59 protein-coding genes are annotated in these 55397 nt (G+C 63.8%); 31 read left to right on the forward strand and 28 right to left on the reverse strand.

The window, feature by feature from the left end:
* Positions 1-150: 150 nt before the first annotated feature.
* Positions 151-1146 carry an aldo/keto reductase gene (locus JT360_RS03260; protein ID WP_214470117.1) on the reverse strand — a complete coding sequence of 332 codons (996 nt, stop codon included), beginning with the start codon at positions 1144-1146 and terminating at the stop codon, positions 151-153.
* A gap of 97 nt (positions 1147-1243) precedes the next feature.
* Between JT360_RS03260 and JT360_RS03265 the strand changes: the two genes are divergently transcribed.
* The 5 genes from JT360_RS03265 (at position 1244) to JT360_RS03285 (ending at position 6424) form a co-directional block, all read left to right on the forward strand.
* A complete protein-coding gene (locus JT360_RS03265) occupies positions 1244-2134 on the forward strand; it encodes a LysR family transcriptional regulator (protein ID WP_214470118.1) in 891 nt (296 codons plus the stop codon).
* 265 nt (positions 2135-2399) lie between these two features.
* A complete protein-coding gene (locus JT360_RS03270; RefSeq protein WP_214470119.1) occupies positions 2400-2972 on the forward strand; it encodes a cytochrome b in 573 nt (190 codons plus the stop codon).
* 68 nt (positions 2973-3040) lie between these two features.
* Entirely contained in the window at positions 3041-3616 is a 576-nt protein-coding gene (locus tag JT360_RS03275) for a YceI family protein (protein WP_214470120.1), read from the forward strand.
* Between the two features lie 77 nt (positions 3617-3693).
* On the forward strand, positions 3694-4680 hold the full coding sequence (locus tag JT360_RS03280; protein WP_214470121.1) for a Gfo/Idh/MocA family protein: 987 nt from the start codon (positions 3694-3696) through the stop codon (positions 4678-4680).
* Between the two features lie 85 nt (positions 4681-4765).
* Positions 4766-6424 (forward strand): FAD-binding dehydrogenase, encoded by a 1659-nt coding sequence (locus JT360_RS03285; RefSeq protein WP_214470122.1) that lies wholly within the window; start codon positions 4766-4768, stop codon positions 6422-6424.
* Between the two features lie 5 nt (positions 6425-6429).
* Here JT360_RS03285 and JT360_RS03290 read toward each other — a convergent pair whose 3' ends face one another.
* From JT360_RS03290 to bcoG, 7 genes are all read right to left on the reverse strand, one after another.
* The gene (locus JT360_RS03290) at positions 6430-7368 is read right to left on the reverse strand and encodes an alpha/beta hydrolase (RefSeq protein ID WP_214470123.1); all 939 of its coding nucleotides are present in this window, start codon (positions 7366-7368) and stop codon (positions 6430-6432) included.
* Positions 7369-7585: 217 nt separating this feature from the next.
* The gene (locus JT360_RS03295) at positions 7586-8368 is read right to left on the reverse strand and encodes a carnitinyl-CoA dehydratase (protein WP_214470124.1); all 783 of its coding nucleotides are present in this window, start codon (positions 8366-8368) and stop codon (positions 7586-7588) included.
* Positions 8361-10439, reverse strand: coding sequence for an acetate--CoA ligase family protein (locus JT360_RS03300; RefSeq protein ID WP_214470125.1), 2079 nt, complete (start codon positions 10437-10439; stop codon positions 8361-8363). Before JT360_RS03300 ends, JT360_RS03295 begins: the two co-directional genes overlap by 8 nt.
* 3 nt (positions 10440-10442) lie before the next feature.
* Positions 10443-11606 (reverse strand): acyl-CoA dehydrogenase family protein, encoded by a 1164-nt coding sequence (locus JT360_RS03305; RefSeq protein WP_214470126.1) that lies wholly within the window; start codon positions 11604-11606, stop codon positions 10443-10445.
* A gap of 5 nt (positions 11607-11611) precedes the next feature.
* Positions 11612-12706: a carnitine 3-dehydrogenase gene (locus JT360_RS03310; protein WP_214470127.1), complete on the reverse strand. Its 1095-nt coding sequence runs from the start codon at positions 12704-12706 to the stop codon at positions 11612-11614.
* Positions 12703-13332 carry an HD domain-containing protein gene (locus JT360_RS03315; protein ID WP_214470128.1) on the reverse strand — a complete coding sequence of 210 codons (630 nt, stop codon included), beginning with the start codon at positions 13330-13332 and terminating at the stop codon, positions 12703-12705. Before JT360_RS03315 ends, JT360_RS03310 begins: the two co-directional genes overlap by 4 nt.
* A gap of 21 nt (positions 13333-13353) precedes the next feature.
* The gene (gene bcoG / locus JT360_RS03320) at positions 13354-14271 is read right to left on the reverse strand and encodes a 3-dehydrocarnitine:acetyl-CoA trimethylamine transferase BcoG (RefSeq protein ID WP_214470129.1); all 918 of its coding nucleotides are present in this window, start codon (positions 14269-14271) and stop codon (positions 13354-13356) included.
* Positions 14272-14348: 77 nt separating this feature from the next.
* Between bcoG and JT360_RS03325 the strand changes: the two genes are divergently transcribed.
* Positions 14349-15329 (forward strand): GlxA family transcriptional regulator, encoded by a 981-nt coding sequence (locus tag JT360_RS03325; protein ID WP_214470130.1) that lies wholly within the window; start codon positions 14349-14351, stop codon positions 15327-15329.
* Here the strand turns inward: JT360_RS03325 and JT360_RS03330 are convergent.
* From JT360_RS03330 to xylA, 3 genes are all read right to left on the reverse strand, one after another.
* Positions 15310-16071, reverse strand: coding sequence for a TIGR01458 family HAD-type hydrolase (locus JT360_RS03330; RefSeq protein WP_352126989.1), 762 nt, complete (start codon positions 16069-16071; stop codon positions 15310-15312). The genes JT360_RS03325 and JT360_RS03330 overlap by 20 nt on opposite strands.
* Positions 16072-16131: 60 nt before the next feature.
* Positions 16132-16335: a hypothetical protein gene (locus JT360_RS03335; protein WP_214470132.1), complete on the reverse strand. Its 204-nt coding sequence runs from the start codon at positions 16333-16335 to the stop codon at positions 16132-16134.
* Positions 16336-16609: 274 nt separating this feature from the next.
* Positions 16610-17935: a xylose isomerase gene (gene xylA, locus JT360_RS03340; RefSeq protein ID WP_214470133.1), complete on the reverse strand. Its 1326-nt coding sequence runs from the start codon at positions 17933-17935 to the stop codon at positions 16610-16612.
* 113 nt (positions 17936-18048) lie between these two features.
* Between xylA and JT360_RS03345 the strand changes: the two genes are divergently transcribed.
* Complete coding sequence (locus tag JT360_RS03345; RefSeq protein WP_214470134.1) at positions 18049-18411, forward strand: nuclear transport factor 2 family protein; 363 nt, start codon at positions 18049-18051, stop codon at positions 18409-18411.
* A gap of 197 nt (positions 18412-18608) precedes the next feature.
* Here the strand turns inward: JT360_RS03345 and xylB are convergent, their stop codons facing one another.
* The 3 genes from xylB to JT360_RS03360 form a co-directional block, all read right to left on the reverse strand.
* Entirely contained in the window at positions 18609-20063 is a 1455-nt protein-coding gene (xylB, locus tag JT360_RS03350; RefSeq protein WP_214470135.1) for a xylulokinase, read from the reverse strand.
* 82 nt (positions 20064-20145) lie between these two features.
* The gene (locus JT360_RS03355; protein ID WP_214470136.1) at positions 20146-21471 is read right to left on the reverse strand and encodes a tetratricopeptide repeat protein; all 1326 of its coding nucleotides are present in this window, start codon (positions 21469-21471) and stop codon (positions 20146-20148) included.
* A gap of 105 nt (positions 21472-21576) precedes the next feature.
* Entirely contained in the window at positions 21577-22200 is a 624-nt protein-coding gene (locus tag JT360_RS03360; protein WP_214470137.1) for a LysE family translocator, read from the reverse strand.
* A gap of 258 nt (positions 22201-22458) precedes the next feature.
* Between JT360_RS03360 and JT360_RS03365 the strand changes: the two genes are divergently transcribed.
* The 4 genes from JT360_RS03365 (at position 22459) to JT360_RS03380 (ending at position 27058) form a co-directional block, all read left to right on the forward strand.
* Positions 22459-23226, forward strand: a complete 768-nt coding sequence (locus tag JT360_RS03365; protein WP_214470407.1) for a L,D-transpeptidase — start codon at positions 22459-22461, stop codon at positions 23224-23226.
* Positions 23227-23411: 185 nt separating this feature from the next.
* Positions 23412-24578 carry a diphosphate--fructose-6-phosphate 1-phosphotransferase gene (locus JT360_RS03370; RefSeq protein WP_214470138.1) on the forward strand — a complete coding sequence of 389 codons (1167 nt, stop codon included), beginning with the start codon at positions 23412-23414 and terminating at the stop codon, positions 24576-24578.
* 16 nt (positions 24579-24594) lie between these two features.
* Positions 24595-25314 carry an MBL fold metallo-hydrolase gene (locus tag JT360_RS03375; RefSeq protein WP_214470139.1) on the forward strand — a complete coding sequence of 240 codons (720 nt, stop codon included), beginning with the start codon at positions 24595-24597 and terminating at the stop codon, positions 25312-25314.
* 196 nt (positions 25315-25510) lie between these two features.
* A complete protein-coding gene (locus JT360_RS03380; RefSeq protein WP_214470140.1) occupies positions 25511-27058 on the forward strand; it encodes a DegQ family serine endoprotease in 1548 nt (515 codons plus the stop codon).
* Positions 27059-27148: 90 nt separating this feature from the next.
* Here JT360_RS03380 and coaA read toward each other — a convergent pair whose 3' ends face one another.
* The 9 genes from coaA to hisB all read right to left on the reverse strand — a co-directional run bounded on the left by coaA (position 27149) and on the right by hisB (position 32952).
* Entirely contained in the window at positions 27149-28108 is a 960-nt protein-coding gene (gene coaA / locus JT360_RS03385) for a type I pantothenate kinase (protein WP_214470141.1), read from the reverse strand.
* A 24-nt stretch (positions 28109-28132) separates the two neighbouring features.
* Positions 28133-28456 (reverse strand): phosphoribosyl-ATP diphosphatase, encoded by a 324-nt coding sequence (locus JT360_RS03390; protein WP_214470142.1) that lies wholly within the window; start codon positions 28454-28456, stop codon positions 28133-28135.
* Positions 28457-28551: 95 nt separating this feature from the next.
* On the reverse strand, positions 28552-29346 hold the full coding sequence (gene hisF, locus JT360_RS03395; protein ID WP_214470408.1) for an imidazole glycerol phosphate synthase subunit HisF: 795 nt from the start codon (positions 29344-29346) through the stop codon (positions 28552-28554).
* Positions 29343-30179 (reverse strand): arginase family protein, encoded by an 837-nt coding sequence (locus JT360_RS03400; protein ID WP_214470143.1) that lies wholly within the window; start codon positions 30177-30179, stop codon positions 29343-29345. Before JT360_RS03400 ends, hisF begins: the two co-directional genes overlap by 4 nt.
* Positions 30176-30925, reverse strand: coding sequence for a 1-(5-phosphoribosyl)-5-[(5-phosphoribosylamino)methylideneamino]imidazole-4-carboxamide isomerase (hisA, locus tag JT360_RS03405; RefSeq protein ID WP_214470144.1), 750 nt, complete (start codon positions 30923-30925; stop codon positions 30176-30178). Before hisA ends, JT360_RS03400 begins: the two co-directional genes overlap by 4 nt.
* Positions 30926-31216: a DUF1330 domain-containing protein gene (locus JT360_RS03410; RefSeq protein WP_214470145.1), complete on the reverse strand. Its 291-nt coding sequence runs from the start codon at positions 31214-31216 to the stop codon at positions 30926-30928.
* A gap of 3 nt (positions 31217-31219) precedes the next feature.
* Entirely contained in the window at positions 31220-31870 is a 651-nt protein-coding gene (hisH, locus tag JT360_RS03415; protein WP_214470146.1) for an imidazole glycerol phosphate synthase subunit HisH, read from the reverse strand.
* Between the two features lies 1 nt (position 31871).
* A complete protein-coding gene (locus JT360_RS03420) occupies positions 31872-32348 on the reverse strand; it encodes a DUF2628 domain-containing protein (RefSeq protein ID WP_214470147.1) in 477 nt (158 codons plus the stop codon).
* Positions 32349-32352: 4 nt separating this feature from the next.
* Complete coding sequence (gene hisB, locus JT360_RS03425) at positions 32353-32952, reverse strand: imidazoleglycerol-phosphate dehydratase HisB (RefSeq protein WP_214470148.1); 600 nt, start codon at positions 32950-32952, stop codon at positions 32353-32355.
* A gap of 236 nt (positions 32953-33188) precedes the next feature.
* Between hisB and hslV the strand changes: the two genes are divergently transcribed.
* The 6 genes from hslV to JT360_RS03455 all read left to right on the forward strand — a co-directional run bounded on the left by hslV (position 33189) and on the right by JT360_RS03455 (position 38657).
* A complete protein-coding gene (gene hslV / locus JT360_RS03430; protein WP_214470149.1) occupies positions 33189-33740 on the forward strand; it encodes an ATP-dependent protease subunit HslV in 552 nt (183 codons plus the stop codon).
* 71 nt (positions 33741-33811) lie between these two features.
* Positions 33812-34324 (forward strand): GNAT family N-acetyltransferase, encoded by a 513-nt coding sequence (locus JT360_RS03435; RefSeq protein ID WP_214470150.1) that lies wholly within the window; start codon positions 33812-33814, stop codon positions 34322-34324.
* Positions 34321-35475 (forward strand): hypothetical protein, encoded by a 1155-nt coding sequence (locus JT360_RS03440; RefSeq protein WP_214470151.1) that lies wholly within the window; start codon positions 34321-34323, stop codon positions 35473-35475. The genes JT360_RS03435 and JT360_RS03440 overlap by 4 nt, the downstream gene beginning before the upstream one ends.
* Before the next feature lie 48 nt (positions 35476-35523).
* Complete coding sequence (locus JT360_RS03445) at positions 35524-36123, forward strand: DUF2585 domain-containing protein (RefSeq protein WP_214470152.1); 600 nt, start codon at positions 35524-35526, stop codon at positions 36121-36123.
* A gap of 4 nt (positions 36124-36127) precedes the next feature.
* Entirely contained in the window at positions 36128-37438 is a 1311-nt protein-coding gene (gene hslU, locus JT360_RS03450) for an ATP-dependent protease ATPase subunit HslU (protein ID WP_214470153.1), read from the forward strand.
* A gap of 259 nt (positions 37439-37697) precedes the next feature.
* Positions 37698-38657, forward strand: a complete 960-nt coding sequence (locus JT360_RS03455; protein ID WP_214470154.1) for a DUF1402 family protein — start codon at positions 37698-37700, stop codon at positions 38655-38657.
* A gap of 243 nt (positions 38658-38900) precedes the next feature.
* Here JT360_RS03455 and JT360_RS03460 read toward each other — a convergent pair whose 3' ends face one another.
* Genes JT360_RS03460 through JT360_RS03470 form a run of 3 tightly spaced genes read right to left on the reverse strand, consistent with a single transcriptional unit; the run spans position 38901 to position 41573 of the window.
* Positions 38901-40139 (reverse strand): NAD(P)/FAD-dependent oxidoreductase, encoded by a 1239-nt coding sequence (locus tag JT360_RS03460; RefSeq protein ID WP_214470155.1) that lies wholly within the window; start codon positions 40137-40139, stop codon positions 38901-38903.
* Positions 40136-40450 (reverse strand): Rieske (2Fe-2S) protein, encoded by a 315-nt coding sequence (locus JT360_RS03465; RefSeq protein ID WP_140892220.1) that lies wholly within the window; start codon positions 40448-40450, stop codon positions 40136-40138. Before JT360_RS03465 ends, JT360_RS03460 begins: the two co-directional genes overlap by 4 nt.
* Before the next feature lie 31 nt (positions 40451-40481).
* Entirely contained in the window at positions 40482-41573 is a 1092-nt protein-coding gene (locus tag JT360_RS03470) for a fatty acid desaturase family protein (protein ID WP_214470156.1), read from the reverse strand.
* Between the two features lie 168 nt (positions 41574-41741).
* Between JT360_RS03470 and JT360_RS03475 the strand changes: the two genes are divergently transcribed.
* The 12 genes from JT360_RS03475 (at position 41742) to JT360_RS03530 (ending at position 51504) form a co-directional block, all read left to right on the forward strand.
* Positions 41742-42773 carry a LacI family DNA-binding transcriptional regulator gene (locus JT360_RS03475; protein WP_214470157.1) on the forward strand — a complete coding sequence of 344 codons (1032 nt, stop codon included), beginning with the start codon at positions 41742-41744 and terminating at the stop codon, positions 42771-42773.
* A 360-nt stretch (positions 42774-43133) separates the two neighbouring features.
* Positions 43134-44075 carry a sugar ABC transporter substrate-binding protein gene (locus JT360_RS03480; RefSeq protein ID WP_214470158.1) on the forward strand — a complete coding sequence of 314 codons (942 nt, stop codon included), beginning with the start codon at positions 43134-43136 and terminating at the stop codon, positions 44073-44075.
* A 106-nt stretch (positions 44076-44181) separates the two neighbouring features.
* Positions 44182-45258 (forward strand): ABC transporter permease, encoded by a 1077-nt coding sequence (locus JT360_RS03485; protein ID WP_214470159.1) that lies wholly within the window; start codon positions 44182-44184, stop codon positions 45256-45258.
* A gap of 2 nt (positions 45259-45260) precedes the next feature.
* Positions 45261-46028 carry an ATP-binding cassette domain-containing protein gene (locus JT360_RS03490; RefSeq protein WP_214470160.1) on the forward strand — a complete coding sequence of 256 codons (768 nt, stop codon included), beginning with the start codon at positions 45261-45263 and terminating at the stop codon, positions 46026-46028.
* A gap of 121 nt (positions 46029-46149) precedes the next feature.
* Positions 46150-47145 (forward strand): inositol 2-dehydrogenase, encoded by a 996-nt coding sequence (iolG, locus tag JT360_RS03495; protein WP_214470161.1) that lies wholly within the window; start codon positions 46150-46152, stop codon positions 47143-47145.
* Between the two features lie 31 nt (positions 47146-47176).
* Positions 47177-47971, forward strand: a complete 795-nt coding sequence (locus JT360_RS03500) for an SDR family oxidoreductase (RefSeq protein WP_214470162.1) — start codon at positions 47177-47179, stop codon at positions 47969-47971.
* A 77-nt stretch (positions 47972-48048) separates the two neighbouring features.
* Positions 48049-48342 carry a type II toxin-antitoxin system prevent-host-death family antitoxin gene (locus JT360_RS03505; protein ID WP_502845454.1) on the forward strand — a complete coding sequence of 98 codons (294 nt, stop codon included), beginning with the start codon at positions 48049-48051 and terminating at the stop codon, positions 48340-48342.
* Positions 48339-48761 carry a type II toxin-antitoxin system VapC family toxin gene (locus JT360_RS03510; RefSeq protein ID WP_214470164.1) on the forward strand — a complete coding sequence of 141 codons (423 nt, stop codon included), beginning with the start codon at positions 48339-48341 and terminating at the stop codon, positions 48759-48761. The genes JT360_RS03505 and JT360_RS03510 overlap by 4 nt, the downstream gene beginning before the upstream one ends.
* A gap of 225 nt (positions 48762-48986) precedes the next feature.
* The gene (locus JT360_RS03515) at positions 48987-49145 is read left to right on the forward strand and encodes a hypothetical protein (protein WP_214470165.1); all 159 of its coding nucleotides are present in this window, start codon (positions 48987-48989) and stop codon (positions 49143-49145) included.
* Positions 49146-49233: 88 nt separating this feature from the next.
* Positions 49234-50325 (forward strand): 3-deoxy-7-phosphoheptulonate synthase, encoded by a 1092-nt coding sequence (locus tag JT360_RS03520; protein WP_214470166.1) that lies wholly within the window; start codon positions 49234-49236, stop codon positions 50323-50325.
* Between the two features lie 317 nt (positions 50326-50642).
* Complete coding sequence (locus tag JT360_RS03525; protein WP_214470167.1) at positions 50643-51008, forward strand: ArsR/SmtB family transcription factor; 366 nt, start codon at positions 50643-50645, stop codon at positions 51006-51008.
* Positions 50986-51504: an SRPBCC family protein gene (locus tag JT360_RS03530; RefSeq protein ID WP_214470168.1), complete on the forward strand. Its 519-nt coding sequence runs from the start codon at positions 50986-50988 to the stop codon at positions 51502-51504. The genes JT360_RS03525 and JT360_RS03530 overlap by 23 nt, the downstream gene beginning before the upstream one ends.
* Before the next feature lie 110 nt (positions 51505-51614).
* On the opposite strand, the gene JT360_RS03535 is transcribed toward JT360_RS03530, so the two are convergent.
* The gene (locus JT360_RS03535) at positions 51615-52250 is read right to left on the reverse strand and encodes a LysE family translocator (RefSeq protein WP_214470169.1); all 636 of its coding nucleotides are present in this window, start codon (positions 52248-52250) and stop codon (positions 51615-51617) included.
* Between the two features lie 129 nt (positions 52251-52379).
* Between JT360_RS03535 and JT360_RS03540 the strand changes: the two genes are divergently transcribed.
* Positions 52380-53072, forward strand: a complete 693-nt coding sequence (locus JT360_RS03540) for a helix-turn-helix transcriptional regulator (protein WP_214470170.1) — start codon at positions 52380-52382, stop codon at positions 53070-53072.
* Between the two features lie 32 nt (positions 53073-53104).
* On the opposite strand, the gene JT360_RS03545 is transcribed toward JT360_RS03540, so the two are convergent.
* Complete coding sequence (locus JT360_RS03545) at positions 53105-54214, reverse strand: Gfo/Idh/MocA family protein (RefSeq protein WP_214470171.1); 1110 nt, start codon at positions 54212-54214, stop codon at positions 53105-53107.
* Between the two features lie 157 nt (positions 54215-54371).
* Here JT360_RS03545 and JT360_RS03550 point away from each other — a divergent pair, with 157 nt between their 5' ends.
* Entirely contained in the window at positions 54372-55217 is an 846-nt protein-coding gene (locus JT360_RS03550; RefSeq protein ID WP_214470409.1) for a MurR/RpiR family transcriptional regulator, read from the forward strand.
* The last annotated feature ends 180 nt before the right edge of the window (positions 55218-55397 follow it).

Genomic DNA, 55397 nt, shown 5'->3' on the forward strand with positions numbered 1-55397 from the left:
CCTTGTGGGGAGGGTCGCGCAGCAAATGCCGCAAGGCGGCTTTTGCGAAGCGGGTGGGGGTCTCGTAGGGCGCTACCCCCACCCCGTCTCGCTGTCTCCGCTTCGCTGCGACAGCGAGCCGACCCCCCCCACAAGGGGGGGGGTGAAGGCTCAGCCATTCACCAGCGCCAGCAGTTCCTCGGTGTAGCGCTTGCCGATGACCTTGTCGGGCGACAGCGCGTCGCCGATCGCCGCCACCTCGGCAGCGCTCAACTCGATTCCGGCCGCGGCCGTGTTCTGCTCCAGATGGCGGATTTTTCGGGCGCCGGGGATCGGCACGATGAAATCGCCCTGGCGCAGCACCCAGGCGAGCGCCAGCTGTGCCGGGGTCACGCTTTTTTCGGCGGCCAGCTTTTCCAGCGTGGCGACGACCTTGGCATTGGCTTCCATGGCGTCGGCCTGGAAGCGCGGCAAGGTGCGGCGCCAGTCGTCGTCGCTCAAGGCCTCAGGCTTGGCGATCGTGCCGGTGAGCAGGCCACGGCCGAGCGGGCTGTAGGGGACGAAGCCGATGCCGAGTTCGCGACAGACGGCGAAGACCTCGTCTTCCGGGTCGCGGCTCCACAGCGAATATTCGCTCTGCACGGCAGAGATCGGATGCACGGCATGCGCCCGCCGGATGGTCGCGGCACTCGCCTCCGACAGGCCGAGCGCGCGCACCTTGCCCTCGCGCACGAGCTCGGCCATGGCGCCGACCGTGTCCTCGATCGGCACGTTGGGGTCGACGCGGTGCTGGTAATAGAGGTCGATCACATCAGTGCCCAGTCGCTTCAGCGATGCCTCGGCGACCGCCTTGACGTGCTCGGGACGGCTGTCGACGCCGGCCATGCGGTCCATACCGATACCTTCCTCCAGAATCTTAAAGCCGAATTTTGTCGCGATGGTCACCTTGTCGCGAAACGGCTTCAGCGCCTTGCCGAGCAGGATCTCGTTCTCGTAGGGGCCATAGACTTCCGCCGTGTCGAAGAAATTGACGCCGATGTCGACGGCGCGGTGCAGCGTGGCGATCGCATCGGCTTCCGCCTGGCCGCCATAGGCGAAGCTCATGCCCATGCAGCCGAGGCCGACCGGGTAGACTTCGAGTTCAGTACCTAGTTTGCGGGTTTGCATCACGCGTCTCCTTGGTTGTGATGCGACAGAGATAGCGCCTTGCACTCTGTTCGATAATCAGCTCATACTTGTACGGGCCGTTCCACTAAATAGATCAATGAATCGAGCACATCTTTCACAACTTGCGGTGCTGGCAACCGTTGCCCAATGCGGCAGTTTTCGCGGCGCGGCCAGGGAATTGGCCATCGCGCCGTCGGCAGTCAGCCACGCGGTGTCCAGCCTGGAAGCCCGGCTTGGTGTTCGCCTCCTGTCGCGCAGCACGCGTAGTGTCGCGCCCACCGAAGAAGGTGCGCAATTGCTGGAGCGGCTGCGGCCGGCGCTGTCGGAGATCGATCTGGCGCTGGAGACGGCGGTCGAGGCGCGCGACCGGCCGGCCGGGAATCTGCGGCTCAGCGTCCCGCGCACCGCAGCGCATCTGGTGCTGACGCCACGGCTCGGCGCCTTTGCCACGGCCTATCCCGACATCGTGCTTGAGATCGTCGTCGAGGACCGCTTCACTGATGTGGTCGAAGGTGGCTTCGATGCCGGCGTGCGGCTCGGCGAGAGCCTGCAGCGCGATATGATCGCGATGCGTATCGGGCCGGACATTCGAGGCGCGGTAGTTGGCGCGCCGGTCTATTTCGAGGCCAACCCTAAGCCGCGCCACCCGCGCGACCTGGGCGACCACCGCTGCATCCGCTTCCGCTTCTCCAGCGGCATCCTCTACCGCTGGGAATTCGAGAAAGGCCGCGAGGCGATCGAGATGGCGGTAGAGGGGCCGCTGATCCTCGACGAGGACCATCTGATCGCCCAGGCGGCGGTCGACGGCGCCGGGCTTGCCTTCGTCTTTGAGGACTATGTCCGCGCGCCGCTCGCCGACGGCAGGCTGGTCCGCGTGCTGGAGGACTGGTGCCCCTCCTTCGAGGGGTTCTTCGTCTATTATCCGAGCCGCCGCCAGATGCGCCCGGCGCTCAGGGCGTTCGTGGATTTCTTCAAGGTGAGAGGGTAGGGAGCGGCAATCAGAGCAATAGCTTCGGTTTGGGTGCGCGCCTTGCCAAGGCTAGCGCCGCCCCTCACCTGCCTGCCGGCATCCTCTCCCCGTGAACGGGGCGAGGGACGCTTTCACCGACGCTTTCGCCAATCACCAACGTTGCAGAAAAGAGCGATGCGGCGCCACTGCTCCTTTCGCCCCGTTTACGGGGAGAAATGCCCGGCAGGGCAAGGGGCAGCGCTGCCGTTGGGAAGAAAGCGCAGTTAGGCGGCGTTTGACCATCATGCAATCTGCCATCACCAACACCACTACCCGCTATGGCTGGGGAATGATCATCCTCCACTGGCTGATCGGCATCATCTTCATCGGCCAGTTCGGGCTCGGCTTCGTCATGGTGCGGATCGCCAGCCAGCGCACCGCCTTCGAGCTGATCCAGCTGCACAAGTCCCTGGGCTTTCTGCTGCTTGGCCTCATCATCCTGCGCATCGCCTGGCGACTCGGCAATGCAGCGCCGCCCTTGCCGCCTTCGGTCGGCCCCCTGGAACGGCGTGCAGCGCCACTCGCGCATTTGGCGCTCTATGCCTTCCAGATCGCTTTGCCCTTGTCCGGCTGGGCGCTGGTTTCGGTTTCGACGCTGGAAATCCCGACCATGCCGTTCGACCTGTTCGTGATGCCCAACCTGCCGCTCGCCGAATCCGATGCCGCCGAAGGCTTCTGGGCGGCGGCGCACTGGTATCTCGCCTATGCCGGCATCGCGCTGGTGGCCTTGCACATTGCCGCCGCGCTGCGCCACCACTTGCTGCTGCGCGACAGCGTGCTCACGCGTATGATCACACCTTCGTCAGGCGGGGAATAGAACCGGCAATTGGTTCGTTGGTGGGGCGAGGACGCGAAAAGCGTTGCCTCCAAAAAGGATTACTCCCCATGTATGCACGCATCCTCGGATTTGCGGCGGTTGCCGCTTGCCTTGCCATGCCTGTTTCAGCGGCCATTTCGCTCGGCGAGGCCGCTGGCAGCTACTCAATCAGCCCGGCAGGCTCCAGCATCCGTTTCACCATAGGCAAGGCCGGTGGCGGCGGCTTCAACGGCGCCTTCGCCCGCTTCAAGGGCACGATCCGCATCGACAATGCCGATGTCGAACGCTCGAAGGTCGATCTTACCATCTATCCGGAAAGCGTCGGCACCGGCCAGGGCCGCATCGACGCCTTCCTGCGCTCAGACGCGGTGTTCGATGTGGCCAACAGCCCCGAGATCCAGTTCCGCTCGACCAGCGTGACCCGCACCGGCGACACATCAGCCCTCGTCACCGGCAGGCTGACGGCGCGCGGCAAGACGTTTCCGGAAAAGTTCACAGCCGAACTCGACGGGTTGAAGGCCGGCACGATCAAATTCCACGTCACCGGCAAGGTGCTGAGGTCGCGCTACGGCATGGATGTCGGCACGCCGCTCTATTCCAATGTGGTCGATTTCGACATGACGCTGACGGGAAAGCGAGGCTAGTCCCGCGAAGGCGCAGATTGGCTTTTCCATCCATTTCGGGCAAACCTCGTCTGACGTAACCGACATGGAGAAGCCTGATGTTCCGATGGGGTGTATTGTCGACGGCCAAGATCGGCCGCGAGCAGTTGTTGCCGGCGATCGTCGAGGCTGAGAATGGCGTGCTGTCGGCGGTCGCCAGCCGCGACCTGTCGAAGGCCAAGGCCCTGGCCGAGCGCTTCGGCGCGCGTCATGCGTTCGGCTCCTATGAGGAACTGCTCGCCTCCAGGGACATTGACGGCGTCTATATCCCGCTGCCGACCTCACAGCATGTCGAATGGACGGCAAAGGCGATTGAAGCCGGAAAACATGTGCTGGTCGAAAAGCCGCTGGCGCTCGACGCCAAGGATATCCCGCCGCTGATCAAGCTGCGCGACCAGAAGAAGGTGCTGGTCTGCGAAGCCTTCATGGTCATCTATCATCCGCAATGGATCAAGGTGCGCGACCTCATCGCCAACGGCGCCATCGGCCGGCTGCGCCACGTGCAGGGCGCGTTCTCCTACTACAATGTCGATCCCAACAATATGCGCAACCAGCTCGATCTCGGCGGCGGCGCGCTGCCCGACATCGGCGTCTACCCGACCGTGTCGACGCGCTTTTCCACCGGCAAGGAGCCGCTGCGCGTGCAGGCGACCATCGAGCGCGACAAAAAATTCGGCACCGACATCTACTCCTCGATCCGCGCCGATTTCGGCGACTTCGAACTGTCCTTCTATTTGTCGACGCAGATGGCGGCGCGCCAGGTCATGGTGTTCCACGGCGAGAAGGGTTTCATCGAGGTTTTTTCTCCGTTCAATGCCGGGCTCTACGATCATCACCGCATCGAACTGCACAACCAGAACCACACCGAAGCGCAGGTGTTCCGCTTTCCCGGCACCCAGCAGTACCGGCTGGAGGTCGAGACCTTCGCGCGTGCCGCACAGGGTGGCAAGGAGCGTGTCTTCACGCTTGAGGAATCCGTGCTCAACCAGAAGGTCATCGACGCCATCTTCCGCGCCGGCGGCAAGGACGGCTGGGAGACCGTCTGACACTTGTCTTGACGCAATTCCGGACGGAAAACCGCTTCACAGTTTTTCCTGGAATTGCGTTAGCCGGCTCATTCTGGGAGGGAAAATGGCTGACGATGCGGATGTGATCATTGTGGGCGCCGGGCTTGCCGGGCTGGTTGCCGCCGCCGAGCTTGCCAAGGCCGGCAAGAAAGTGATCATCGTCGACCAGGAACCGGAGCAATCACTGGGCGGCCAGGCGTTCTGGTCGTTCGGCGGGCTTTTTCTTGTCGATTCACCCGAGCAGCGGCGCATGCGCATCCGCGATTCGCATGATCTGGCACTCGAGGACTGGCTGGGCACTGCCGCTTTCGACCGGCCGGAGGATTACTGGCCACGCAAATGGGCCGAAGCGTATGTCAGCTTCGCCGCTGGCGAAAAGCGCTCCTGGCTGATCGAGCGCGGCCTGAAGTTCTTTCCGGTGGTCGGCTGGGCCGAGCGCGGCGGAGGCAATGCCGTCGGTCATGGCAATTCGGTGCCGCGCTTCCATATCACCTGGGGCACCGGTCCCGGCGTGCTCGAACCTTTCGTCCTGCGCGTCCGCGAAGCGCAGAAGCGTGGATTGGTGAGCTTCAAGTTCCGTCATCGGGTCAACGAACTGACACGGACGGGCGCTGCTGTAACCGGCGTGCGCGGCGATATCCTCGAGCCAAGTACGGTCGAGCGGGGCCACAAGAGTTCGCGCGAAATATCAGGCGATTTCGAACTTCATGCTCAAGCGGTGATCGTCGCCTCGGGCGGCATCGGCGCCAACCACCAGCTGGTGCGGGAAAACTGGCCCACGCGGCTGGGCACGGCACCGAAGCGGATGATCACCGGCGTGCCCGACCATGTCGACGGCCGCATGCTGGCGATCACGGAACAGGCCGGCGGCTCGATCATCAACCGCGACCGCATGTGGCATTATGTCGAAGGCATCAGGAACTGGGCGCCGATCTGGACCGAGCATGCGATCCGCATCCTGCCCGGCCCGTCCTCGCTGTGGCTCGATGCCAGGGGCAAGCGCCTGCCGGTGCCGCTCTATCCCGGCTTCGACACGCTCGGCACGCTCAGCCACATCATGAGCACCGGCTTCGACTATTCCTGGTTCATCCTGACCAAAAAGATCATCCAGAAGGAGTTCGCGCTGTCGGGCTCCGAGCAGAACCCGGACCTGACCGGCAAGAGCTGGCGGCAAGTGCTCGGCCGCGCCACCTCGGGCATCCCAGGACCGGTGAAAGCGTTCATGGAGAAGGGCGAGGACTTCATCGTTGAAGCCGAGCTGCCGGCGCTGGTCGCACGCATGAACGCGCTGGCTGGCGGCGAGCCGCTGCTCGAGCTTGCCCAGGTCGAGCGCGAGATCCGCGCCCGCGACCGGCAGCTCGACAATCCGTTCTCCAAGGACATGCAGATCACCGCATTGCGCGGCGCGCGCGCCTATCTCGGCGACCGGCTGATCCGCACGGCCAAGCCGCACAAGATGCTCGATCCGGCAAATGGCCCGCTGATCGCCGTGCGCCTCAACATCCTGACCCGCAAGACGCTGGGCGGCCTGCAGACCGATCTCGACAGCCGTGTGCTCGGCGCCGACGGCCAGCCGGTCGCCGGGCTCTATGCCGTCGGCGAAGCCGCCGGCTTCGGCGGCGGCGGCGTGCATGGCTATGCGGCGCTGGAAGGCACGTTCCTCGGCGGCTGCATATTTTCCGGCCGCGGCGCCGGCCGGGCGGCGGCCGCGGCGGTGGCGTGAACCGCTCACCAGTGCCAGGTATCCTTTCCAAGAGCGGCTACCGCGTCGACGATCCGGGTAAAACTGGCGCGGGCGCGGGCGACTGTGTGCCTGGCCCGGAGATAGCCGTGCACCAGTCCCGGTTCCTCCAACCAATATGCCCGGCCGCCGGCGGCGGCGACGCGATCGCGATAGGCTTGCCCATCCGACGACAGCGGATCGCACTCGGCGGTGATCAGCACCGTCGGCGGCAAATTGGCGAAATCGGCGTCGGCCAGCGGCGAGAGCGTTATGTCGCCGGTCTGGTCCAACCCGCCGGTGCGGACATGCTTGTAGAATTCGAGATCGCGCATGGTCAGCATCGGCGCTTCGGCGTGGACCACATAGGAGCCCTTCGAGCGGTCGCCGCCGAGGCCGGGATAGATCAGCACCTGGCCAAACGGCCTTTTTGCATGGCCGCGCGTGGCATGGCTGACGGCGGCGCAGAGATTGCCGCCGGCGCTGTCGCCGCAAAGCAGTACAGGATGATCGCGATTTGCCGCAACCCATTCGAAGGCGCTCATGGCGTCGTCGAAGGCTGCCGGATGCAGATGCTCCGGCGCCAGCCGATAGTCGACCGAGACCACCTCGTAGCCGGTGCGGGCGCATAGCTCGGCGCAGACGTCGTCATGGCTGTCCAGCCCGCCAAGGATGAAGCCGCCGCCATGGATATAGAGCACCGTCACTGCGGCCTCCGGGGCGCTGCGGTAGATGCGGATCGGGATGTTGTGCGTTGGTGTCGCTATTGCCGAGGTTTCGGCCGCGACGCCTTCGGGATAGCCGGCAAAGAACTCCCGGCACATCCGGTCATAGATCGCGCGCTGCTCGGCGATCGTATAGTCGATCGTATCGGGCGGATAATAGGAATTGGTCCGTTCGATGAAGGCCCAGGTCTCGGCGTCGATCAGGGTTTTGTAGTCGGTCATGCTGGCCGCGCCAACTGCAAAGGTGGAGCCCAGGCGCCCCCCTCTGGCCTGCCGGCCATCTCCCCCTCAAGGGGGGAGATCGGATGTCGTAGGGACTTTCGCCAACCCCCGGCGTTGGTGGGTGAGCGTCCGGATGCGAGCTGCCAATCTCCCCCCTTGAGGGGGAGATGTCCGGCAGGACAGAGGGGGGTGAGCGCCGTCATTTCGGCAATAATCCTCACTTCCCCCTCCACACCGGATCGCGCTTCTCGGCGAAGGCGCGAAAACCTTCCATATTGTCTTCGGAACCGTAGAGCGCATCGACCGTCGCCAACTGGCGCCGCGTCACTTTGTTCATCGCGTCCTGGAAGGTCAGCGCTTCGGCCACTCGCGCCGTCTCCTTGATCGCCGCGAAGACCAGCGGCGGACCGCTGGCGAGCAGCCTTGCGATCTCCCAGACGCGGTCTTCGAGCTTCTCCTTCGACAGCACCTCGTTGACCAGGCCCCAGCGATGCGCCTCGGCGACATCCATCCAGCGGCCGGTGAACAGCAGGTCCATGGCGACATGATAGGGAATGCGCTTCGGCAGTTTGATGGTCGCGGCATCGGCGAGCGTGCCGGCGCGGATTTCGGGCAGCGCGAAGGAGGAATGATCGGAGGCATAGATGAGGTCGCAGGACAGCGCCAGTTCGAAGCCGCCGCCGACCGCCATGCCGTTGACGCAGGCGATGACCGGCTTGTTGAGGTCGCGCAGCTCCTGCAGCCCGGCAAAGCCGCCGACGCCGTAATCGCCGTCGACCGCGTCACCGCCGGCAGCGGCCTTCAGGTCCCAGCCGGCGCAGAAGAACCTGTCGCCGGCGGTCTTGACGATAGCAACGCGCAAGTCCGGGTCGTCGCGGAACGCCCTGAAGGTTTCGCCCATCAGCCGCGACGTCTTCAGATCGATGGCGTTGGCCTTGGGCCGGTCGAGGGTGACCTCGAGGATCGAGCCTTCGCGGCGGGTCGAAATGACGTCAGACATTCTTGTTCTCTCCCAGCACCAGCAGCGCGTCGGCGATCCAGGCACCCTTGCCTTCGACGCAGACGATCAGCGGGTTGATGTCGAGTTCCTCGATCTCGCCGGCATTCTGCTGCACGAAGGCAGCAATGCCCGCGATGGCGTCGATAGCAGCGTGGACATCGGCCTTCGGCCGGCCGCGATAGCCTTCGAGCAGCGGGAACAGTTTGAGGCCGCGAAGCGCTGCCTCGATGTCGTCGCGGGTCGCCGGCAGCATCAGAGTGACGCTGTCGCGCAGCAATTCGACAAGGACGCCACCGGTGCCCAGCGTCATCACCGCGCCGAACATCGGATCGCGGGTGAAGCCGACGATCAGTTCGGCGACGCCGTCGCGCACCATGCGCTCGACATAGAGGCCGGTGCCGAGCGGCAGCAGGTCATGCGCCGCCGTGCTGACGGATTCGGCGTCCTTGAGGTTGAGCCTGACAGCGCCGACCTCGGACTTATGCGTGACGCCCAGCGCCTTCAGAGCGACGGGGAAGCCGAGCGCCATCGACGAGATCACCGCCTCGACCGCATTGCCGGCGCGCTCGCCCTTGGGCACGGGAAGCCCGGCCTTGATCAGGCGCGCCTTGGCTTGCGCCTCGTCAGGTGTGACGTGGCCGCCGCTGGCAGCCCCGGAGGCGGAGGTGTCGACCGGCTGCGCCTGGGGCTCGCGCCAGGCCCAGCCGATGAAAGCGGCCGCCTGGGCGGCGTCCATCGCCTCGGAAATGCCGAACAGCGGTACCATGCCGCGCGCCATCAGCTCGGCGGTGTATTCCTCGGGCAGGTTCTCCGGCAGCGAGGAGACGATCGCGCCATGCGCCTTGTTGGTCTTCAGCGCCGATTCGAAGGCGCGCAGCGTCGCCCACCAGTCGGTGACCGAGCAGCGGTCCGGGCGCGGAAAGTCGAGCACCAGCATGTTGAGGTCGAAGCCGCCCGACACCATGGCGGTGAAGGTGGCGGTCATCGCCGGCTCGTTGTTCCAGATGAAGGTGTGGTAGTCGAGCGGGTTGGCGACCGCGACCAGCGGCCCGAGCGTCGATTTGACATGGGCGCGATGGCTGTCGATGAGAACCGGGAAGTTGACCCAGCGGCCTTCGGCGCTGTCGGCCATGACCGAGGCCTCGCCACCCGAACAGCTCATCGACGACAGGCGATAGCCGGGCAGCGGGCCGGTGATGTGCAGCAGCTTCAACGCTTCGATGAAGGCAGGGATGGAATCGACACGCGCGATGCCCAACCGCTTCAGGAAGGCGCCCGAGGCGGCATCCGAACCGGCAAGTGATGCGGTATGCGAGACCGTCGCCTGCCTGGCCTGTTCGGAGCGGCCGACCTTCATGGCGATGATCGGTTTTTTCAGCTCGCGTGCGCGCGCCGCCAATTTCTCGAAGCCGGCTACCGAATCGAAAGCTTCGATGTGCAGGCCGAGCGATGTGACGCGTTCGTCCTCGATCAGGCCGAGCGCCATTTCGGACAGGCCGGTCTGCGCCTGGTTGCCGGCGGTCATCAGGAAGGCGATCGGCAGGCCGCGCTTCTGCATCGTCATGTTGATGGCGATGTTGGACGATTGGGTGATGATGGCGACGCCCTTGCCACCCTCCTCCAATCTTATGCCGCCATGCTGGTCGGGCCACAGCAGCGCGCCATCGGCATAGTTGATCAGGCCATAGCAGTTCGGTCCGATGATCGGCATCTGGCCCGCAGCCGCGACCAGTTCGGCCTGCAGCCGTTCGCCGTCCTCGTCATAGGCCTCGGTCTCAAGAAAGCCGGCGGCAAAGCAGACGGCGCCGCCGGCGCCGCGCTCGGCCAGCGCCTTGACCACCTCGATGGTCAGGTGCCGGTTGACGCCGACAAAGGCGGCGTCCGGCGCGCCGGGCAGGTCGGCTACGGACCGGTAGGCCTTGCGTCCGGCAAGCTCGTCCTTGGTCGGGTGCACCGGCCAGATTTCGCCGGCAAAGCCCATCTTGATCGATTGCGCGACGACGGCGGCAGCCTGCACGCCACCGAACACGGCGATCGATTTCGGGCGCAGGAGACGCTCAAGCTTATGCATAAGTTATGCCCCGAACGGACGCAGCAGCGCCCGCGAAATGATGTGACGCTGGATTTCCGACGTGCCTTCCCAGATGCGCTCGACGCGGGCGTCACGCCAGATGCGCTCCAGCGGCAAGTCGTCCATCAGTCCCATGCCGCCATGGATCTGGATTGCTTCGTCGGCGACGAATGCGAGCATCTCGGTGGCCTTCAGCTTGGCCATGGCCATGTCCTGGTCGGTGACGGTGCCCTGATCGTACTTCCAGCCGGCTTCGAACACCATCAGGTCGGCGGCCTTCAATTCGGTCGCCATATCGGCAAGCTTGAACGAAACGCCCTGGAACTTGCCGATCTGCTGGCCGAACTGCTGGCGCTGCGCGGCGTATTCGACGGCATGGCCAAGCGCCCGCTCCGCACGACCGAGACAGGTGGCGCCGACCTGCAGGCGGGTTGCGCCCAGCCAGGAATTGGCGACGTCGAAGCCCTTGTGGACCTCGCCCAGAACCTGCGAGGCCGGCAGCCGGCAATCGTCGAATTCGAGAATGGCGTTGGTGTAGCCGCGATGCGAGACATTGCGGTAGCCCTCGCGCACGTTGAAGCCCTTGGTGCCTTTGTCGACGAAGAAGGCGGTGATCTTCTTGCGCTTTCCACGCGGCGAATCCTCTTCACCCGAGGCCATGAAGACGATGGCGAAATCGGCAAGATCGGCGTGTGAGATAAAATGCTTGGTGCCGTTCAGCACCCAGTCGCCGCCATCCTGCACCGCGGTCGCCTTCATGCCGCGCAGGTCGGAACCGGCGCCGGGCTCGGTCATCGCCAGGCAATCCCATTTCTCGCCACGAATGCAAGGAAACAGGTACTTTTCGCGTTGTTCGGGCGTGCCGGCCAGGAGGATGTTGGAGGGGCGCGCAACGCAGGTCCAGTGCAGCGCATAGTTGGCGCGGCCCAGTTCCTTTTCGTAGAGCAGCCAGGTCACCGTATCCAGGCCCGCGCCACCCACGTCCGTCGGCATGTTGGCGGCGTAGAGCCCGGCCTCGATCGCCTTGGCCTTGATCTCCTCGATCAGGTCGCGGCGCAGCACGCCGGTGCGCTCGACCTCGCGCTCATGCGGGTAAAGCTCATTCTCGACGAAGGCGCGTGTCGTCTCGACAATGAGCTTCTGTTCCTCCGACAGACCGAAATCCATGGTCTTTAGCCTTTCTTCTTTTTCTTCGGCTTTTCCGCCTTCTTCACCGGCTTCGCTGCCTTCGCCTTCTCGGCCGCCTTGGAGGCCGTCGGCTTCTTCGCCGCCAGCTTTGCCAACTGCCTGGTATAGTCCTTGTGCAGGGCGCCGGCGCCCCAGCCCTTGCCTTTGTTCTGCTTCGACAGCGCGTCCATGATCGCGACCAGATTGTCGTCGCGGATCTTTTCCAGTTCGCGGATCGACAGGCCGTGCGCCTGGTCGTCCGACTGCGTGGCGATCAGGTCAACCAGTTCGTCGTTGAATTCCGGCACGTCCATCAGCTTGGTCCACGGCCATTTCAGGCACGGGCCGAACTGCGCCATGAAGTGGCGCATGCCGGCTTCGCCGCCGGCGACACGATAGACCTGGAACATGCCCATCTGCGCCCAGCGCAGGCCGAAGCCGTAGCGCATGATGTCGTCGAGCTCCTCGACAGTGCAGATGCCGTCCTTGATCAGCCACAGCGCCTCGCGCCAGGCCGCTTCGAGCAAGCGGTCGCCGACGAAAGCCTCGATCTCCTTGCGGATGACGACCGGCTTCATGCCGATCGAGGCATAGATTTCCCTGGCGACCTCGATCGCCTCGGGGAAAGTCTGCTCGCCGCCAACGATCTCGACCAATGGCAGGAGATAGACGGGATTGAACGGATGGCCGACGACCAATCGCTCCGGATGCTTCTTCATCGCCACCTGCATGTCGGTCGGCTTGATGCCGGAGGTGGACGAGCCGACAATGGCATTGGCGGGTGCGTGGGTGTCGATCTCGGCCAGCACGCGGTGCTTGAGGTCGAGCCGTTCCGGCACGCTTTCCTGGATGAAATCGGCATCGGCCACCGCCTCGGCAATGGTCTTGGCGAAGGTCAGCTTACCCTCCTTGGGCAGGCCGCCGGGGACCATCTGCTTATAGGCGCGCCGCGCGCCCTTCATCACTTCGGAGACCTTGCGTGAAGCTTCGGGATCGGGATCGAAGATCGACACGTCGATGCCGTTGAGCAGCAGGCGCGCCACCCAGCCGGCGCCGATGACGCCGCCGCCGATGGCGGCTGCCTTGTTGATGATGCTCATGCTGAGGCTCCGGTTCTTGTCTTGGCTGTTTCGAGATCGATGAGGGGCTCGCGCTCGCCGACACGGATGATCGCCGGGTCGTAGGCCTTGCGGGCAAAGACCTCGAGCACGAAGGGCCGGAAGAACTCGATCGGCAGCGTCTCGTAATCGGGGTCGAAGCTCGACTGGTCCCAGCGTTCGCAAAACTGGTCGCAATCGTCGAAATAGGCGTGGCCGGCAAAGCGGTCACGCGCATGGCGGTTGCCGCCGAGATGGTGGGCATAATAGAGGCGCTGGAAGTCGCCATGCTTCTCCACCACCCAGGTGCATTGCTCGCGCACGAAGGGTTTCAGGATCGAAGCGGCATATTCGTCGTGATTATAGGGTGCGTAGATGTCGCCGATGTCGTGCAGCAGCGCGCAGGCGATCCAGTCGGTGTCGGCGCCATCGCGCCAGGCGCGCGTCGCCGCCTGCAGGGAATGGCCGAGCCGGGTGATCTTGTAGCCGGACAGGCCTTCGTCGAGCTGGACCAGCGCGTCGAGCAGCCGCTCGCCGGTTTTGGCGGCGTAGTCGATTTCATGCGCGGTCAGGAACTCGTAGTCGTCCCTGTCACCATCCTTCATCGCGGTGAATTTGACGGTAGTCATGCTGACCTCCCAGCGAATAATTTATGCCGCGATCGGCGCTCGCTTGGTCAGGTTGAGCTTCTGGCGCACCTCTTCCGGCCCCAGGATCCTGGCGCCGAGGTTGGTGACGATGCTGGCGGCGCGTTCGACCAGCTGCGCGTTGGTCGCCAGAACGCCCTTGTCGAGCCAGAGATTGTCTTCGAGCCCGACGCGGACATTGCCGCCGGCCAGCACCGCCGCGGCGGCATAGGCCATCTGGTTGCGGCCGATGGCAAAGGCCGACCAGTTCCAGGTCGAGGGCACGTTGTTGACCATGGCCATGAAGGTGTTGAGGTCGTCGGGCGCACCCCACGGAACGCCCATGCAGAGCTGCACCAGGGCATCGGGGTTGAGCACCTTCTCCTCGACCAGCTGCTTGGCGAACCAGAGATGGCCGGTGTCGAAGGCCTCGATCTCCGGTTTGACCCCGAGCGCCGTCATCATGCCGCCCATGGCGCGCAGCATGCCCGGCGTGTTGGTCATGACATAATCGGCTTCGGCGAAGTTCATGGTGCCGCAGTCGAGCGTGCATATCTCGGGCAGGCACTGGCGCACGTGCTCCATGCGGTTGGTGGCGCCGCCCATATCGGTGCCCTTTTTGTTGAGCGGCAGCGGTGCCTCGGGCGAGCCGAACACCATGTCGCCGCCCATGCCGGCGGTGAGGTTCAGCACGACGTCGACATTGGCGTCGCGGATGCGCTCGGTGACTTCGCGGTAGAGATGCACGTCGCGGCGCGGTTTGCCGGTCTCGGGATCGCGGACATGGCAATGAACGATCGCGGCGCCCGCCTTGGCCGCATCGATGGCCGAATCGGCGATCTGCTTGGGCGAGCGCGGCACATGCGGGCTGCGATCCTGCGAGCCTCCGGACCCGGTCACGGCACAGGTAATGAAGACCTCACGGTTCATCGCAAGCGGCATGGAACTCTCCTCCCGTGGAAACAGACCCCAACAATGCCCGACTTGCCGGAAACTGTTTTGCGTTTTACGAAGAGCATATGATAAAAAGCGAAAAGCCCGATATCTTTCGTGCAGAGCGTTCGCCGCTCAAGGTGACACTGCTGGTGTTTTCCGGCTCGTCCATCATGTGCGTCGCCTCGGCCGTCGATCCGCTGCGCGCCGCCAACCGCATTTCCGGCGAGACCTTGTTCGATTTCAAGCTGGTCTCTGTCACCGGCGAGGCGCCGATAACGACGTGCGGCCTGCCGGTTGCGGTCAGCGGCCGTTTCGACGCAACCGAGCCGACCGACGTCCTTGTCGTCGTCGCCGGTTTCGGCACCCAGAACTATGCCACGTCGGCTCTGCTCTCAGGCCTGCGACGCGCGGCGCGAACGGCGCGTGCGTGCGGCGGCGTCGAGGCCGGCACCTGGCTGGTGGCACGCGCCGGCCTGCTGGAGGGGCGCAGCGCCACCACCCATTGGGAAGACATGGAGGATTTCTCGTCCGCCTTCCCCGGCGTCGATGTCCGTCCGGACCGCTATGTCATCGACGGACCGGTGTTCACCTCGGGCGGTGCCTCGCCGACCTTCGACCTGATGCTGCATTTGATACGCACACGGCTCGGCATGGCCGTGGCGCTCGATGTCGCCAGCGTCTTCATCTACGACCAGGCGCGTGCGGCGACCGATGCGCAGCCGCTGGTCTCGCTCGGCCGGCTCGACGGCTACGACCCGCGTCTGGCGCAGGCCATCCGGCTGATGGAATCGCACGTCGACCAGCCGCTGACCATCGAAGCGGTGGCCAAGCGCGCCGGCGTGACCGCGCGGACACTGGAAAGCGTCTTTCGCAAGTCGATCGGCGAGACGCCGGGCGCCTATTACCTCAGGCTGCGGCTCGGTGCGGCACGGCGGCTGGTGGTCGACACCAGGGTGGCGATGGCCGACATTGCCGGGCGGACGGGGTTCTCGTCCGCCGCGGCATTTTCCAGAGCGTTTTCAAGAGCTTTCGGCGAAGCGCCGGTCAGGCTGCGGCGCGGTTGAGGATCCAGTCCGTCGCGGCGGCGAGATCGTCGACCAATGCCGTAGGCGCCGGGTCGAAGCGAGTTTCATCATCCGGGCGATATTTGCCTGTCCGAACGAGCAGTGCCGCGCCAAGTCCCGCACGCAGCGCGCCGGCGACGTCGCTTTCCGCATCGTCGCCGACCATGACCGCCTCGGCCGCCGAGCAGTTCACATCGGCGAGCGCCGAAAGGAAGAAGTCCGGCGATGGCTTGCCGAGCAGAACGGGGCTCCGGCCGCTGGCGAATTCGAGCGCCGCGACGAAGGCGCCGGCGTCGAGGCTAAGCAGACCGTCGGCATCCCTGAAGATACGGTTGGTGGCAAGCGCCACGAAATCGGCGCCGGCAACCAGTTCGCGAAACGCCCGGTTGAGACTGGCATAGTCGAAGGCATCGCCGGCATCGCCGACGACGACGGCACGCCCGTTCCCGCCCTTCAGCCCGGAGAACTCGGTTTCAAGGTCGGGATGGACGAGCAGGTGGGGCCGACAGCCATGGCGGCGAAGCCATTCCACGGCGGCACGGGCCGGCGTCAGCAATTCCGTATCCGCCACCTCGATTCCTGAGGCAGCAAGCTGCTCGATAATTGCCTTGCGCGGCGAGCGTGTCGTATTGCTGACGAAGCGGAGCGGCAGGCCAGCCTCGCGCAGGCGGCCGACCGCAGCCACGGCGCCCGGGATCGGAGTGTCGGCGTCATAGACGACACCCAGGAGATCCAGGAGCACCGCGCGTATCATCGGTGAAGGATGAAGAATCTGCCTCTGTTCGTCAAATCACGGGGATTGTCAGGCGGCGTCGCGACTTTCGCCGACAATGCGCGAGCGCATGCTCTTGGCCAGTACTGTTTCGAGCCGCGCGGCGACCGCGCGATCCCATTCATTTGCCCTGCGGGCACTGTCCTTCGAATGCGGCAGCGCCATCAACCGGTCGATGATCGATCCGGCCTCGCCAGGTGAGAGCAGGGCGTCGATTTCACGTTCGTTCTGCATATCGGTTCGCCTCCTTCTTCCTCTCCCGCCACGACCCGTATTTATACGAGATTCGTGACGGCAGTTTGAAGGCAAGAGCGAGGCAATTGGGGGGCGTTCGGAGGCAAAACCTTGTCGCCAAACGTGCTCTTTGGCGCATGTTGGTCCCGGCGAGTTGTCGAAGACCTGTGCGATCCCCGGCAGCTTGCGCGAAACCAACTGACTGGCAGAAAGCTGTATATCGGCTTTCTGCCAGAGGTGGCGATGTCGGTCCACAGAGAGAGCGGCGATCGCCCTATACGTAGCGGTTGACGATGTTTTCCAGCAATTCCTGGCGGCCGGAGCGCGGCTGCGGCTCGATCTTCTTCTTCACCACGCGTTCGGCAATCTCCTCCAGCGTGCGCTTGCCCGAGAGCATCGCCTTGGCCTCGGCCGTGTTCCAGCCGGCGTAACGCTCCGCCAGCGGCGCGGACAATGCCTTGTCCTCCACCATGCGGGCCGCGGCCTTGAGGCCGCGCGCGCAGGCATCCATACCGCCGATATGGCCAATCAGCAGATCCTGCGGATCGAGCGACTGGCGACGCAGCTTGGCATCGAAATTGGTGCCGCCGGTCTTGAAGCCGCCTGCCTGCAGGACCTGGTAATAGGCCAGCGCCATCTCCGGTACGTTGTTGGGGAACTGGTCGGTGTCCCAGCCCGACTGGTAGTCGTTGCGGTTCATGTCAATCGAACCGAAGACGCCGAGCGCATTGGCCAAAGCCAGCTCGTGCTCGAAGGAATGGCCGGCCAGGATGGCGTGGCCCTGCTCGATGTTGAGCTTGACCTCCTTCTCCAGCCCAAAGCGCTTGAGGAAGCCGTAGACGGTGGCGACGTCATAGTCGTACTGGTGCTTGGTCGGCTCCTGCGGCTTCGGCTCGATCAGGATCGTACCCTTGAAGCCGATTTTGTGCTTGTAGTCGACGACGAGGCTGAGGAAGCGTCCGGCCTGTTCCTGTTCGCGGGCAAGGTCAGTGTTGAGCAGCGTCTCGTAGCCCTCGCGCCCGCCCCACAGCACGTAGTTCTCGCCCTTCAGCCGCTTGGTGACGTCGATGCAGCTTTTCACCGTCGCCGCCGCATAGGCAAAGACGTCCGGATCCGGATTGGTGGCGGCGCCCGACATGAAGCGGCGGTTGGAGAACAGGTTCGCCGTGCCCCACAAGAGCTTGACGCCAGTCTGCTTCATCTTGCCCGCGAAGTAATCGGCGATTTCGTCGAGGCGGGCGGCACTCTCGGAAAAATCCTTGCCCTCGGGCCGCACATCGGCGTCGTGGAAGCAGAAATAGGGCGCGCCGAGCAGCGAGAACATCTCGAAGGCGACGTCCGCTTTCAGTTTGGCCAGTTCCATTGTGTCGACGCCGCCGGCCTTGGGAAACCAGGGACGGTCGAAGGTCTGGCCACCAAAGGGATCGCCGCCCGGCCAGGCGAAGGAATGCCAGTAGGCGACGGCGAAGCGCAGATGGTCTTCCAGCCGCTTGCCGGCCACGACCTCGTCGGGATTGTAGAAGCGGTAGGCCAGCGGATTGGTCGAATCCGGTCCCTCATATTTGATCTTCTGGATGTCGCCGAAAAATCCGCTGCTCATGCTTTCTGTCCTCTCTCGAATAGTTCGCCCTGATTACCTCAGGCGTAATTGGTTTCGGTTCTGCGCTGGTCGAAAAGGCTGATGTCAAAGCCGTCAAACAAAGGAGACAGACCATGACCGACCTCAACAAGATCGCCGAGGGCTACATCACCGCCTGGAACGAAAGCGATGCCAGCCGCCGCACCGAATTGCTCAAGGCTGTTTTCACAGAAGACGTCAGCTATCGCGATCCGCTTATGCAGGGCGACGGCCATGACGGCGTCGCGGCGCTGATCGATGGCGTGCAGCAGCGCTTTGCCGGCTTCCGGTTCTCGCTGAAGGGCACGCCGGACGGGTTCGCCGACAAGATCCGCTTTTCGTGGAACCTCGGCCCCGAGGGCGTCCCTTCGCTCATCGAAGGCACCGACATCGGCGTGATCGAGAACGGCCGCCTGAAGAGCGTCACCGGCTTCCTCGACAAGGTTCCGGCGCAGTGAGGCTTTGCTGGCTGGGTGGGCGCGAGGCGCCCCCCTCTGGCCTGCCGGCCATCTCCCCCTCAAGGGGGGAGATCGGGTATCACGCCGGCTTTCGCTACTCTCCAGCATTGCAGGATTGAGCGGGGCGCCGAAGCTGCTAATCTCCCCCCTTGAGGGGGAGATGCCCGGCAGGGCAGAGAGGGGCGCCTCGTGCCTACTCACGCGGTAACAGCCCTGATCGCCGGATAGAGCGCCCGGTAGCGGTGATAGGCATCGGCATAGGCACGCCCAAGCGCGGCATCCGGTTCGATCGTGGCATCGGTCGCCGGCGCCGTGCAGACGCTGAGCGGATCGGCGCCGGTCGCCGCGATCAGCCCGAGCCTGGCAGCGCCGAAGGCGGCGCCGAAATCGCCGTCGGCCGGAATGTCGATCGGCAGGCCTAGCGCGGTAGCGATCGCCTTCAGCCAGTAGCGCGAGCGTGAGCCGCCGCCGATCGCGGTCACGCGCGTCAGTGTCGTGCCAGCCGTCCTCAGGGCTTCGAGACTGTCGCGGAAGGCAAAGGCGACGCCCTCCAGCACAGCCTGGGTCAGCACCGCGCGGCTCGATTCATGCGCCAGGCCGGTGAAGGAACCGCGAATGGCGGAATCATTGTGCGGCGTGCGCTCGCCCGAGAGGTAGGGCAGGAAGGACACGCCGGTCGGCGCTTTCAGCGCGTCGCCGAGTTCCGTGGTCAGTTCGCCTGCCCCTTTGCCCGTGATCTCCGACAGCCAGTTGAGCGAATCGGTCGCCGACAGGATGACGCCCATCTGGTGCCAGGTGTTGGGCAGCGCATGACAGAAGGTATGGACCGCGCTTGCCGGGTTGGGCAGGTAGGACGCGTTGGCGGCAAACAGCACGCCCGAGGTGCCCAGCGAAACAAAGGCATGGCCGGCGCCGACCGTGCCCATGCCGCAGGCGGAAGCCGCATTGTCGCCGGCGCCCCCGGCAATCGGGATGCCGGTCTCGATGCCCCATTTCGATGCCAGCTCGGCGCGCAATCCGCCGGCCTTCTCAGTGCCCTCGACCAGAGACGGCATTTGCGTCTCGTCGAGCGAGGTCGCCGCCAGCAGGTCCGCCGACCAGCGCCGCTTGCCGACATCGAGCCAGGAGGTGCCGGCCGAATCCGACATTTCCGAAATGTGTTCGCCGGTCAGCCAAAGCCGCAGGAAATCCTTGGGCAGCAGGACTTTCGCGACCTTGGCGAAGACGGCGGGCTCGTTGTTCTTCACCCAGGCGAGCTTCGGCGCGGTGAAGCCGGGAAAGACGATGTTGCCGGTGAGCTTGCGAAAACGCGGATCGGCGTCGAGCGTCGCTGCCTCGACATGGCTGCGCGTGTCGTTCCACAGGATGCAGGGGCGCAGCACATGATCGGCCGCGTCAAGCAAGGTCGCGCCATGCATCTGGCCCGACAGGCCGATGCCTTTTACCGCCGCGAACTCCCTGGGATGGGAAGCCCTGAGTTCGGCAATCGCGTCTTCGCAGGCGCGTATCCAGTGGGACGGGTCCTGTTCGGACCAGCCGGGGTGCGGCCGCGAAACGTCAAGCCCGCCATGGCCGGAGCCGATGACGGTCTGTCCGGCATCGATCAGCAGCGCCTTGACGCCCGACGTGCCCAGGTCGAGGCCGAGATACATGTTTTCCTCCCCATGCCATTATTTTTTTCGGATCTCGAAAAAATCTGGCCAAGCCAGTTTTTAAGGCAAGATCCGCTTCGGGTCAATTCTCTGACAAATCGTCAGAGCGTCGCGAAAACAGCCGCGACAGCGGACTGTCCGGCCGCGCCATCGAACGCTCGGCGGTGAGCGCCCTGGCGCGCGCACCATCACCAGTCCGCAAGGCCGCCTCGATCAGCGTCAGGTCGATGACGTCGCGCTGTGCGTGGCTGCCGCCAAAACGATGGGCGATCGCCCGGATCGGCCCGATCAGGCGCATGACCTCAGTGTAGTTGCCTTCGCCGAAGGCCTTGATGGCCAGCGTCAAGGGATGGCCGACATCCGTGGTGAAAGCGGCGTTGTCGTCGCTGCCGTGCATGGCCTCGCGCTGTGCCTCGAGCAAGGTCCGGGCCGGGGCGCCGAGCCCGGCGCCGACAAAGGCCATCATCGCATGCGCGTCATTGAAGGCATAATTGCCGGCGCCGGCCTTGGGCTCCCAATTGGCGGCAAGCGGCGTCCAGCGGTCACCAACGTCGACACCGCCGAGATAAAGCCGCCACAGGATCGCCGAGGCATCGACCATATTGAGCGCCAGCGTCGATCGCGCGCCGTAGATCGGGCCGTCATAGAGCGCCAGCACCTCGTCGGTCTCGCCGAGATCGTAATGAAACAGCGCCAGATGCCACCAATTGTGCACCTTGAGGAAACTCTCCTTCGTCCACGCCTCGGGGTTGGCGCGCATCCAGGCGATGCCGTCCCTTTGCCGGCTTTGCATTTCCATGACATGAGCGACGGCGTGCTGAGCCCAGCCATCCCGCGGCTCGATCTCTACCGCCGTCCGGCCGAGCTTTTCGGCCCTGATATAGTCACCCATCTCCTCGAACCCGAAGGCCTGCATGCCAAGAATGGCGTGGTAGCCCGGCATTCCGCTCCGCCAGGACGGCAAGGCGCGGGCGATGCGGTCGCGCAGCATGCGGGCGTTGCCGGTAAAGAAGTCGATCTGGTGCCCGACCTGCAGCGCCACGGCGTCAAGCGGAAAGTCGGTGGCGATGCCCTCGAGAATGCCGGCGGCCTGATGCCAGCGCCCGTTGGCGAGATGGCCGAGGGCCGAGACATGCGCCTGCTCGCGCGTTGTCGCGGCCAGCGGCACAGCCGCTTCGTGGCAGGCCCTGGCCACCGCCATCGCCTCCCGCTCGGTAGCGAGGCCAAAGAGATAACCCTTGAAGACATGCGCCATGACAAAATCGGGATTTTCCGCGATGGCGCGGTCGACGGAGGCTACGGGATCGCCGACGAAGCACTGCAGCTGGCGCACCGCCTGGCTGTAGGGCGTGAACCCTGCCTCCGTCGCGCCCGAAAAGGCCAGGCCGAATGCATCCTCCACTGTCATGCCGACTTTCGATGCCCTGCTAATCGGAATCAGATCCTAGAGCACTGACAGCCTCCCCGCCAACCGGAGAGGCCGGAGCTTCGTCGATTGCGCGTCTAGTCTAGCTCAATTGCCTGAACGCATCGCCACCGTGGCGATGCCGGCGCCGACCAGCAGCGTGCCGCCGGTGCGGTTGAAGATGCGGATCGCCTTGGGATTGCACACGACATTACGGGCGCGCGCCGCGATCAGCGCATAGCCGAAGGCATTGGTGAAGGCGAGCGCCAGGAAGGTCGTCTCGAAGATCAGCATCTGCGTCCAGAAATCGGCATGCCGGTCGAGGAACTGCGGCAGGAAGGCGACGAAGAAGGTGATGCTCTTCGGGTTGAGTGCCGTGACCAGCCAGGCGTGCGCCATCATCTTGGCCGACGACACGGCGTCGGTGCGCGGTTCGGCTTTCAATGCGCCGCCGGCGCGGAACAGTTTCACGCCAAGATAGACCAGATAGCCAGCGCCGATCAGCTTCAGGATGGTGAAGACGGTCGCCGAAGCGGCGAGCAGGGCGCCGATGCCCAGCATCGACAGCGTCATGGCGGTGAAGTCGCCCAATGCCACGCCGACGGCCATCGGCAAAGCGGTCCGCCAGCCCTGGCCCAGCGCATAGGATACGACCAGCAGGATGGTCGGACCCGGAATGATGAGGAGGATCGCCGACGCGGCGGCGAAAGCGGCCCAGTTTTCGAAGGACATGTCTGTCTCCCTTGGGTTGAAGATAAGGATAAATCCTGAGCCCTGGGAGAATGTAAAGAGGCCTGATTTTTGTTCTTGCGCAGTTCCGGACGGAAACCGCCCTGCATGCTTCAGATATCAGACTGACCTGGGCCTTTTTGTGCAGGAGCGCAAACGCTGGCAGCGCAAGGCGTTCACGCTTTATCAACCATGAATGATGAAAATGCCCGCTATCCCGGCCGGACCGTGCTTCCCGCCGACAGCGTAGGGTTTGGGTACATGCGTGAGTTGCCGCAAGGTCCGACGCCGCCACGAAACGGCGACGCAATCGAAACTGATCATCATCTTTCCCGCCGCGCCGTCCTGACCGGGGCGGGCGCGCTCGCACTGCTCGGCGTCGCCGGCTGCTCGACCTCGGGTGGCGGCCTGCCGGCGCTTGAACTTGATGATACGGTCACCGGCTCGGTGCGGCCGATCCGCCCCTCGATCAGCGTCGACAAGAACATCACCAGCCCCGACTTGATGTATGCCTCCTTGACCGATGGCGGCTTCAACGTGCCGGAGGTGCCGTACCTGAAGGTCAAGCCGGAATTCCGCCGCCAGATCGTCGTCGACACGACCGGCGAGGCGCCCGGCACCATCGTCGTCCATCTCAAGGAGCGCATGCTCTATCTCGTCCAACCGGGGGGCGATGCCATCCGCTACGGCGTCGGCATCGGCAAGGACGGCTTCCGCTGGTCCGGCCGCGCCAACATCCAGTACGGCCGGGAATGGCCGACCTGGACGCCGCCGCCAGAGATGATCGCCCGCAAGCCGGAACTGGTGAAATGGCAGGGCGGCCAGCCCGGCGGCCTGACCAACCCGCTCGGGGCGCGTGCGCTCTACATCTACCAGGACGGCAAGGACACCGGCTACCGCATCCATGGCTCGCCCGAATGGTGGAGCATCGGCCAGGCGATGTCGTCGGGCTGCGTGCGCCTGATCAACCAGGACATCATCGATCTCTACAGCCGCGTTTCGAAGAAAAACCCGGTCGTTGTCATGTGATCGTTGAAGGCGGCCCATGCGGCCGCCCTATCTGCCAGTTGAGCATGAGCTCCGGCGAAAACCGGTCCCCACCCTCCTCAGCCGAGGGCATGCTTTTAGCGATCATGCTTCCGACTCCCCCGTTGCGCGATGCGGCAAGACAGGCCAAGGTGCCTTGAAAACCATCGCCTCGGGAGACGTCAGGAATGGCCGGAACTTTTGTTATCGCGCAAGGCGGCGGCCCAACCGCCGTCATCAACCAGACGGTTGTCGGAGCGACGCTGGAGATCCGCAAGCGGCATCCCGGCGCCAAGGTGCTGGGATCGATCCATGGCGTGCGCGGCATTCGTGACGGCAATTATGTCGACCTCTCGGCCATCCCGGAAGACCGGCTGCGGCTGATTGCCGGAACGCCCAGTGCCGCACTTGGCTCGACGCGCGACAAGCCGGACGCGGCGTATTGCGATGTCATCCTCAACGGCTTGAAGAAGGCCGGCGCCGATGCCTTCATCTATATTGGCGGCAACGACACGTCGGGCACGCAGCAGATCCTGACCGATGCCGCCGGCGGCAGCATCGCCTTCGTCCATGCCCCGAAGACCATCGACAATGACCTCGAGGAAAACGACCATACGCCGGGCTTCATCTCGGCGGCGGAGTTCGTCGCCGGCGCCTTCCTGTCCGTCGATCTCGATTTCCGCGCCCTGCCCGGCATATATGTGGGCATCGTCATGGGCCGGCATGCCGGCTTTCTGACCGCGGCGGCGGCGGCCTGGCAACTCGACCCCGACAGCGGCCCGCACCTTGTCTACGTGCCCGAGCGGCCGTTCTCGGCCGCCGGCTTCATCGACGACGTGCGCGCCACGCTCGACCGCCACAAGCGCTGCATCGTCGCCGTGTCGGAAGGCGTCAGCACCGCCGACGGCAAGGCGCTGGTCGAAAGCCTGGTGCCGCCGGACAAGCTCGAGCGCGACGCGCATGGCAATGTCAAGCTGTCGGGCAGCGACCTGCCGGCGGCGCTCGAACGCGCGCTGGCCGAAGGGCTGCCGGGCAAGCGGGCCCGCGTCGATGCGCTCGGCTACATGCCGCGCGGCTATGTCGGCGCCATCAGCGCCGTCGATGCGCAGGAGGCTTTCGATGCCGGTGCCTTCGCCGTCACCGTCGCCGAACAGGGCGGCGGCTCGGTGGCGCTGCAATATGATGGCGGCAAAACGGTGCTGAAGAAGGTGCCGCTGGAGAACGTCGCCGGCAAGACCCGCCACATGCCGGATGATTTCATGAAACCCGACGTCAACCAGTTGTCGGATGCCGGCATGGCCTATCTCAAGCGGCTGGTGCCGGAGAAATACAAGGTCGGGAAGCCGTTCGTCTGATGCCGGGCCCAAACTGATGCCGGACTGGTTCAGCAAGAGCATCGTCGACGACAGGACGACGAAGCTGACCGAGCCGTTCGTGCATGACTATTTACGCGCCAATATCTGGCATCTCAGCGGCCGCGATGCCGACCTTTTGGTCGACACCGGCATGGGCATCTGTCCGCTGGCGCCGCAGATCGAAACGCCTCGGGGCAAGCCGCTTCTGGTGGTCGCGACTCATATCCATCTCGATCACGTCGGCTCGCTGCATGAATTCCCGTGGCGGGCGGGGCCAAGGATGAGTGCGGCGCAATTCGAAAGCATGGATGAGGCAGCGACCTATGCCTATATGTTCCATGATCTCGAAGGCGCAGTTTCGAAACTGCCGGCGCCGGGCTGGAGGTCGGCCGATTACAAGATCCCGCCCGCGCCGCTGACGCGGACCCTCGACGAGGGCGACGTCATCGATCTCGGCGACCGGCAGTTCCGGGTGCTGCACCTGCCAGGGCATTCACCGGATTCGATCGCGCTGTTCGACGAGGCCGACGGGCTGTTTTTCAGCGGCGACGCCATCTACGACGACACGCTGATCGACAGCCTGCCGGATTCCGACCGGAACGCCTATATCAGCACGATGCAGCGCCTGCTCGACCTGCCGATCCGCATCGGCCATGGCGGCCACGGCCCGAGCTTCGACGGCAAGCGCATGCGTGAGATCGCGTTGGCCTATCTGCGCTCGCATGCCGGTCTGTGAGCGTTCTCTGAATTAAATCTTCGTAAGGTCGGCCCAAAACCCTAAATCGGGCCGATCCGCTCCCTAGATAGCTGGTTGTCGATCCGGCCGGCCGCCATGTACGGCGAGACAGGCGATCCCGGTCGTCGACATGCTGATGGGCGCTTCCCAAGGACGCTCGCGGCGCCGGATCAACTCTCGCCCGGACAGAACGACCATGTCACCTCTTGGTATTCTTCGTAGACATCGCGTCGCCGCCCTGCTGGGCGCCGCGCTGATCATATCCCCCATTGTCGTTTCATTCGCCCAGAGCACGAACGGCACTACCACGATCAGTGCCGTCGCGACCACCCAGACCCCGGCACCCGGTGTATCGGCCCCGAGCGGTTCGTTCGCGCCTGCCGTGGCCACGGCCAAGCCGGCCGTCGTGACTGTCACCACGGTCATGAAAGGACAACCACAAACGATGAGCGGGGCCACACCTTTTGACGGCAATTCGCCCTTCGACGACTATTTCCGCCAGTTCTTCGGCGATCAGGGCATGCCCATGCCCAAGACCCCGCCACAACAGCAGGCGCCGCGAACCGAGGCCCTGGGCTCCGGCTTCATCGTCAGTGCCGACGGCACCATCGTCACCAACAACCATGTGGTCGACGGCGCCTCTTCGATCAAGGTGACGCTCGACGACGGCACGGAGCTTCCGGCCAAGCTCGTTGGACGCGACGCCAAGCACGATCTCGCCGTGCTCAAGGTCAAGGCCAGCAAGCCTTTGCCGACGGTCAAATGGGGCGATTCCGACAAGCTGATGACCGGCGACCAGGTGCTGGCGATCGGCAATCCCTTCGGCATCGGCACCACGGTCACGGCAGGCATCGTTTCGGCGCGCGGCCGCGACCTGCATAGCGGGCCGTTCGACGATTTCATCCAGATCGACGCGCCGATCAACCATGGCAATTCCGGCGGTCCGCTGGTGGATGTGAAAGGCAATGTCATCGGCATCAACACGGCAATCTATTCGCCCAATGGCGGCAGCGTCGGCGTCGGCTTCGCCATCCCGTCCGACCAGGCCCAGAAAGTGGTCGCCAAGCTGATGAAGGACGGCTCCATCCAGTACGGCTATCTCGGCGTCGAGATTCAGCCGGTGACGCCTGATGTGGCCGGCGCCATGGGGCTCGAGCATCCCGGCGGCGCGCTGGTTTCCCAGGTCAATGACGGCTCCCCGGCGGCCCGCGCCGGCGTCGAAACCGGCGACGTCATCACCGGCTTCGCAGGACAGGACGTGAAGGATCCCAAGGATCTGTCGCGGGCCGTCGCCGACGTCGCCCCTGGCGCCAGGGAATCGCTTGATGTCTGGCGCAAGGGCAAGGCCATGACGATCTCCGTCGAAGTCGGACGCAACAGCGACGATGTGAAGACGGGATCGACCGGCGAGCCCGGCGCGCCGAGCGCCGGGCAGGGCTCGCGCGCGCCGGCGCTTGGCCTGGGCCTGATGGACATCACGCCCGACATCCGCCAGCAGATGAACCTCGCCGACAACGAGCGTGGCGCGGTGGTTGCGCGCGTCAGTCCCGACACGGCGGCGGCCGCTGCCGGCATCCAGCCGGGCGACATCATCGTCGCCGTCAATCAGGTGCCGGTCAAGAGCGCCAAACAGGTGACCCAGGCGATTGCCCAGGCGGGCAAATCAGGGCGCAAATCGGTGCTGTTGCTGGTCGAACGCGACGGCAGCCAGATCTATGTCGCCGTGCCGTTCGCCAATGGCTGAGGCATGAATGTGGCGGGCTTGTCGGTGACCAGCCCGCCACATTCTTGTATCCGGGTAGAGCCTTATATCCGGGTAGAGCTTGATATCCGGCTAGAGCTTGCGCAGCGCCACTTCCTCGACCAGATGGTCGGCGCCCTTGCGCAGGATGAGATCGGCGCGGGCGCGCGTCGGCAGGATGTTTTCGCGCAAATTCTTCAAATTGATGTTGGTCCACAGGCCTTCGGCGATGGCGCGCGCCGAATCCTCAGACAGCTGCGAATAGCGGTGGAAGAAAGAATCCGGATCGCGGAAAGCGGTTTCGCGCAGCCGCATGAAGCGGGAAATATACCATTCGTGGATCAGCTTCTCGTCGGCATCGATGTAGATGGCGAAGTCGAAGAAGTCGGACAGGAAGGGCACGATCTTGCCGTCCTGCGGCAGCTTGCCCGGCTGCAGGACATTGATGCCTTCGAAGATCAGGATGTCAGGCCGGTCGATGGTGACGAACTCGCCGGGAATGACGTCATAGGTGAGATGCGAATAGACCGGGGCGCGGACATTGCGCAGCGCCGACTTGATGCCGGAGAGGAAGCGCAGCAGCGCGCCGACATCGTAGCTGTCGGGAAAGCCCTTGCGTTCCATCAGGTTTTCGCGCCGCAGCACCTCGTTGGGAAGCAAAAAACCGTCGGTGGTGATGAGATCGACCTTCGGGCTCGACGGCCAGCGCGCCAGAAGTTCCTTCAGCACGCGCGCCGTGGTCGACTTGCCGACCGCGACGGAGCCGGCAATGCCGATGATGAACGGCGTCTTGACCACGTCGACGGCGTTGAAAAAGGCCTGGCGCTGCCGGAACAAAAGCTGGCTCGCCTCGACATGGGCGGACAGGAGCCGCGAAAGCGACAGATAGATGCGCCTGACCTCCTCGAGGTCGACCGGGTCGTTGAGCGAACGCAGGCGGCGGAATTCGTCCTCGCTCAGCGTCAGCGGCGTGTCGGCGCGGAATTGCGACCATTGCTCGGCGGAGAAGAAACGAAAGGGAGAGTATTTCTCGGTTGGCGCGAGCTGATCCATCGAGATACCTGCCCTCCCTCGCGGTCAGCCCTTGGGCCGTGACGCCTTCTCGGAGATGCCCGAACGCCTGGTGCGGCTTTCGAGCTCCTTGAGCACGTCGCCCAACGGAACACCCGAGAGGCCGAGAACGACGAGCCAATGATATATAAGATCTGCACTTTCGGAAACGAGGCCCTGCTTGTCGCCCTTGACGGCGGCGATCACGGCCTCGACCGCCTCCTCGCCGAGCTTCTGTGCCGCCTTGTCGATGCCGCGCGCGAACAGCTTGGCCGTCCACGAGTCAGGATCGCCTGACTGCGCGCGTTCCCTGATGATTGTCTCCAGGTCGGAGAACGAAAATTCAGCCATGGCGCCTGGGCCCTCTGCTTAGCCGGACAGCCTTAACTCTTTGTTTTGACGCAATTCCGGACGGAAAACCGCTTCGCACTTTTCCTGGAATTGCTCTAGGGCCGATCGCCTGGCGAGTCCAGCCGCATCGGCAGGCCGGCCCTAGCCATATGCGCCTTGGCCTGCGCTATAGTGTAGGTGCCGAAATGGAAGATCGACGCCGCCAGCACCGCGCCGGCATGGCCGTCGCGAATGCCTTCCACCAGGTGATCGAGCGTGCCGACACCGCCCGACGCGATGACCGGGGCGCGTACCGCGTCCGATATAGCGCGGGTCAAAGCTATGTCGTAGCCGGCCTTGGTGCCGTCGCGGTCCATCGAGGTCAAAAGGATCTCGCCGGCGCCGCGATCGACCATTTTGCGGGCGAATTCGACCGCGTCGATGCCGGTCTTCTCGCGCCCGCCATGGGTGAAGATCTCCCAGCGGTCGGCCTCACCGGCGCCGGACACTTTCTTGGCGTCGATGGCGACGACGATGCACTGATTGCCGAACTTGTCGGCGGCCTCCGCGACGAAATCCGGGTTCTTGACCGCCGCCGTGTTGATCGACACCTTGTCGGCGCCGGCCAAAAGCAATTTCCTGATGTCGGCGACTTGGCGCACCCCGCCGCCGACGGTCAGCGGCATGAAGCACTGTTCGGCGGTGCGGGCAATGACATCGAAGATGGTCTCACGGTTGTCGGACGACGCCGTGATGTCGAGGAAGCAAAGCTCGTCGGCGCCTGCGGCATCATAGGCCTTAGCCGCCTCGACCGGGTCGCCGGCGTCGATGAGGTCGACGAAGTTGACGCCCTTGACGACGCGGCCGTCCTTGACGTCGAGACAGGGAATGACGCGGGCTTTCAGCATCAGCGGCCCTCTATCGTGGCGATGAGATCGTTGAGCAGCTGTCCGACCACCGGCGGCACATCGGCCTGGGCATCGAAGGCCGGATCGTAAGCGGAAACGGTGATGCCGACGATCGGCACGGCAAGCGCAATGGCGCAGGCCGCGTCGCGCAATTGTTCGGGGTTTGGCCCGCCTGGCGTGACGTAGCGGTTGGCCTGCAGCTCGCGTGGATCATGGACGTCGAGATCGAGATGCATGTGCACGCTTTTGGCGCCGGCGGCCTGCAGTCTTTCCGTCGCTCGCGCCACGCCGGGACATTCCGTGCGGATGATCGGCAATGTCTCGAGGAGCTGTTCCTCGTCCGGATCGAGATCGCGGGCGTTGACGAGCACGCAACGCGAGGGGTCGATCGGCTGAAAGCCGGGAATGGCCGATGCCATCGGGCGCCAGCACAGGCCGAGCACCGTTGCCAGCGCCATGCCATCGAGAAAGCCGTATGTGGATGTCTCGGGCGTGTTGAGATCGCCATGCTGGTCGGCCCAGATGATCGCATCGGCGCCCGCGCCGGCGACGGCACCGGCTGATGTCAGGCAGTTGCCGGCCAGAACGATGGGAAACCGCCCCCTGTCCAGGGCAATGCGGACCTCGCCCGAGACGGCGTTGCAGACGGCGAAACCGGTGGCGATCTCGCGTTCCTGGTCGCCGCCGACCTTGCCGATATCCTCGACCGCAACGTCGTGGCCGGCCATGGTCAGGGCATCCACGAGACCGCCTGCAATCAGCGCGTCCGGACCTTGGCCCATGCCGCCATGATAGTGGCCGCTGTCATAGGAGGCCAGGATAAGGGTGATCTTCACGACCGCGCCTCCGCCACTGGCCTGCCCCGCAGGATCGCCAGCGCCTCGCCCGGATCGATGCGGCCGTCATAGAGCGCGCGGCCGGAGATCGCGCCTTCGAGCTTTTGCGCGTCCGGCATGGTCATGCGCACGATGTCGGCGATCGAAGCCAGCCCGCCGGAGGCAATGACGGGGATCGACACCGCTTCGGCGAGATCGATGGTGGCGTCCCAGTTGATGCCGGTCAGAACGCCGTCGCGGTCGATGTCGGTGTAGATGATGGCGGCGACGCCCGCGCCCTCGAATTTCCTGGCCAGTTCGACGACGCCAAGGCTCGACGCCTCGGCCCAACCCTCGACCGCCACCTTGCCGCCCTTGGCGTCGATGCCGACGGCGACCTTGCCCGGGAAAGCCTTGCAGGCCTGCCTGACCAGATCGGGATCGCGCACCGCCACCGTGCCGAGGATGACGCGGGCGAGGCCGCGGTCGAGCCAGTCCTCGATCTGCTCCAGCGTGCGGATGCCGCCGCCGAGCTGCACCGGGTTCTTCGTCGCCTTGAGGATGGCGCCGACCGCCGCGCTGTTGACGCTCTGGCCCTTGAAGGCCCCATTGAGGTCGACGACGTGCAGCCATTCGAAGCCTTGTTCCTCGAACTCTCGCGCCTGGGCGGAAGGATCATCGTTGTAGATGGTCGCGGTGGCCATGTCGCCATGCTTCAGGCGCACGCATTTGCCGTCCTTGAGGTCGATGGCTGGAAACAGGATCATCTAGGCACCCTCTACGATCGCGAAATGACCGGTTGAAGCCGCCAGCCGATGCTGTAACGCCGTCTGGTAGCCCTGTGACCGATAGCAGTTCAGCGCCGTTTCATAGGAGTCGAACTCGACCACTACGTGCCTGCCAAAATCGGATCCTTCGGGGTTTGTGACCTGTCCGCCGCGCACGAGATAGCGGCCACCAAAGTGCGAAATGGCATCGCCAATGGCATCACGATAGCGCTGGTAGCCTTCCGAGTCGCTCACCGTGAGCACAATCATCCAATAGCCTTTCTTGCTCACGATCTAGGGCCTCCAGCGCAGGAAATTGGTGATCAGCGCCAGGCCCAGAGCCTGGCTCTTTTCGGGATGGAACTGCGTGCCGACGAGATTGTCGCGCCCGACAGTGGCCGTCACCGGGCCGCCATAGTCGGCGACCGCCAGGACCTCGTCCGCCTTGCGCGCATCGAGATGGTAGGAATGGACGAAATAGGCGTGCAGTCCGCTGGTGCCGGTCGGAATGCCGGCAAACAGCGGATGCTGACGCCTGAGCTCGATCGTGTTCCAGCCGATCTGCGGGATCTTCAGCGCCGGATCGGCCGGCGTGATCTCCTTGACGTCGCCTGATATCCAGCCGAAGCCGTTGGTGACGGTCTTTTCGAGCCCACGTTCGGACATCAGCTGCATGCCGACGCAGATGCCCAGGAAAGGCCGGCCCTTGGCGATGGCGACATCCTCGACCGCTTCCCACATACCCTCGACCGCACGCAGGCCGGCCGCGCAGTCGGCATAGGCGCCCACGCCGGGCAGGACGATGCGGTCGGCCGTGCGCACCCGGTCGGCATCGGCCGTCAGGTCGATCTCAGCCGATATGCCGGCTTCGCGCGCGGCGCGCTCGAATGCCTTGGTGGCCGAGCGCAGGTTGCCCGAGCCGTAATCGATGATTGCTACCCGCATATCAGCGCCGTCCCGGAATGTGGGTCAGCCCCAGCGCCATGCCGGGCTGCGCCGGGCGCGCCAGGGTGGCATCCGGGACCATGCGCGGCACGGGTGCTTCTTCATCCGCATGCCCCTCGACCTCCAGCGCATAGCGGATGTCGGCGTCACCCAGCCAGCCGGCCTGAACCACGCCCCATTCATGCCAGCCGCGCCGGCGAAGTGCCGCGATGCGCAACCCCTGCCCCTCCAGGCCGACATAGAGCGAGACCAGCAGCGAGAGCAGCGAACCAGCCAGCCCAAGGCCGAGTTGCTCACCAAGCGTCGAGAGCAGGCCCATGACGACGAAGGTCAATGCCGCTTCGATCCACATGCGGTGCCAGGCGAACCACAATGGCGGCACCAGCAGACCGAGCCAGGTGAAGCTATCGCGGACCAAGACCGTTGCGTCAGCCCTCTCGCCGCGGCCGGGCGGCTCCATCACGACATAGGTGGCCATGACGCTATCCCTTCAAAGATCCCTTGGTGGAGGGAACCGCGTCCGGCTGGCGCGGGTCGTGCTCGAGTGCGGCGCGCAGCGCGCGCGCCACCGCCTTGAAGCAGGTTTCGGCGATATGATGGTTGTTGGCGCCGTAGTGATTGGTGACATGCAGCGTGATGCCGGCATTCTGCGCCAGCGCCTGGAAGAACTCACGCACCAGTTCGGTGTCGAAGGTGCCGATCTTCGGCGACGAGAACGAAACGTTCCAGACCAGGAACGGCCGGCCGGACACATCGATCGCGGCGCGCGTCAGCGTCTCGTCCATGGCAAGGTCGATCGAGGCATAGCGCATGATGCCGCGCCGTTCGCCCAGCGCCTTGGTCAGCGCCTGGCCGAGCGCAATGCCGGTGTCCTCGACCGTGTGGTGATCGTCGATATGCAGGTCGCCCTTCGCCTTGACCGTCATGTCGATCAGCGAATGGCGCGAGAGCTGGTCCAGCATATGGTCGAAGAAACCGACGCCGGTGGCGATGTCCGACTTGCCCGAGCCATCGACATGAACCGACACGGAGATGTCGGTCTCGCGGGTCTTGCGGCTTGCTTCGGCGGATCGGGGCGCCATCACTCTATCCTTGTCCCAGCGGGTCACATGGTGACCGGTTCACGGGCTTCAAGCGCTCGCGGGCTTGAAAACGAGAGCCTTCTACCAGCATGATCCGGCGATTGCCAGTTGCCTTGCACCGGGGTATCGACCGTGGCGCAGAGGCGATTTGCAATCGTTCGCCCTATGCATACATATGGCCGATCAAAGTTACCGCGCTAATCGCCTTTTTGGGATCGCGCGCTCGGAGCCAGGACATGTCTGACAATCTAACCATGCACGCCACGACCATCGTGACGGTGCGCAAGGGCAACAAGGTGGTGATCGCCGGCGACGGCCAGGTCAGCCTTGGCCAGACCATCATGAAGGGCAATGCCCGCAAGGTGCGCCGCATCGGCAAGGACGGCAATGTGATCGCCGGTTTCGCCGGCGCCACCGCGGACGCCTTCACGCTGCTGGAGCGGCTGGAAGCCAAGCTTGAACAATATCCCGACCAGCTGACGCGCGCCTGCGTCGAGCTTGCCAAGGACTGGCGCACCGACCGCTATCTGCGCCGGCTGGAGGCGATGATGCTGGTTGCCGACAAGTCGGTTTCGCTGGCACTGACCGGCACCGGCGACGTGCTCGAACCTGAACATGGCGTCATGGCCATCGGTTCGGGCGGCAATTACGCACTTGCCGCGGCGCGCGCGCTGATGGACAGCGACAAGGATGCCGAGGAGATCGCCCGCAAGGCGATGCAGATCGCCTCCGACATCTGCGTCTACACCAACAACAATTTCGTCGTCGAAACGCTGGATGCCGCCTGAAGAGGCAAGCCATGATCCCGAACCGAAGGACCGCGTAAGCGAAAATTGGGGAACGGTGTTCGGAAGAAATCATGACCAAACAGGAAGCTAGCTACGATTTTCGGCCGGTGACCGAGAAGGACCTGCCGATGATCGCCGGCTGGCTTGCCGAGCCTGAAGTCGCGCAGTGGTGGGACGACCCGGAGACGGAGATCGCCGAGATTCGCGGCCATATCGACTCTATTTCCGTCGAGCCGCTGATCGTCGAGCTCGACGGCAAGCCGATCGCCTATCTGCAGAGTTACGACCCGCACCTGGAAGACGACCATCCCTATGCCGACCAGCCGTTCGGCACGCTCGGCATCGATCTGTCGATCGGCCGGCCGGAACTCATCGGCGTCGGCCATGGCTCGGCGATCGTGCGCCAGTTCGTCGAACAACTGTTCGAGGAGGGTGTTCCGCGCGTCGTCATCGACCCCGATCCTGCGAACGGACGAGCCATCCGCGCCTATGAAAAGGCCGGCTTTGTTGCCTTTGACACAAGAACATCGGAGTACGGGCCGGCCTTGATGATGGCGCGCGACGCGCCGCAGGAGCCCAATTGATCAGCGCCGAAACACTCGACAAGGCAGTCGCGAAAGGTTTGATCTCGCAGACCGTGCGCGATCAGTTGGAGGTGATGGAGCGCGCTCTCGCCCTCGAGGCCAGGCGCGCCGATGACGAGGGTGACGAGGAAAACCTGCGGCTGGTCGGCGGCGGCAACGATCTGTTTGTCACTGTGGGAACCGTTCTGCTCAGTGCCGGCTTCTTCTTTGTCCTCACCACCTTGCTTCCAGGCCATACATTCTGGATCGCTGGCATCCTCGCGATTTTCACCTGGGGGCTCGCCGAGATTGTCACGCGTCAGCACCGGATGAAATTATCGTCGTCCGTGCTCGCCCTGATTTTCATGGCCGCCATTCTGGTCGCTCTGGCGCTACAAGTGGAGGCCAGCTTCGGCATACGCAAGCCGGAGACTGTCTGGCAGCTATTGGCGTTGCGCCAGACGGCGTCCCGGGCCGGATATCTGTTCCTGGGCGGAGGAATAATTGCGGCGGTGATCTATTTCTGGCGCTTTCGCGTCCCCATCATTGCCGGGGCTATCGCCATCGCCTTCACACTGCTTGCCTTCCTGCAAACGGCGATAATCCTGTATGACAGTGTGACAACGGGCGCGATTGCGCCGCCACGACTTGAGGATGTTCCCGAATTGCTCCGCGCGGCACTCTACATGCCACTGATCTGCGGCCTGATCGTGTTCGCAACGGGTGTAGCTTTTGACATTTACGATAGGGATCGACGCAAGATCTGGTCCGATTGCGCTTTCTGGCTGCATGTCGTCTCGGCGCCTATGCTGGTGCATCCGCTCTTCATCATGGCAACCGGCCAGAATGTCGTATTCGGACATATCGCGCCGGACGCCAATGCAACCGTCATGCTGACGATCCTGATCCTTGGCTTCCTCTATGTCGCGCTCGCCATAGACCGCCGTTCGCTTCTGGTTCCTACATTGGCTTACTTCGGCTCGCTGGGCATCTATTATCTGGTGAATTCCGCCTCCGATTCGACGGGTATCCCGCCTTTTGCCTTGATCCTGGTCGTTGTCGGCGCGCTAATTATTCTGTTCGGGGCTGGCTGGCAGCGTATCCGGCGGATTGTCGTCAAACCCACCTTGCCGGTGGCCGTGATCCGCCGGCTACCGCCGCTGAAGGCCTGACGGCTTTGTGATGATCGAGACGGTGACACGGAAGAGGGGCAATAGGGCATGACCGCATCCGTCGAGGAGAAAAACCTCTCGGCCTATGAGAACAGCTGGCGGATGGGGCTGCTGATCGTGCTCGGCCTGGTCCTTGCCCAGGCTGCCACGCTCTATTTGATGGGCCACCCGCCGATCTGCACCTGCGGCTACGTCAAACTCTGGCACGGCGTGGTGAACAGTTCGGAGAATTCCCAGCACATATCGGACTGGTACACCTTCTCGCACATCATTCACGGCTTCCTGTTCTATGCGCTGGCAAGGGTCGTGTTCCCGCGTTCGCCGATCGGCCTCAGGCTGGCATTCGCCGTTTTCATCGAAGGCGGCTGGGAAATACTCGAAAACAGCCCGTTCATCATCGAACGCTACCGCGCCGGGACCATCTCGCTCGACTATTACGGCGACAGCATCATCAATTCGGTGTCCGACACACTGGCCATGGTGGTGGGATTTGTCATGGCGCGGAGGCTACCTATATGGGTGATCGTCAGCCTCGCCATCCTTTTCGAACTGGGTACCGGCTACCTCATCCGGGACAATCTGACACTCAACGTGATCATGCTGCTGCATCCGTTCGAGGCCATCAAGCAGTGGCAAAGTGGAATTTAGTGATATGAGCACATTTTCTCCCCGCGAAATCGTTTCGGAACTCGACCGCTTCATCATCGGCCAGAAGGACGCCAAGCGCGCCGTGGCCATCGCCTTGCGCAACCGCTGGCGCCGCCAGCAGCTGGAAGGCCAGATGCGCGAAGAGGTGATGCCGAAGAACATCCTGATGATCGGGCCGACCGGCGTCGGCAAGACCGAGATCTCGCGCCGCCTGGCGCGTCTCGCCGGTGCGCCTTTCGTCAAGGTCGAGGCCACCAAGTTCACCGAGGTCGGCTATGTCGGCCGCGACGTCGAGCAGATCGTGCGTGACCTTGTCGAGGTCGCCATCGGGCTGATGCGCGAGAAGATGCGCGAGGACGTCAAGGCGCGTGCCCACGTCAACGCCGAGGAACGCGTGCTGGAAGCGCTGGTCGGCAAGACGGCAAGCCCGGCGACACGCGATAGCTTCCGCAAGAAGCTGCGCGACGGCGAACTCGACGGCAAGGAAATCGAGATCGAAGTGGCCGACACCGGCAATGGTGGCATGCCCGGCTTCGAGATTCCCGGAATGCCGGGCGCCAATATCGGTGTGCTCAACATCAACGACATGCTGTCGAAGGCGATGGGCGGCAAGAAGACCAAATTGCGCAAGACGACGGTGAAAGAGTCCTACGAGCTGCTGGTCAATGACGAGTCCGACAAGCTGCTCGACCAGGACGAGGTGGTGCGCCGGGCGCTCGATGCGACCGAAAATGACGGCATCGTCTTCCTTGACGAGATCGACAAGATCGCGGCGAGGTCAGACATTTCCGGTGGCCCGTCGCGCGAGGGCGTGCAGCGCGACCTGCTGCCGCTGGTCGAAGGCACGACCGTTGCGACCAAATATGGGCCGGTGAAGACCGACCATATCCTGTTCATCGCATCGGGCGCGTTCCACGTCTCGAAGCCGTCCGATCTTTTGCCGGAGCTGCAGGGCCGCCTGCCGATCCGCGTCGAGCTACGCGCGTTGGAGAAGGAAGACTTCGTCCGCATCCTGACCGAGACGGAAGCCAGCCTGATCAAGCAGTATATCGCGCTGATGAAGACCGAGGGCGTCGACCTGACCTTCACCGACGACGCTATCGATTCGCTGGCCGGCATCGCCGTCGATCTCAACGCCAGCGTCGAGAACATCGGAGCCAGGCGGCTGCAGACGGTGATGGAGCGGGTGCTGGACGAGATCTCCTACGACGCGCCCGACCGCAACGGCACGAGCGTCACCATCGACGCCGCCTATGTGGAAAAGCACGTCGGCGACCTCTCCAGGAACACCGATCTGTCGCGCTTCATCCTTTAAAAGCGTCGCGGGATCGTTCCGACGCCGGTCAGGCAACGGCGTCATGTGTGGCCAGATGGTACCATCTGGCCAGCTTTCGTCTTGCCGGGTGACGGGCCGCTCTCGACTCGATCAAGAGCTTTACCTAGTTTGCCCGGCACTACAGCGCCGCGCGTCCGTCGGATGCGCAAAGGACGCTGTAGCACTTTGATCTGGCACATGATCCTTTCCGAAATCTGTTTCGGATTTCGGGGTTACGTGCTTTTGCAGGCGGCGGCGCATGAAAAAACTGATCCTGGTCATTCTCGGCCTGACGCTGGCGGCGACGCTGTTCGGCGCTGAGGCGGCGACATTGGTGCCGCCGGGAAACCGCAATGCGGAGCAGCCCGACATTCCCGGCGCCTCCAGCCGGCGCACCCAGGCCACCAACACCACCTTCCAGGCGAAGTATCGCAAGGTCTACGCCCTGCTGCAGAACGACGCCGACCTGCGCGCCAAGATCAAGAAGGCGGCTGCCGCCTACGGCATCGATCCGATGCACATCGTCGGTGCCATCGTCGGCGAGCACACCTACAATGTCGACGCCTATGACCGGCTCCAGACCTACTATGTCAAGGCGATCTCCTACCTCTCCAGCAAGCTGTCCTTCGCCTATGACGGCGAGGACATCACCGATTTCGTGCAGCGGCCGGAATTCAGGAAATGCGCCGGGATGTCCGACAGCTACGATCTGTGGGAGTGCCGCGAGCAGGTGTGGAACCATTCGTTTCGCGGCAAGACCGTCGGCGGCGAGGACTTTCCCGACGACCGTTTCGGCGCCACCTTCTTCCAGCCCTACTATGCCGGCCAGACTTTTGGGCTTGGCCAGTTGAACCCGCTCACCGCCCTGCAGATGAGCGATCTCGTGCACAAGGTGTCCGGTCTGCCGAAGCTCGATGTCGGCGATCCCAATTCGGTCTACAAGACCATCATGGATCCCGACCTGACCTTGCCCTACGTCGCCGCGACGATCAGGGAATCTATCGATGCCTACAAGAGCATTGCGGGCTTCGACATTTCGGGCAATCCGGGACTGACCGCGACGCTCTACAATGTCGGCAATCCGGAGCAGCGCGCCTACGCGCTGAAGGCGGAAAACGAAAAGCGCCGGGCCGCCGGCGAGCCGGAAAAGCTGCCGGAAGAGAATTACTATGGTTGGCTGGTGAACGATAAATTGTCGGAGCTGAAGGCGCTGTTTTGACGGCTTAGGCGGGCCGATATTAACTTGCCGATGCTTGCGCCGCCCCTCATTGCCCTGCCGGGCATTTCTCCCCGTATAGTGACGGGGAGAAAGACGCTTCACGGATGTTTTCGCCAATTTTCTAACGTCGCAGAAATGGCGCCGAGGTTTGCGGCAGCTCTCTTCTCCCCGTCACTATACGCGGAGAAGGTGCCGGCAGGCGGATGAGGGGCGGCGCAAACGCTTGCAATTGGCCCCGACGGCTCACGCCGCCAGCAGCGATTTCAGCTTGACCGACTGCGAACCCAGCGCCTCCGGCGTCGGCTTGGCCTGCTTGCCGATCAGCATTTCGGCCAGCCTGATGTCGCGGGCGACTGCATTGCCGGGGCCGATGCCGCTGGCCGCCACCAGCCGGCCGTCCTCGGCCAGATGGAAAAGGATGAAGGCGCCGTCGCCGAGGTCACGGCGCACGGTCCCGCGGCCTTCGTCGGAAAGCCCTGCAATCTGCAGGGACAGGCCATACTGATCCGACCAGAACCACGGCACCGCCGCATGCGCCTCGCCTGCGCCGAGCATGTTTTTTGCGGCAAGAGCGCCTTGTTCCTGCGCATTGCGCCAGGCTTCCAGCCGCACGCGGCGGCCGCCATAGACGGCAAGCGGGAACGAACAGCAGTCGCCGGCGGCAAAGATGTCGGGATCGCTGCTGCGCAGTTGCACGTCGACGGCAATGCCGTTTTCGATCGCCAGGCCGGCTTCGGCGGCGAGCCCGGTCACCGGCACAGCGCCGATGCCGATGATGGCGAGATCGGCTGATACCTCCCGGCCGCCGGCAAGCGCGATGCGCACTTGCTGGCCGTCGTCGGCGATGGAGGCAATGCCTTCCCCGCACATTATGTCGACGCCTTCGGCGACATGCGCCTCGTGGATGATTTCGGCGATCTCGGTCGGCACGCCGCGCATCAGGATGCGCGGCTGCGCCTCGATGACGGTGACCGCAGCGCCGAGCTTGCGGGCCGCGGCGGCGAGTTCGAGGCCAATGAAGCCACCGCCGATGATTGCAACGCGGTTGCCGGCCCTGAGATGGGCGCGGATGGCCAGCGCGTCGGCGAAGGTCCGAAGATAGACGCAGCGCGTGCCGAGGCCAGGCATCGGCAGTTTGCGCGGGATCGAACCGGTGGCCAGCAGGAGCTTGTCGTACGGCAGCACAGCACCATCCGACAGCCGCACCGTGTGCGCCGCGCGATCGATCGCCACGGCCTGCACGGAATGGATATGCCGGATCGATTTCTCCGCCAGGATCGCGTCGCTGGCGATCGCCTTGATTTCCGGCGCGTCGCTGGCCATCGTATCCTTGGACAGAGGCGGCCGTTCATAGGGCAGATGCGGCTCGTCGCCGACCAGCGTCACCGGCCCGTCAAAGCCGAGATCGCGCAGCGTCAGTGCCGCCCGCCCGCCGCATTCGCCGGCCCCTATGATGACCATGCCCCGCGCCGTGTCCGTCATCCGACCTGAACCAGGACTTTGCCGGCGTCGACCTTGACCGGATAGGTCCTGAGGTTGACGCAGACCGGCGCGCCCCTGGCGGCACCGGTCTTGTAGTTGAAGCGGCCATTGTGCTTGGGGCATTCGATGATGTCGTCCATCACCAGACCGTCGGCCAGATGCACCTTCTCATGCGTGCAAAGGCCATCGGTGGCGAAGTATTCGTCGTCGGGGCTGCGGTAGATGGCGAAGGTGCGGCCGCCATGGTCGAAACGCATCACGTCCTCTTCGTCGATGTCATCGGCAGCGCAGGCCTCGACCCAGTCGCTCATTCAGTCCTCCCGGCAAATCTCGATCGCAGCATCACTCCGCCGCGACGGCGACGGCATCGTTGTGGAATTCCTCGCGGTACGGCCTGGCGGTCGGCGGCAGTTCGCGCTTGAGGAAATAATCCTCGTTGCGCAGCTGGCGTAGGAAGACCGGGATCATCTCGCGGTAGCCGGCCAGGATCGATTGCGTCGGCGCCGGCAAATCGTGCTTGATCAGTTCATGCAGCTTCGGCAGCGCATGGTAGGGCACCATCGGGAACATGTGATGTTCGACGTGATAGTTCATGTTCCAGTAGATGAAGCGGCTTATCGGGTTCATATAGACGGTGCGGCTGTTGAGGCGATGGTCGGTGACGTTCTCGGCGAGACCGCCATGCTGCAGCAGCCCGACCATGACGTGGTGCCAGGCGCCATAGAGCCTCGGCAGGCCGACCAGCATCAAGGGCAGGAACGAACCGGTATAGAGCGCCAGCGCGGCGGTCGCGGCATAGATCGCGGTCCAGATGCGGGCAACACGGATCGCCTTCCCCTGTTCCTGTTCGGGAATGAAGGTCTTTTCGGCCGCGCTGATGTTGCCGGCTGCGTTGCGCAGCATGTCTGATATCGCATGCCAGGCATCGAGCACGCCGACGAAGGCGAGGATGACGCGCACCAGGTCCGGCGGCCGCATGGCCGAGATTTCCGGGTCGCGGCCGACGATTATGGTGTCGGTGTGATGGCGCGTGTGGCTCCAGCGCCAGGTCACCGGATTGCGCATGATCATGAAGCAGGCGATCTGGTAGACCGCGTCATTCATCCACTGCGTCCGGAACGCCGTGCCATGGCCGCATTCGTGCCAGCGCGAATCGGTGGAGGAGCCGTAGAGGACGCCGTAGACGAAGAAGAACGGCACGCACCACCAGCTGCCCCAGAACCAGGCGCCGCCCGCGCCGCTGACGATGAGAGCGGCGAGCCAGATCGCGGTGTCGCGGATCGCCGGCCCATCGGAGCGCTGCATCAGCTCCTTCATCTGCTTGCGGGGAATGTCGGTGTGATACCACTCGGCCGCCGAAAGGCCGTTTTCCACGGCGAGCTGGGCGTCGCGGCCGATCAGGCTGTAGTCACGCCGGGACGGCGTTGTCGTCATTGGTTGCCTCCCTCGGCAGGCACTCGCCAGGGCGAATGCCGGATATCCCTTGGCTTCGATCCTGAAAAATACCGCCGAGCCGTGATAGACTCAATATCACAAAGATAGTTTCTATCATTTCCTATCAGAATGATGTAGCCTGTATGCGACAATCAAACGAGGGCGATCATGGCGAAACGACCGACCATCACCGATCTGGCGCGCATTTCCGGCGTCAGCGTCGCCACGGTGGACCGCGTGCTCAACAATCGCCTGCCGGTGCGCGAGGAAACCGCGCGTCGCGTCTATGAGACCGCGACCGAGATCGGCTATCACGCGGCGGGCCTGATCAAGCAGCGGATGCGCCATGAACTGCCGGAGTACCGGCTCGGCTTCCTGCTGTTGAGAGGCAACGACGTCTTCTACACGGAGTTCGCGCGGCAGCTCGAACTCGCGGTATCGCAATCGCAGCGCTTCCGGGGCGTCGCGATCATCGACTTCGCCAGTTCGCTGACGCCGGACGAAATCGTCGAGCGCACGCGCAAGCTGGCCGCCAAGTGCCGGGCGGTCGCGCTGGTCGGGCCGGACCATCCGACGCTGACGGTTACCGTCGAGGAGATGAAGGCCAAGGGGTTGCCGGTGTTTTCGTTGCTGTCCGATTTCGCCGCCGGCATCCGCGAGGGCTATGTCGGCCTCGACAACCGCAAGGTCGGCCGCACCGCGGCCTGGATGATCTCGAAGGCGGCGAAGCGGCCGGGCAAGGTCGCGCTGTTCGTCGGCAGCCACCGTTTCCACGGCCATGAGCTGCGCGAGATCGGCTTTCGCTCCTTCTTCCGCGAACAGGCGCCGGACTTCACGCTGCTGGAAACGCTGGTCAATCTCGAGGCCAACCAGATCACCCAGGATACGCTGCTCGAGCTCCTTGGCCGCCATCCCGATCTGGTCGGCTGCTATGTCGCCGGCGGCGGCATGGAAGGCGCGGTCGCGGCGCTGAGGCAAGCAAAGCCGGCCGAGATGCCGGCCGTCGTCTGCAACGAGATCACGGCGGTCTCGCGCTCGGCCCTGGCCGACGGCATCCTGACGATGGTGATCTCGACGCCGCTGGCCGCACTTTGCCGCGAGCTGCTCGACCTCATGGCGCATGCCATTGAGACAGGCGCCGCGAACGCGCCGGGGCAGACCTTCCTGCCGTTCGAAATCTATTTGCCGGAGAATATCTAGCGACGCTTTGCGCGCCGGCTCATCCCGCCGTCAGGATGAAACATTCCATCACGGCTGATGTGGCCGCATCGGAGCGCGGCTGGCGGTTTCGCGCAGGACTTACCCGCATCGACATCAAAATCGCGCATCCGATTTTGGAATCTCCCTTGACGTCCCGTGATGAAATGGAATAAATATTTCACTAGCTGTACATTTTGGTTCTTTCGTTCCGGAATGCCTGTTTCAAGCAGTGGGCTTGGCGTTCCAGCCGATGCAGGGAGTGCCGCCGAACGGAATGACGTCAGGGAGAGATTCCCCGGGGAGATCGGGGATTCCGGATAGATCGGTGCAACCGGACACCAAAAGTGGAGGAGAAATACAATGAAGAAACTGCTTTTGGGCGTCGCCTTCGCGGCGCTGATGAGTTCATCGGCCATGGCCGCCAAGATCGGCGTGTCGATGGCCAAGTTCGACGACAACTTCCTCACCGTGCTGCGCAACGGCATGATCGCGCAGGCCAAGGGCATGAGCGGCGTCGAGGTGCAGGTCGAGGATGCGCAGAACGACGTCGCCAAGCAGCTCGACCAGATCAAGAACTTCGCCGCCTCGGGCGTCGACGCCATCATCGTCAACCCGGTCGACACCTCGGCGACGCAAGCGATGTCGGATGCAGCGGCCGCTGCCAAGATTCCGCTGGTCTATGTCAACCGCGAGCCGGTCAATGTCGACAAGCTGCCGGACAACCAGGCCTTCGTTGCCTCGAACGAGGCCGATTCCGGCACGCTCGAGACCAAGGAAGCCTGCCGCCTGTTCAAGGAAGCCGGCAAGAAGGAGGCCAATGTCTACGTGATCATGGGCGAGCTTTCCAACCAGGCCGCCGTGCAGCGCACCAAGGACATCGACAATGTGATCGCCACGCCGGATTGCAGCTTCATCAAGATCATCGACAAGCAGACGTCGAACTGGAACCGCGACGAAGCGCAGAACCTGATGACCAACTGGCTGTCGACCGGCAAGAAGTTCGACGGCGTCATCGCCAACAATGACGAAAGCGCCATCGGCGCCATCCAGGCGATGAAGGCCGCCAACATCGACATGAAGTCCGTTGTCGTCGGCGGCGTCGATGCCACGCAGGACGCGCTGGCCGCGATGCAGGCCGGCGATCTCGACGTAACCGTGTTCCAGGACGCGGCCGGCCAGGGCGCGGGCGCGCTGGACGCGGCGCTGAAGCTGGCCAAGGGCGAGAAGGTCGAGCACAAGGTCTACGTGCCCTTCCAGCTGGTCACGCCGGCAAACATCGACAAGTTCCTGAAGAAGAACTGAGCCGCGGCATACGGAGCGGCGCTTTCCACGCAACGATAGCGCCGCTCCCCTTTCCCAAGCGCCGGAAGGCGCGCGAGGACGACCGTGGCTGACGGAGGATAGAAGATTGGCACAGACATCTCACGGCGTCGGCGGGGTCAGCTATGACGCGAAGAAGCGTACATGGCCGGCCGAATTCAACGTCTTCCTGGCACTCGTCATCCTCGTCGTCATCTTCGAATTGATCGGCCGCATCTTTCTCGGCGACAGCTTCCTGTTCAACACACGCAGCGACGTCTCGGGGATCTTCAACGAAGCGCGGCTGCAGATCATCATTTTGCAAGTGTCGATCGTCGGCATCATCGCCATCGGTGTGACGCAGGTGATCATCACCGGCGGCATCGACCTGTCGTCAGGCTCGATCGTCGGCGCGACCGCGATGATCGCCATGAGTTTCGCCCAGGTGGCGACCGTCAACGGCAATCCCAATCCCAAGGCGATGTTCCTGGCGCAGGGCTGGACCGACCTGCCGGTGATCGTGCCGGTGCTGGTGGCGATCGGCTGCGGCCTGCTCGCCGGCCTGGTCAATGGCGCGTTGATTGCCTACACGCGCATCCCGCCCTTCATCGCCACGCTCGGCATGATGGTGACCGCGCGCGGCATCGCCAAATGGTGGTCCAAGGGCCAGCCGATCTCGTTTCCCACCGACAGCTTCGCGGCAATCGGCAAGGGCCTGATGCCGGTCATCATCTTCCTGTCGCTGGCCATCCTGTTCCAGCTGATCATGACCTACACAAGATACGGCAAGCATTGCTATGCGATCGGCTCCAACGAAGACGCCGCGCGCATGTCCGGCATCAAGATCGCCAACCACAAGATCCTTGTCTACGTCATCGCCGGCATACTCGCCGCGCTCGCCGCCGTGGTGCTCTCCTCCAAGAACCTCACCGCGCAGTCCGGCATGGGCGTGATGTATGAACTCGACGCCATCGCCATGGCGGTCATCGGCGGCGTCTCGCTGTCGGGCGGCCGCGGCTCGATCATCGGCACGGTGATCGGCTCGCTGATTTTCGGCGTCATCATCTCCGGCTTCACCTTCCTGCGCCTCGACGCCTACTACCAGGAGATGGTCAAGGGCGTGATCATCGTCGGCGCGGTCGTTCTCGACCAGTGGCGCCAGCGCATGCGGGCATTGAGGGCTTGACCATGGCAGACATCGTCCTGAAGACCGAAAACCTGACCAAGCGCTATGGCGGCGTGCATGCGCTGGAGGGCGCCAACTTCGAACTGCGCAAGGGCGAGCATGTCGCCATCATGGGCGACAACGGCGCCGGCAAGTCGACCTTCGTGCGCCAGATCACCGCCGTCGAGCAGCGGACCAGCGGCAAAATCTGGTTCGACGGCAAGGAAGTGAGCTTCAACGGGCCGATCGAGGCCCGCACCGCGGGCATCGAGACGGTGTTCCAGAACCTGGCGCTGGCCGACGATCTCGACGTGCCGTCGAACCTGTTCCTCGGCCGCGAAAAAGTGCTGTTCAATCTCGGGCCATTCTCGATCCTCGACCGCAAATACATGCGCAAGGCGACCGAGGCGGCATTGGTCCGCACCGCGGTGAAAATTCCCAACCTTTCCAACACCATCCGCCACATGTCGGGCGGCCAGCGTCAGTGCGTGGCGATCGCCAGGACAGCGACCTTCGCGTCCAAGCTGATCATCATGGACGAGCCGACGGCCGCACTCGGCGTGCAGGAGACGGCGCAGGTCGAAAACATCATCCGCACGCTGAAGGACAATGGCGAGCCGCTGATCCTGATCAGCCACAATATGCGCCAGGTGTTCGACCTCTGCGACCGCATCGTGGTGTTCCGGCGCGGCCGCATCGTCGCCAATCTGCGCAAGGAGAACACGGACGGCCAGGACATCGTCTCCTATATCACCGGCGCCAAGACCGGAGAGGCGGAACTCGCGGCCTAGGCCCGCGTGATTACGCGCTTCCCAGACGATCTGGCGCACCAGGAAAACAGCCTTGCCGCCTTTCCCTGACAGGAAGGTGCGGACACAACTCTCTCGAACCATCCCTTTAGAGGACATATCCATGACTGTTCGTTTCGCCCTCCTCGGTGCCGGCCGCATCGGCAAGGTCCACGCCCGCGCCGTCGGCTCCAACCCGCAGGCCAAACTGGTCGCCGTCGCCGACGCCTTCGAGAAGGCAGCGACGGAATTGGCGACAGCCTATGGCGCCGAGGTGCGGACCATCGACGCCATCGAAAAATCCGGGGATATCGACGCCGTCATCATCTGCACGCCGACCGACACCCATGCCGATTTGATCGAACGCTTCGCCAAAGCCGGCAAGGCGATCTTCTGCGAGAAGCCGATCGATCTGAACGTCGAGCGCGTCGAGAAGTGCCTGGCCGTGGTCGAGAAGACCAAGGCGACGCTGATGGTCGGCTTCAACAGGCGCTTCGACCCGCACTTCGCCGCCGTGCGCAAGGCGATCGACGACGGCGCCATCGGCACGGTCGAGATGGTCACCATCACGTCCCGCGATCCCGGCGCGCCGCCGGTCGATTACATCAAGCGCTCGGGCGGCATTTTTCGCGACATGACCATCCATGATTTCGACATGGCGCGCTTCCTGCTCGGCGAGGAGCCTGTGGCGGTCAGCGCCCACGCCTCGGTGCTCGTGGACAAGAAAATCGGCGAGGCCGGCGATTTCGACTCGGTCAGCGTCATACTCGAGACCGCGTCCGGCAAGCAGGCCGTCATCTCCAACTCGCGCCGCGCCACCTATGGCTACGACCAGCGCATCGAGGTGCATGGCTCGAAAGGCATGGTCGCGGCCGAGAACCAGCGGCCAGTGTCGATCGAACTGGCTAACGAGAAGGGCTATACGCGCCCGCCGCTGCACGACTTCTTCATGACCCGCTATCTCGACGCCTATGCCATTGAGATTGCTTCCTTCATTGTCGCCGCAACGAAGGGCACGAAGGCGACGCCGAGCGGCGCGGACGGCCTCGTGGCGCTGAAGCTGGCGGACGCCGCGCTGAAATCAGCAACCACCGGCAAGACCGTCCGTCTCGACAAGTAGTAACCGGAACCCAAGGCACAGGAGCAGAGCGATGAGCGCATCCGCCGATCGCAATTCACAGACACGCGCCATCGTTACTGGCGGCGCGCAAGGCATCGGCTTTGCCGTCGCCGAGGCGCTGGCCGACGAGGGTTGCCGGGCGCTGGCGCTCATCGGCCGCTCCCAGGAGAAGGGCGACAAGGCCGTCGCTCATTTCAAGAAAGCGGGCGTCGATGCGATCTTCATCAGCGCCGACGTATCCAAGGTTGCCGACTGCAAGCGCGCCGTCGCCACCGCGCTCTCGCATTTCGGCACCATCAACGCGCTGGTCAACGCCGCCGCCACTTCCGCACGGGGCTCGCTGGTCGAGACATCGGAAGAACTGTTCGACACGATCTTCGACACCAATGTGCGCGGTCCGTTTTTCCTGATGCAGGGCGTGGTGGCGCATCTCCTGGAGAAAAAGGCGCCCGGCTCGATCGTCAACGTGCTGTCAATGTCGGCGCATACCGGCCAGTCGTTTCTGACGCCCTATTCGACCAGCAAGGGCGCACTGATGACGCTGACCAAGAACGTCGCCAATGCCTATCGCTTCAACCGCATCCGCTGCAATGCCGTGCTGCCCGGCTGGATGGACACTGAAGGCGAGGACATCGTGCAGAAGAAGTGGCACGACGCCCCGGATGACTGGCTGGCGAAAGCCGAGGCCGCGCAGCCGATGGGCCAACTGGTGAAGCCGGACCAATTGGCTCGGCTGATCAGCTACATGGTCAGCCCGCAATCGGGCGTCATGACAGGATCGCTGGTCGACTACGACCAGAGCGTTGCGGGGGCGTCACCGGAATAATCTCACCAGGCGTCCACGCACCGAGAGACCCTCCCTTCCCTGTTGCCGCCGCTTCGCCATTCCCATATATAGTCAAGATGGTCAGAATGGTCATGGAGGTCGAAGTGCCGCCTGCGCCCAAACAGGGTACCAACTGGACGGTTGCTGGGGCAAAAGCCCGGCTCTCGGAGGTTATCGAGCGCGCCCAGTCTTCGCCGCAGACGATCACCAGAAACGGCAAACCAAGCGTGGTTGTCGTCTCGGCCGAGGAATGGCAGCGGAAGACCGTGCGCAAGGGTACGCTAGCACAGTTCCTGCTGGAGTCGCCGCTGCGCGGCGCCGATCTCGACCTTGAGCGTCAGCGCGACGAGCCGCGTGACCTGCCGTTGTGAGACTGCTGCTCGACACGAATGTCCTGTCCGAGGTGACAAGGCCGGCGCCGGACGCACGCGTCCTGGACTGGCTGCACGGGCTTGATGAGGACCGTTCATTCATCAGCGTCGTATCGATCGCCGAGATTCGGCGCGGCGTCGCCCTCATGGATGAGGGCCGGAAACGCGAGGCACTGGCCGAGTGGCTTGCCCGGGACCTGCCGCAGCGCTTCGAGCAAAGGGTTCTTCCGGTGGACGAACCGGTTGCCCTGGCCTGGGGCGACCTGATTGGTCTGGCGAAGCGTCGCGGTCGCGGTCTGTCGTCGATGGACGGCCTGATTGCAGCGACCGCGATTGCGCAGGAGCTCACCTTGGCAACGCGCAACACGAAGGATTTCGAAGGCTTTGGACTTGAACTCTTCGATCCCTGGACCGCGTAAGCTGCTCGACCCCTGCATGCCTTGGCGATTAGCGGAAACGCCCATCACGTCGTCATCCACGGGCGGAGCAAGGAGCGTAGCGACGAGGCGCAGACCCGAGGATCCATGCCGCGACTTCGAAGCGTTGCGGCGGTGCAGAATTCTGCTCCGCTGCGCTCTTCTACCAGGGTTACGGAATGGATCCCAGGGTCTCCGCGACGGAGCTTCGCTCCTGCTTCGCCTGGGATGACGAAATCGCGAGGGTTCGGCCATCCCGAATTGTCTCCGCATCACCCACGTGACAAACGTCCCGGCTTCGACTATATCAGCCGCATGATCCATCTGACCGCCACCTATTGGTACTTTAGCAGCTCGCTGGCGGCGGGAGGATTGCGCTCGATCTGAAGATTGCAGCAACAAGATCCGAACAGCCGCCAGACCTGGCGGCTTTTTTGTTTCAGCCGGCAGGTTCCCAAACAGGAGCAGAAAAGCCGTGTTGACCACCACAGACGACCTTCGGGTCAAGGAAATCCGAGAACTGAGCACACCCGACCAGGTGATGCGGGAAATCCCGCGCACGCTGACGGCGACGCGCACCGTCAGCGCGTCGCGCAACGCGATCCACGCGATTCTGAACGGGACCGACGACCGGCTGCTTGTTGTCGTCGGCCCCTGTTCGATCCACGATCCGGTCGCTGCGGTCGACTATGCCAGCCGTCTGGCGGCGCTGCGCGAGGCCCTGTCCGACCGGCTGGAGATCGTGATGCGGGTCTATTTCGAAAAGCCGCGCACGACGGTCGGCTGGAAAGGGCTGATCAACGATCCCGACCTGGACGGCAGCTTCAACATCGACAAGGGGCTGCGGATGGCGCGCAATGTGCTGTCCGCCGTCAACAATCTCGGCCTGCCGGCGGCGACCGAGTTCCTCGACATGACCACGCCGCAATATATTGCCGACCTCGTCGCCTGGGGTGCCATCGGCGCGCGCACGACCGAGAGCCAGATCCATCGCGAGCTCGCCTCCGGCCTCTCCTGCCCGGTCGGCTTCAAGAACGGCACCGACGGCAATCTCAGGATCGCCGCCGAGGCGGTGAAATCCGCTGCCCAGCCGCACCATTTCATGGCGGTGACCAAGGGCGGGCGCAGCGGCATCGCGACCACCACGGGCAATGAGGACTGCCACGTCATCCTGCGCGGCGGCGTTCAGCCCAATTATGACGCGGCGAGCGTCGAGGCTGCCTCGGTGGAACTCGCCCGCATCGGTGTCGCACCCCGGCTGATGATCGATGTCAGCCATGCCAACAGCTCGAAAAAGCCGGAGAACCAACCAAAAGTGGCGGCCGACGTAGCGGGCCAGGTGGCGGCGGGCGACGAGCGCATCGTCGGCGTCATGATCGAGAGCAATCTCGTCGCCGGCCGGCAGGACGTGATGCCGGGCAAGCCGCTCGTCTACGGCCAGAGCATCACCGATGGCTGCATCGACTGGGCGACCACCGAGACCGTGCTGCATGGCCTTGCCGGTGCCGTCGAGTGGCGCCGATCGGCACGCCGCGCCATGATGGAAAGCCGGCAGGGCGCCGCCTGATCCGATGGCGATGTGGGAAGGGCGGCGGGTCGAGGTTCAGCCAGGATCACGCCATCCTTAGAGCGGTTCACCGCTTCACCGAAACGGTGAACCGCTCTAACTCTTTGTTTTGACGCAATTCCCTAGGGAAAGCGCTACGCGCTTTTCCCGGGGAAACCCGTTTCATAGTTTCCTGGCATTATTCTGGCCGGGGGATCGCCGCTGCGATCGAACCTGGATCGAAATGACGTCGATTTGGTAGTGAGGAGGGCCGCAACGTAGCGCACGCTCGGCCTCCCCTTGCATGCCACCAGTCCGCATGCTAGATACTGAACCATATGGTTCAGTATTCTCAGCCGCGCTTCGACGCCTCCTTCGCCGCGCTCTCGGACGCCACCCGACGCGGCGTTCTGGAGCAGCTCGGCCGTGCGGACGCTTCGATCACGGACCTTGCCGAGAAGTTCCACATGACCCTCACGGGCATGAAGAAGCATGTCGGCGTCTTGGAGCAGGCCGGGCTCGTGACCACTGAGAAGGTCGGGCGCGTGCGGACCTGCAGGCTCGGCCTGCGCAGACTGGAGGAAGAGGCGGCATGGATCGAGAGCTACCGCCAGCTCTGGGGCGCGCGCTTCGACGCGTTGGACAAGGTTGTTGAGGAATTGAACGGGAAGGAGAAGGTCGATGGACGCAGGAAGAGAGAGTGAGCCTAACCCTTTGAAGAACGGCACAATGGTGGAACGGAAATCGGAGCGTGAGCTGGTCGTCACGCGAACCTTCAACGGCCCGGCGCGCATCGTGTTCGAGGCGTGGACCAAGCCCGAGCTGTTCATGCGGTGGTGGGCACCGAAGTCGATGGGCGTGCCACTGCTTTCCTGCGAGATGGATGTCCGTGTCGGAGGCAAATACCGTGTTGCGTTTGGCCAGGATGCCTCGAAGCCTATGGTATTCTTCGGAAAGTACATCGAAGTGATACCTAACTCGCGCCTCGTCTGGACGAATGAGGAAAGCGATGACGCTGCCGTGACCACGGTGACCTTCGAGGAAAAAGGCGGCAAGACGCTGCTGGTCCTGCGCGAACTCTATCCCTCGAAGGAAGCTCTCGACAGTGCCATCGCCGGGATGGAAGGCGGGATGCCCGAGCAGTTCGAGCAGCTGGACGAGCTTCTCGTCACCCTTGGCGCGAATGTGGGACGGTCGTGAGTCGACGATCTCGCGGTCGGCTGCCTGGCTCTTCACTGAGCGCGCGGCAGCATTCCCTCCCGTTGTGGGGAGGGTCAGGGTGGGAGTCCTCTTCGCAAGAAATCCATGTCCTACGCCGCCCTCAGGCCCTCCCATGCGGTGAACACCGAGACCGCGAAGAGCAGCAGCCCCGCCGCCCGGCCGGCAAGAATGGTCGCCTGTGGATTGGCGATCAAAAGCTTGCGGCTGCGGCCGGCTGATATTGCGAGCCCGCCATAGATCGCGGCCTGCGTGAAGACCGTCAGCAGGCCCATGATTGTCGCCTGCATCCAGATCGGGCCGTAGTCCGGCTTCAAAAACTGCGGATAGACGGCCAGCACGAACAGGTAGGCCTTCGGATTGATCAGGCAGGTGACAAAGCCCTGGCGAAATGCCTTCCAGGCGGAACGGTTGCCGGCAGGCCCGTCCTGACCGACGGTGATGGAGCTGCGCATCAGCGTGATGCCGATATAAGCCATGTAGGCGGCGCCGGCGATCAGCAGCGGCTTGAACAGGATCGGCACGAAATGCATGAGCAGGCCGACGCCGACGGCGCCGTTCAGCGTGTGCACCATGCCGCCGACCATGATGCCGCCGGTTGCGGCAAGACCGCTGTCGCGTCCGCCGGTCAGTGCATTGGCAAGCACGAACAGCATATCCATGCCCGGAACGGCGATGATGCCGAACAGGACGATAAAGAAAAGCCAGAGATTTTCTGCGTAACCCATGTCAGTTGCCTGTCGCCTCACCCCGCGAAGCCGCAGCGGAATCTGTTGATTTTCAATTCGGTAGGCGGTCGTATAGATCAATCCAACTGACGATGGTGTGTCAGTTGTGATCGGCACCGGACGGGAAAAATGCGCAAGGCGTCACGCCTGTTCGAGATCATCCAGATCCTGCGGCTGGCGAGGCAGCCGGTGACGGCGGCAATGATTGCCGAGCGGCTGGAGGTGACGATCCGCTCGATCTACCGCGATATCGCGGCACTGCAGGCGATGCGTGTGCCGATCGAAGGTGGGCGCGGCATCGGCTATGTCTTGCGTCCCGGCTTCGACCTGCCGCCGCTGATGTTTTCGATCGAGGAGATGGAGGCGATCATGCTGTCGCTGGCGCTGCTGGAGCGCACGGGAGACGATGAGCTCAAGCAGGCGGCCAAGCGTGTCAGCGCCAAGATCGCCGGCGCGGTGCCGCCGCCTTTGCGACAGACATTCGACGCCAACGCACTGCATGCCTGGGGGTTCGCCGCGCCCTCGACCGGTGCGATCGACCTGGCACTGGTGCGCCGCGCCATCCGCGACGAGGAAAAGCTCGACCTTGCCTATCGCGACGAGCTTGGCCGCGCCACCGAGCGCCTGATCCGCCCGATCGCGCTCATCTACTACGCGGAAACGGCCAACATCGTCGCCTGGTGCGAGCTGCGCCAGGCGATCCGCAATTTCCGCAGCGACCGGATCGCGGATTGCCAGCCGACCGGACTACGCTTCAAGGGCGAAGGGGATAGGCTGAGGCAGGTCTGGGTGGAGGGCTGGGAGCCCCCCGCCGGCGGCTGAGACGGCGATCGCGAAATGCGTGTCGGACGAGGCTACCTCACATCCACCCAGCGCTTCTCCTCGAAGGAGCGCGCCATCGCGTGCACGGTGCGCTCGATCTCCAGGCCTTCGGCGAACTCGATGAGCCGCGCCGGCTTGCCGGCAAGCCGGGTCAGCAATTCGTGGCACTCGATGATCTTGAGGTCATTGAAGCCGAGGCCGTGCCCGGGTGCCGGCAGGAAAGCGTCATAGGGCCTGTGATGCGGCGCCACCAATATGGTGCGGTAGCCCTGTTCGGTCGGACGATCTGATGTCACGTAGAGCTGGAGTTCGTTCATCCGCTCCTGGTCGAACAGGATCGATCCTTTCGAGCCGAAGATCTGGATGGCGATGCGGCCCTTGCGGCCCCAGGCCGAGCGGTTGACCTGAAGCGTGCCGGCAATGCCGTTTTCCAGATGCATCAGCACGCTGGCGATGTCGTAGGTTTCGACCGCGCGGCGTCCGCCTGTCGCGAGCTTGCGATCGGCATAGGGCTTGGCCATGTCGCAGATGACGCTGGCGACGCGGCCGAACAGCACCGAGACCAGCGACAGCGGATGCACGGCGAAATCGTCGAGCGCGCCGTAGCCGGAAGCGGCTTCGTGCTTCCAGAAGAACAGCGCTTCCGGATCGGCCATGAAATCCTCGTCCATCTCGATGCGCAGATGGTTGACCTCGCCGATGATCTTCTCGTCGAGCAGCGCGCCGATGTGGCGGATGGCCGGGCTTTGGATGTAGTTGTAGCCAAGGGCGGCGATCTTGCCTGATTTCTTCGCCGCGGCCGCCATCGCCTCGGCTTCGGCAAAGCTCGGCGCCATCGGCTTTTCGCACCATAGATGCTTGCCCGCTTCGAGGATGGCGATGGCCATTTCCGGATGGAACTGGTTGGGCGTGGTCAGCGAGACGAGATCGACCTCAGGGTCGTTGACGACGGCGCGCCAGTCGCCGGACGCCTTGGCGAAGCCGAATTCGCCTGCCTTGCGCCTGGCAAGGTCCTCATTGACCTCGCCGAGATGGACGAGCCGTGGCTTGGCCACGTCCGGAAAGACGGCACCGACGGCGCTCCACGCAATGGCGTGGCATTTGCCCATGAAGCCCGTACCGATAAGACCTACGCCGACCATCTTGCCTTGTCCTCCATTGCCTCAAGCGCCGCGTGGATGAATTAATCCATTTCTTCCTGGAATGGAATGTCTGCCTCATTTTTAATGGTGTTCTTGCGCAGGCTCGCTATGATGGGGCAGAGAGGACGCCTCACCGATGAGCTTGGACGGGCCGACGATGGACGAACGGGTACCTCGCGACTTCGAGACGCTGCGCGCCACGATCCTCGATCGGCGCGAGAGCCTGCCGAAGCGTATCGCGCAGATCGCCGCCTATGCGCTCGACAATCCCGACGATATCGCCTTCGGCACCGCCGCCAGCATCGCCGCCTCGGCCGGCGTGCAGCCGTCGACCCTGATCCGCTTTGCGCAGCAGCTTGGCTTCGACGGCTTCACCAGCCTGCAGCAGGTGTTTCGCGAACGGCTGCGCGAGCGCAACTCGTCCTATGACGAACGCTTGCAGGCGCTGCGCGCCAAGGCCGAGGACGGTGCCGGCCATCGGGCCATCTTCGACGGGTTCGTCGCCGCCGCCAGCACCTCGCTCAACGACATTTCGCGCACGCTTGACGACGCCCATCTGGAAGATGCGATTTCGCTGCTGGCCAAGGCGCAGACCATCTATGTACTGGCCAAGCGCCGCTCCTATCCTGTGGCGACCTACATCGCCTATGCTCTGGGCAAACTGAAGATCCGCAACCAGCTGATCGAATCGGCCGCCGGCCTGAATGCCGAGATGGTCGCCTTCGCGACGCCGGCGGATGCCGTCATCGCCATCTCTTTTTCGCCCTATGCCCCGGCCACCATCGAGGAAGCACGCACCCTTGCGGAACAGGGCGTGCCGATCGTCGCCATCACCGACAGCTCGTTTTCGCCGCTTGCCCAGTTCGCCAGTGTCTGGTTCGAGGTTGCCGAGGCGGACTTCGCCGGCTTCCGTTCGCTATCGGCGACGATGGCTCTGGCCATGGCGCTGACCGTCGGCGTCGGTGAGAAGCGGCGCGACGCGGGCAGGAAACGCAAGGCCTGATCGATCACGCTTTCTTCTTTGATCATGATATTTTCCGAAAACCGGCAGCCACTTTTCGCTTACGCGGTCCTGCGGTTCGGGATCATGGTCAGGCAATTTTAGCCTAGGGAATGCTCATTCCATATTGACTATGGATTGGAATTATTATTTCATATTGCCGGCACCACGCTGCCGCTCGCG

Source organism: Mesorhizobium sp. dw_380 (assembly GCF_018588885.1).
Lineage (GTDB): Bacteria > Pseudomonadota > Alphaproteobacteria > Rhizobiales > Rhizobiaceae > Mesorhizobium.

Coding starts and splice junctions, on each gene's coding strand:
- JT360_RS03260 (WP_214470117.1), bottom strand. CDS start 1,146: ATGCAAACCCGCAAACTAGGTACTGAACTCGAAGTCTACCCGGTCGGC.
- JT360_RS03265 (WP_214470118.1), top strand. CDS start 1,244: ATGAATCGAGCACATCTTTCACAACTTGCGGTGCTGGCAACCGTTGCC.
- JT360_RS03270 (WP_214470119.1), top strand. CDS start 2,400: ATGCAATCTGCCATCACCAACACCACTACCCGCTATGGCTGGGGAATG.
- JT360_RS03275 (WP_214470120.1), top strand. CDS start 3,041: ATGTATGCACGCATCCTCGGATTTGCGGCGGTTGCCGCTTGCCTTGCC.
- JT360_RS03280 (WP_214470121.1), top strand. CDS start 3,694: ATGTTCCGATGGGGTGTATTGTCGACGGCCAAGATCGGCCGCGAGCAG.
- JT360_RS03285 (WP_214470122.1), top strand. CDS start 4,766: ATGGCTGACGATGCGGATGTGATCATTGTGGGCGCCGGGCTTGCCGGG.
- JT360_RS03290 (WP_214470123.1), bottom strand. CDS start 7,368: ATGACCGACTACAAAACCCTGATCGACGCCGAGACCTGGGCCTTCATC.
- JT360_RS03295 (WP_214470124.1), bottom strand. CDS start 8,368: ATGTCTGACGTCATTTCGACCCGCCGCGAAGGCTCGATCCTCGAGGTC.
- JT360_RS03300 (WP_214470125.1), bottom strand. CDS start 10,439: ATGCATAAGCTTGAGCGTCTCCTGCGCCCGAAATCGATCGCCGTGTTC.
- JT360_RS03305 (WP_214470126.1), bottom strand. CDS start 11,606: ATGGATTTCGGTCTGTCGGAGGAACAGAAGCTCATTGTCGAGACGACA.
- JT360_RS03310 (WP_214470127.1), bottom strand. CDS start 12,706: ATGAGCATCATCAACAAGGCAGCCGCCATCGGCGGCGGCGTCATCGGC.
- JT360_RS03315 (WP_214470128.1), bottom strand. CDS start 13,332: ATGACTACCGTCAAATTCACCGCGATGAAGGATGGTGACAGGGACGAC.
- bcoG (WP_214470129.1), bottom strand. CDS start 14,271: ATGCCGCTTGCGATGAACCGTGAGGTCTTCATTACCTGTGCCGTGACC.
- JT360_RS03325 (WP_214470130.1), top strand. CDS start 14,349: ATGATAAAAAGCGAAAAGCCCGATATCTTTCGTGCAGAGCGTTCGCCG.
- JT360_RS03335 (WP_214470132.1), bottom strand. CDS start 16,335: ATGCAGAACGAACGTGAAATCGACGCCCTGCTCTCACCTGGCGAGGCC.
- xylA (WP_214470133.1), bottom strand. CDS start 17,935: ATGAGCAGCGGATTTTTCGGCGACATCCAGAAGATCAAATATGAGGGA.
- JT360_RS03345 (WP_214470134.1), top strand. CDS start 18,049: ATGACCGACCTCAACAAGATCGCCGAGGGCTACATCACCGCCTGGAAC.
- xylB (WP_214470135.1), bottom strand. CDS start 20,063: ATGTATCTCGGCCTCGACCTGGGCACGTCGGGCGTCAAGGCGCTGCTG.
- JT360_RS03355 (WP_214470136.1), bottom strand. CDS start 21,471: ATGACAGTGGAGGATGCATTCGGCCTGGCCTTTTCGGGCGCGACGGAG.
- JT360_RS03360 (WP_214470137.1), bottom strand. CDS start 22,200: ATGTCCTTCGAAAACTGGGCCGCTTTCGCCGCCGCGTCGGCGATCCTC.
- JT360_RS03365 (WP_214470407.1), top strand. CDS start 22,459: ATGCGTGAGTTGCCGCAAGGTCCGACGCCGCCACGAAACGGCGACGCA.
- JT360_RS03370 (WP_214470138.1), top strand. CDS start 23,412: ATGGCCGGAACTTTTGTTATCGCGCAAGGCGGCGGCCCAACCGCCGTC.
- JT360_RS03375 (WP_214470139.1), top strand. CDS start 24,595: ATGCCGGACTGGTTCAGCAAGAGCATCGTCGACGACAGGACGACGAAG.
- JT360_RS03380 (WP_214470140.1), top strand. CDS start 25,511: ATGTCACCTCTTGGTATTCTTCGTAGACATCGCGTCGCCGCCCTGCTG.
- coaA (WP_214470141.1), bottom strand. CDS start 28,108: ATGGATCAGCTCGCGCCAACCGAGAAATACTCTCCCTTTCGTTTCTTC.
- JT360_RS03390 (WP_214470142.1), bottom strand. CDS start 28,456: ATGGCTGAATTTTCGTTCTCCGACCTGGAGACAATCATCAGGGAACGC.
- hisA (WP_214470144.1), bottom strand. CDS start 30,925: ATGATCCTGTTTCCAGCCATCGACCTCAAGGACGGCAAATGCGTGCGC.
- hisH (WP_214470146.1), bottom strand. CDS start 31,870: ATGCGGGTAGCAATCATCGATTACGGCTCGGGCAACCTGCGCTCGGCC.
- JT360_RS03420 (WP_214470147.1), bottom strand. CDS start 32,348: ATGGCCACCTATGTCGTGATGGAGCCGCCCGGCCGCGGCGAGAGGGCT.
- hisB (WP_214470148.1), bottom strand. CDS start 32,952: ATGGCGCCCCGATCCGCCGAAGCAAGCCGCAAGACCCGCGAGACCGAC.
- hslV (WP_214470149.1), top strand. CDS start 33,189: ATGTCTGACAATCTAACCATGCACGCCACGACCATCGTGACGGTGCGC.
- JT360_RS03435 (WP_214470150.1), top strand. CDS start 33,812: ATGACCAAACAGGAAGCTAGCTACGATTTTCGGCCGGTGACCGAGAAG.
- JT360_RS03445 (WP_214470152.1), top strand. CDS start 35,524: ATGACCGCATCCGTCGAGGAGAAAAACCTCTCGGCCTATGAGAACAGC.
- hslU (WP_214470153.1), top strand. CDS start 36,128: ATGAGCACATTTTCTCCCCGCGAAATCGTTTCGGAACTCGACCGCTTC.
- JT360_RS03455 (WP_214470154.1), top strand. CDS start 37,698: ATGAAAAAACTGATCCTGGTCATTCTCGGCCTGACGCTGGCGGCGACG.
- JT360_RS03460 (WP_214470155.1), bottom strand. CDS start 40,139: ATGACGGACACGGCGCGGGGCATGGTCATCATAGGGGCCGGCGAATGC.
- JT360_RS03465 (WP_140892220.1), bottom strand. CDS start 40,450: ATGAGCGACTGGGTCGAGGCCTGCGCTGCCGATGACATCGACGAAGAG.
- JT360_RS03470 (WP_214470156.1), bottom strand. CDS start 41,573: ATGACGACAACGCCGTCCCGGCGTGACTACAGCCTGATCGGCCGCGAC.
- JT360_RS03475 (WP_214470157.1), top strand. CDS start 41,742: ATGGCGAAACGACCGACCATCACCGATCTGGCGCGCATTTCCGGCGTC.
- JT360_RS03480 (WP_214470158.1), top strand. CDS start 43,134: ATGAAGAAACTGCTTTTGGGCGTCGCCTTCGCGGCGCTGATGAGTTCA.
- JT360_RS03490 (WP_214470160.1), top strand. CDS start 45,261: ATGGCAGACATCGTCCTGAAGACCGAAAACCTGACCAAGCGCTATGGC.
- iolG (WP_214470161.1), top strand. CDS start 46,150: ATGACTGTTCGTTTCGCCCTCCTCGGTGCCGGCCGCATCGGCAAGGTC.
- JT360_RS03500 (WP_214470162.1), top strand. CDS start 47,177: ATGAGCGCATCCGCCGATCGCAATTCACAGACACGCGCCATCGTTACT.
- JT360_RS03505 (WP_502845454.1), top strand. CDS start 48,049: ATGGTCAGAATGGTCATGGAGGTCGAAGTGCCGCCTGCGCCCAAACAG.
- JT360_RS03515 (WP_214470165.1), top strand. CDS start 48,987: ATGACGAAATCGCGAGGGTTCGGCCATCCCGAATTGTCTCCGCATCAC.
- JT360_RS03525 (WP_214470167.1), top strand. CDS start 50,643: ATGGTTCAGTATTCTCAGCCGCGCTTCGACGCCTCCTTCGCCGCGCTC.
- JT360_RS03530 (WP_214470168.1), top strand. CDS start 50,986: ATGGACGCAGGAAGAGAGAGTGAGCCTAACCCTTTGAAGAACGGCACA.
- JT360_RS03535 (WP_214470169.1), bottom strand. CDS start 52,250: ATGGGTTACGCAGAAAATCTCTGGCTTTTCTTTATCGTCCTGTTCGGC.
- JT360_RS03540 (WP_214470170.1), top strand. CDS start 52,380: ATGCGCAAGGCGTCACGCCTGTTCGAGATCATCCAGATCCTGCGGCTG.
- JT360_RS03545 (WP_214470171.1), bottom strand. CDS start 54,214: ATGGTCGGCGTAGGTCTTATCGGTACGGGCTTCATGGGCAAATGCCAC.
- JT360_RS03550 (WP_214470409.1), top strand. CDS start 54,372: ATGGACGAACGGGTACCTCGCGACTTCGAGACGCTGCGCGCCACGATC.